This is a genomic window from Hymenobacter jeollabukensis, assembly GCF_005771675.1.
GTDB lineage: Bacteria > Bacteroidota > Bacteroidia > Cytophagales > Hymenobacteraceae > Solirubrum > Solirubrum jeollabukense.
This window is the reverse complement of record NZ_VAJM01000022.1, coordinates 1-57671: the sequence shown is the minus strand read 5'-3', so window position 1 is coordinate 57671 and position 57671 is coordinate 1. Positions and strand designations below refer to the sequence as shown.

Annotated in this window: 45 protein-coding genes (1 of these 45 running past the window's edge); 21 read left to right on the top strand and 24 right to left on the bottom strand. The window is 65.4% G+C overall.

Annotation, left to right across the window (positions count from 1 at the left end):
- The 6 genes from FDY95_RS25775 to FDY95_RS25750 all read right to left on the bottom strand — a co-directional run.
- On the bottom strand, positions 1–266 hold the 5' end (the start) of the coding sequence (locus tag FDY95_RS25775; protein ID WP_138082604.1) for a M2 family metallopeptidase. It extends 1594 nt beyond the left edge of the window; the window shows 266 of its 1860 coding nt (coding positions 1–266); the start codon lies at positions 264–266; the stop codon falls past the left edge of the window.
- A gap of 202 nt (positions 267–468) precedes the next feature.
- On the bottom strand, positions 469–798 hold the full coding sequence (locus FDY95_RS25770; protein ID WP_138082602.1) for a hypothetical protein: 330 nt from the start codon (positions 796–798) through the stop codon (positions 469–471).
- Positions 799–822: 24 nt separating this feature from the next.
- Positions 823–1761 (bottom strand): M90 family metallopeptidase, encoded by a 939-nt coding sequence (locus FDY95_RS25765; protein WP_138082600.1) that lies wholly within the window; start codon positions 1759–1761, stop codon positions 823–825.
- A 290-nt stretch (positions 1762–2051) separates the two neighbouring features.
- Entirely contained in the window at positions 2052–4184 is a 2133-nt protein-coding gene (locus FDY95_RS25760) for an RICIN domain-containing protein (protein ID WP_138082598.1), read from the bottom strand.
- A gap of 274 nt (positions 4185–4458) precedes the next feature.
- Positions 4459–7206 carry a glycoside hydrolase family 2 TIM barrel-domain containing protein gene (locus FDY95_RS25755; protein ID WP_138082596.1) on the bottom strand — a complete coding sequence of 916 codons (2748 nt, stop codon included), beginning with the start codon at positions 7204–7206 and terminating at the stop codon, positions 4459–4461.
- A 349-nt stretch (positions 7207–7555) separates the two neighbouring features.
- Positions 7556–7918, bottom strand: a complete 363-nt coding sequence (locus FDY95_RS25750) for a low molecular weight protein tyrosine phosphatase family protein (protein WP_246074128.1) — start codon at positions 7916–7918, stop codon at positions 7556–7558.
- A 184-nt stretch (positions 7919–8102) separates the two neighbouring features.
- Here FDY95_RS25750 and FDY95_RS25745 point away from each other — a divergent pair, with 184 nt between their 5' ends.
- Positions 8103–9014 carry an ABC transporter ATP-binding protein gene (locus tag FDY95_RS25745; protein ID WP_138082594.1) on the top strand — a complete coding sequence of 304 codons (912 nt, stop codon included), beginning with the start codon at positions 8103–8105 and terminating at the stop codon, positions 9012–9014.
- Positions 9014–12607, top strand: coding sequence for a M1 aminopeptidase family protein (locus tag FDY95_RS25740; RefSeq protein ID WP_138082592.1), 3594 nt, complete (start codon positions 9014–9016; stop codon positions 12605–12607). The genes FDY95_RS25745 and FDY95_RS25740 overlap by 1 nt, the downstream gene beginning before the upstream one ends.
- A 70-nt stretch (positions 12608–12677) precedes the next feature.
- Here the strand turns inward: FDY95_RS25740 and FDY95_RS25735 are convergent, their stop codons facing one another.
- The 3 genes from FDY95_RS25735 to FDY95_RS25725 form a co-directional block, all read right to left on the bottom strand.
- Positions 12678–13109 (bottom strand): hypothetical protein, encoded by a 432-nt coding sequence (locus FDY95_RS25735; protein WP_138082590.1) that lies wholly within the window; start codon positions 13107–13109, stop codon positions 12678–12680.
- A 9-nt stretch (positions 13110–13118) separates the two neighbouring features.
- Positions 13119–14540 carry a DEAD/DEAH box helicase gene (locus tag FDY95_RS25730; RefSeq protein WP_171025859.1) on the bottom strand — a complete coding sequence of 474 codons (1422 nt, stop codon included), beginning with the start codon at positions 14538–14540 and terminating at the stop codon, positions 13119–13121.
- Between the two features lie 236 nt (positions 14541–14776).
- The gene (locus FDY95_RS25725; RefSeq protein WP_138082586.1) at positions 14777–15802 is read right to left on the bottom strand and encodes a YihY/virulence factor BrkB family protein; all 1026 of its coding nucleotides are present in this window, start codon (positions 15800–15802) and stop codon (positions 14777–14779) included.
- Between the two features lie 143 nt (positions 15803–15945).
- Here FDY95_RS25725 and FDY95_RS25720 point away from each other — a divergent pair, with 143 nt between their 5' ends.
- Positions 15946–16464: a DUF2062 domain-containing protein gene (locus FDY95_RS25720; protein ID WP_138082584.1), complete on the top strand. Its 519-nt coding sequence runs from the start codon at positions 15946–15948 to the stop codon at positions 16462–16464.
- 92 nt (positions 16465–16556) lie between these two features.
- On the opposite strand, the gene FDY95_RS25715 is transcribed toward FDY95_RS25720, so the two are convergent.
- The 5 genes from FDY95_RS25715 to FDY95_RS25695 form a co-directional block, all read right to left on the bottom strand.
- The gene (locus FDY95_RS25715; protein WP_138082582.1) at positions 16557–17606 is read right to left on the bottom strand and encodes an enhanced serine sensitivity protein SseB C-terminal domain-containing protein; all 1050 of its coding nucleotides are present in this window, start codon (positions 17604–17606) and stop codon (positions 16557–16559) included.
- Between the two features lie 96 nt (positions 17607–17702).
- Entirely contained in the window at positions 17703–18128 is a 426-nt protein-coding gene (locus FDY95_RS25710; protein WP_246074127.1) for a c-type cytochrome, read from the bottom strand.
- A 12-nt stretch (positions 18129–18140) separates the two neighbouring features.
- The gene (locus tag FDY95_RS25705; protein WP_138082581.1) at positions 18141–18821 is read right to left on the bottom strand and encodes an SCO family protein; all 681 of its coding nucleotides are present in this window, start codon (positions 18819–18821) and stop codon (positions 18141–18143) included.
- A gap of 3 nt (positions 18822–18824) precedes the next feature.
- Positions 18825–19253: a hypothetical protein gene (locus FDY95_RS25700; RefSeq protein ID WP_138082579.1), complete on the bottom strand. Its 429-nt coding sequence runs from the start codon at positions 19251–19253 to the stop codon at positions 18825–18827.
- A 320-nt stretch (positions 19254–19573) separates the two neighbouring features.
- The gene (locus FDY95_RS25695; RefSeq protein WP_138082578.1) at positions 19574–20086 is read right to left on the bottom strand and encodes a DUF4112 domain-containing protein; all 513 of its coding nucleotides are present in this window, start codon (positions 20084–20086) and stop codon (positions 19574–19576) included.
- A 139-nt stretch (positions 20087–20225) separates the two neighbouring features.
- On the opposite strand from FDY95_RS25695, the gene FDY95_RS25690 reads away from it, so the two are divergent.
- Positions 20226–21224, top strand: coding sequence for an aldo/keto reductase (locus tag FDY95_RS25690; protein ID WP_138082576.1), 999 nt, complete (start codon positions 20226–20228; stop codon positions 21222–21224).
- A 236-nt stretch (positions 21225–21460) separates the two neighbouring features.
- Here the strand turns inward: FDY95_RS25690 and FDY95_RS25685 are convergent, their stop codons facing one another.
- Positions 21461–22912: a diadenylate cyclase gene (locus FDY95_RS25685; RefSeq protein ID WP_138082574.1), complete on the bottom strand. Its 1452-nt coding sequence runs from the start codon at positions 22910–22912 to the stop codon at positions 21461–21463.
- Positions 22913–23134: 222 nt separating this feature from the next.
- Here FDY95_RS25685 and FDY95_RS25680 point away from each other — a divergent pair, with 222 nt between their 5' ends.
- The gene (locus tag FDY95_RS25680) at positions 23135–23389 is read left to right on the top strand and encodes a hypothetical protein (protein WP_138082572.1); all 255 of its coding nucleotides are present in this window, start codon (positions 23135–23137) and stop codon (positions 23387–23389) included.
- Between the two features lie 13 nt (positions 23390–23402).
- Here the strand turns inward: FDY95_RS25680 and FDY95_RS25675 are convergent, their stop codons facing one another.
- Positions 23403–24641, bottom strand: a complete 1239-nt coding sequence (locus tag FDY95_RS25675; protein ID WP_138082570.1) for a BaiN/RdsA family NAD(P)/FAD-dependent oxidoreductase — start codon at positions 24639–24641, stop codon at positions 23403–23405.
- Positions 24642–24755: 114 nt separating this feature from the next.
- Between FDY95_RS25675 and FDY95_RS25670 the strand changes: the two genes are divergently transcribed.
- Positions 24756–25952, top strand: coding sequence for a cation:proton antiporter domain-containing protein (locus tag FDY95_RS25670; RefSeq protein ID WP_138082568.1), 1197 nt, complete (start codon positions 24756–24758; stop codon positions 25950–25952).
- A 100-nt stretch (positions 25953–26052) separates the two neighbouring features.
- Here FDY95_RS25670 and FDY95_RS25665 read toward each other — a convergent pair whose 3' ends face one another.
- Together FDY95_RS25665 and argH are read right to left on the bottom strand one after the other, a co-directional pair.
- Complete coding sequence (locus FDY95_RS25665; protein WP_138082567.1) at positions 26053–26589, bottom strand: TetR/AcrR family transcriptional regulator; 537 nt, start codon at positions 26587–26589, stop codon at positions 26053–26055.
- Between the two features lie 643 nt (positions 26590–27232).
- Positions 27233–28537, bottom strand: a complete 1305-nt coding sequence (gene argH / locus FDY95_RS25660) for an argininosuccinate lyase (RefSeq protein ID WP_138082565.1) — start codon at positions 28535–28537, stop codon at positions 27233–27235.
- Between the two features lie 189 nt (positions 28538–28726).
- Between argH and FDY95_RS25655 the strand changes: the two genes are divergently transcribed.
- The gene (locus FDY95_RS25655; protein ID WP_138082563.1) at positions 28727–29191 is read left to right on the top strand and encodes a VOC family protein; all 465 of its coding nucleotides are present in this window, start codon (positions 28727–28729) and stop codon (positions 29189–29191) included.
- A gap of 124 nt (positions 29192–29315) precedes the next feature.
- Here the strand turns inward: FDY95_RS25655 and FDY95_RS25650 are convergent, their stop codons facing one another.
- Entirely contained in the window at positions 29316–30389 is a 1074-nt protein-coding gene (locus FDY95_RS25650; RefSeq protein WP_138082561.1) for a M20 family metallo-hydrolase, read from the bottom strand.
- Positions 30377–31159, bottom strand: a complete 783-nt coding sequence (argB, locus tag FDY95_RS25645; protein ID WP_138082559.1) for an acetylglutamate kinase — start codon at positions 31157–31159, stop codon at positions 30377–30379. The genes FDY95_RS25650 and argB overlap by 13 nt, the downstream gene beginning before the upstream one ends.
- 917 nt (positions 31160–32076) lie before the next feature.
- Between argB and FDY95_RS25640 the strand changes: the two genes are divergently transcribed.
- The 11 genes from FDY95_RS25640 (at position 32077) to FDY95_RS25590 (ending at position 46491) form a co-directional block, all read left to right on the top strand.
- A complete protein-coding gene (locus FDY95_RS25640; protein WP_212744961.1) occupies positions 32077–32709 on the top strand; it encodes a GNAT family N-acetyltransferase in 633 nt (210 codons plus the stop codon).
- Between the two features lie 205 nt (positions 32710–32914).
- Positions 32915–34108, top strand: coding sequence for an argininosuccinate synthase (gene argG, locus FDY95_RS25635; protein WP_138082557.1), 1194 nt, complete (start codon positions 32915–32917; stop codon positions 34106–34108).
- Positions 34098–35078 (top strand): N-acetyl-gamma-glutamyl-phosphate reductase, encoded by a 981-nt coding sequence (gene argC, locus FDY95_RS25630; RefSeq protein ID WP_138082555.1) that lies wholly within the window; start codon positions 34098–34100, stop codon positions 35076–35078. Before argG ends, argC begins: the two co-directional genes overlap by 11 nt.
- Entirely contained in the window at positions 35078–36217 is a 1140-nt protein-coding gene (locus tag FDY95_RS25625; protein ID WP_138082553.1) for an aspartate aminotransferase family protein, read from the top strand. Before argC ends, FDY95_RS25625 begins: the two co-directional genes overlap by 1 nt.
- Before the next feature lie 485 nt (positions 36218–36702).
- The gene (gene carA, locus FDY95_RS25620) at positions 36703–37788 is read left to right on the top strand and encodes a glutamine-hydrolyzing carbamoyl-phosphate synthase small subunit (RefSeq protein WP_138082551.1); all 1086 of its coding nucleotides are present in this window, start codon (positions 36703–36705) and stop codon (positions 37786–37788) included.
- 221 nt (positions 37789–38009) lie between these two features.
- Complete coding sequence (locus FDY95_RS25615; RefSeq protein WP_138082549.1) at positions 38010–38276, top strand: hypothetical protein; 267 nt, start codon at positions 38010–38012, stop codon at positions 38274–38276.
- 140 nt (positions 38277–38416) lie between these two features.
- On the top strand, positions 38417–38782 hold the full coding sequence (locus FDY95_RS25610; RefSeq protein WP_138082547.1) for a hypothetical protein: 366 nt from the start codon (positions 38417–38419) through the stop codon (positions 38780–38782).
- A gap of 66 nt (positions 38783–38848) precedes the next feature.
- Complete coding sequence (gene carB / locus FDY95_RS25605; RefSeq protein WP_138082545.1) at positions 38849–42094, top strand: carbamoyl-phosphate synthase (glutamine-hydrolyzing) large subunit; 3246 nt, start codon at positions 38849–38851, stop codon at positions 42092–42094.
- A gap of 120 nt (positions 42095–42214) precedes the next feature.
- Positions 42215–42922, top strand: coding sequence for a hypothetical protein (locus FDY95_RS25600; protein WP_138082544.1), 708 nt, complete (start codon positions 42215–42217; stop codon positions 42920–42922).
- A gap of 76 nt (positions 42923–42998) precedes the next feature.
- Positions 42999–43943 (top strand): N-acetylornithine carbamoyltransferase, encoded by a 945-nt coding sequence (locus FDY95_RS25595; protein ID WP_138082543.1) that lies wholly within the window; start codon positions 42999–43001, stop codon positions 43941–43943.
- Positions 43944–44079: 136 nt separating this feature from the next.
- Entirely contained in the window at positions 44080–46491 is a 2412-nt protein-coding gene (locus FDY95_RS25590; protein ID WP_171025858.1) for a YCF48-related protein, read from the top strand.
- Positions 46492–46799: 308 nt separating this feature from the next.
- On the opposite strand, the gene FDY95_RS25585 is transcribed toward FDY95_RS25590, so the two are convergent.
- The 3 genes from FDY95_RS25585 to FDY95_RS25575 all read right to left on the bottom strand — a co-directional run bounded on the left by FDY95_RS25585 (position 46800) and on the right by FDY95_RS25575 (position 51743).
- Positions 46800–49238, bottom strand: a complete 2439-nt coding sequence (locus FDY95_RS25585) for an ABC transporter permease (protein WP_138082539.1) — start codon at positions 49236–49238, stop codon at positions 46800–46802.
- Positions 49239–49466: 228 nt separating this feature from the next.
- Entirely contained in the window at positions 49467–50144 is a 678-nt protein-coding gene (locus tag FDY95_RS25580) for an ABC transporter ATP-binding protein (protein ID WP_138082537.1), read from the bottom strand.
- A gap of 345 nt (positions 50145–50489) precedes the next feature.
- Positions 50490–51743 (bottom strand): efflux RND transporter periplasmic adaptor subunit, encoded by a 1254-nt coding sequence (locus tag FDY95_RS25575; protein WP_138082535.1) that lies wholly within the window; start codon positions 51741–51743, stop codon positions 50490–50492.
- A gap of 516 nt (positions 51744–52259) precedes the next feature.
- Between FDY95_RS25575 and FDY95_RS25570 the strand changes: the two genes are divergently transcribed.
- The 3 genes from FDY95_RS25570 to FDY95_RS25560 all read left to right on the top strand — a co-directional run bounded on the left by FDY95_RS25570 (position 52260) and on the right by FDY95_RS25560 (position 56263).
- On the top strand, positions 52260–53609 hold the full coding sequence (locus FDY95_RS25570) for a sigma-54-dependent transcriptional regulator (protein WP_138082533.1): 1350 nt from the start codon (positions 52260–52262) through the stop codon (positions 53607–53609).
- The gene (locus FDY95_RS25565; protein WP_212744960.1) at positions 53599–54939 is read left to right on the top strand and encodes a sensor histidine kinase; all 1341 of its coding nucleotides are present in this window, start codon (positions 53599–53601) and stop codon (positions 54937–54939) included. The genes FDY95_RS25570 and FDY95_RS25565 overlap by 11 nt, the downstream gene beginning before the upstream one ends.
- Before the next feature lie 196 nt (positions 54940–55135).
- Positions 55136–56263 (top strand): putative sensor domain DACNV-containing protein, encoded by a 1128-nt coding sequence (locus FDY95_RS25560; protein WP_138082531.1) that lies wholly within the window; start codon positions 55136–55138, stop codon positions 56261–56263.
- Positions 56264–56445: 182 nt separating this feature from the next.
- Here the strand turns inward: FDY95_RS25560 and FDY95_RS25555 are convergent.
- Positions 56446–57671 (bottom strand): T9SS type B sorting domain-containing protein (locus tag FDY95_RS25555; RefSeq protein ID WP_138082529.1); only part of this gene is annotated, 1226 nt, incomplete at its 5' end.

Sequence of the window (57671 nt, the reverse complement as noted above, 5' to 3'; positions counted from 1 at the left end):
GCCGAGTTGGTGGTGTCGCCGGCCACGATGTGGGTGTTGGAGCGCCACTCCGCCTCGCTCGACTGGGTATACAGCCGCTGGTATTCCTTGGAATAGCCCGCCAGAAACTCCTCGGCCTCCAGGGGCCAGTTGTGGCCGATAGGCCGGGTCGCGGGCTCCGACGAAGCCGGGGGCGGGGTGGGTGCCGAAGCGGCCGGGGCGGAGGCTTTCTGGGCGCAGCCGGCCAGCAGGGCGGCCGTGAACAGGGGCAGGAGGTGTTTGTGCATAAGACAGGAGCGGCGTGGGCTACCGCAGACACCAAATGTAGCAACCGGCCATAAACCCTGCGCCAGCCCCTTGGCCAGCCGCCGCTTTCCGCCGCTTATCTGCACGAGCCACTCCGCCTTTTTCGCCGCCGATTTCCCGGATTTCTGGAACGACAACGCCTACGTCCTGAAACGCTACGTGGAGCCCCCGCCCGCTGCGCAGCTAGCCACGCCGGCGCCCCCGACCCGAACGGCCCGGCGGAACCTGCTTCGTTCGACGCCAAGAGTTGAATGTCTGCAGCGTGTAAGACAGCGAAAAGAGCATGATGCCCCCGCCCAGTACGTAGAGCAGCCAGGGGCCACCGGTAGGGCGGGGCAGTTGGCCGTGAACAACATAGGTGACGGACTCTGCCCCGCGCAGCTGCAGCAGCACGCCCCCGCCAAGCAGAAACAAGCTGAGCAGTTGCGGCAAGAAAACGCCCAGCAGCTGCCGCCACACCGGTACGCGTGGCGTCCAGTCGCAGAACTCCCGGATGGTGCGCAGCAGGCTCATGCGGCCAAAAGTACGGCCCCGCGTCTACGACGCCGCTTCTTCCTGCTTCAGCTGGCAGCAGTTCTTGAACTTCTCCCCCGAGCCGCAGGGACACGGATCGTTGCGGCCGAGGCGCTTGGGAGCTTTCTTGAGCAGGCGGCGCGGGTCGAAGCGGGCGAAGCGCAGGCCGGGGTCCTGGCGGAAGGTGCGGGTGAGCAGCTCGTAGAGGGCCGGGTGGTGCTGCTCCAGCTGCTCGGGCTTCTCGAAGAAATACTCCAGCACCACGGCAAAAAACTCGGCGGTGCTCGTGCCGCCGTAGTCGCCGATGCTCGACTTTCCGGCCCGGATCTGCTCGATTTCCTCGTGCATCACGCGCCGCCACTCGGGCACCAGCTCCCGCGGCAGCATGAGCAGCGGCACCCCGTCGATTTGCCCGTCGGCCTCGTCGAGCAGGTGGGCAAATTCGTGGATGCCCACGTTCTGCTTGTCCTTCGCGTCGCGGAAGCCCTGCTCCAGCGCGGCCTTCGAGAGGCGCATGTAGTGGTCGGTCTGGAAGTTCTGCACCGAGCCGAGCAGAGTGCCTTCCAGCGGAGCAATTTCCCGGTTTTCGTCGCGCGGCAGCTGCCACGCGTCGGGGAAGACGAGCACCTCGCCCAGGTTGTCGTACTCCCAGCCGCCGCGGAAGCCGAAGATGGGAATGATGGCCGACGCGGCCACCAGCAGCCGGGTCGCGTCGTCGATGCTGGTTTTGATGCCGGTGATGCGCGTGCGGGCCAGAAACAGCTGCACCTGCTTCTCGAAACGCAGCTTTTCGGTGTCGGTGAGGGCGGAGTAGAAGGCTACGCGCTCGGTGAGCAGCTGCCGCCAGGGCTCCGGAAAAGGCTGGCGCAGGATGGCGGCGCGCTGCCGCCCGCCGGCCGTAGCGAAGCGGTAAATCAGGAAGGCCACCAGGGCCAGCACGGCCAGGCCGACGAGGTAATTCATAGCGCGCAAGAACGGCAGGCGCGGCGGATGGTTGCGGCCAGACCACTGTAAGGCAGGAAAAGCCCGTCATCCTGAGCAATGCGAAGGACCTTCCTCACACCCTGCACTAACTTAGAAGCGCAGCCACCAACGCCCAATTGTCTGGAGCGGGGGCTGCGCTTCTCAGGTAGTGCAGTTATTAAAAAAGCGTCGGCACTTCGTAGGAAGCGGCGGTGCGGGGTGCGAGGAAGGTCCTTCGCTCTGCTCAGGATGACGGGCGTTTTACACCGCGAAAAGCCTCTGCTCTGCCGCTACTGTTTCACCACGCGGCGGTGCGCCTGCCCGGCGGCGGTGCTGACCGTCAGCGTGTAAACGCCCGCTGGTAGGCCGCGCAGATCCAGCTGTGCGCGGCGGCCGGTGGTCTGGCGGCGGCAGACTTTGCCCGTCAGGTCGCGCAGAATCAGCTCGGCGGATTCGGCACCGGTCGTTACGGTCACGGCCGCCTGCGCCGGGTTGGGGTACAGCTGCACCTCGGTCGCGTCCACCGCTTCAGCGGCCGCGCTGCTGCTGCCGCGGGCCACCGGGGCGGGCACGAAGCCCTGGGCGTTGAGTCGCCATTTAAACGAGGACAGGCTGGGGTCGAGCACGTTCTGCACAATGGCGGCGTTGTCGGCCGTGGAGCCGCTTTGGGGGCGCAGGTACTTGCCGGAGGAGCGGTTTTTCAGCCAGTAATAGTCCGCGTCGCCGGAGGACTGCAGCTGCCACTGGCTCACATAGTCGTAGCGGTTCGAGGCGTCGAGCACGATTTGGCCGATGGGGCGGCCGTCGAGGTTGTACTCGGCGCTGGTGCCGGTGGGGCGCAGGGCGCGGGCGGTGTACTTATTCACGAGGTAGAAGTAGCCCGGCTCGGCCGGCTGCAGCAGCCACTCGAAAGAGCTGAGCGCGAGGTCGGGGCTGGTGTCCTGCACGAGGTTGCTGGTGCTGAGCCCGTCCAGGGGGCGCAGGTAGCCGCCGGTGAGCTTGTCGACGGCGTGGAATGTCTGCTGCTCCACCGGGGCCGCGTCGCCCTCGGCGTAGACGAGCTGGCTGAGCACCTTGCCCTGGGCGTCGAGATTGTAGAGGTGGGTGCTGCGCGGGGCCAGCGTGCCGTTGAGCTGCGTGGTGAGGCCCGCGTAGCCTTCCAGCTTGATGCGAACCTGCTCCGCGCCGTGGTAGAGGTTGTCGAGGGAGGCGCGGTAGGTGTAGCTGGTGGCCGCCTGCAGGTTCATCAGCAGCACGGTGTAGCCGGCCGCCGCGCCCATCTGCCCACGCATCCCGAGGAACACCACGTGGTCCGTTTCACCGCTTTGGGCGCCGTTCATCACGTTGTCGCGGCGATGCTGGCTGAGCAGGGCCAGGTGCTGCATGGTGGAGCGGCGCGAGCCGCCCGGGTTGAACAGCGAAAAGTCGGTGCTGCCCTGACTGCCCGAGCTTTCGTAGATGCTCCAGGGCGTGACGGCCAGGCCGCTGCGCTTCATCACCTGCTTGGCCATCAGGGCCACGAACTGTCCGGCGCGGAAGTCCCAGGGCTTGAGCTGCCCGCTGCCCGAACCGGCCTCGGCATTCACCTCCATCAACGCCAGCCGCAAAGCCGGGGAGCCGATGCCCAGGCCGGTGCGCGTGACGTTGGCCGCGTCGATGAGGGCCTGCAGCGCGTCGAAACGCGCCTCCAGCTCCGACTCGGTTTTGTCGCCGTAGAAGTGAAAGGCGAGGTAGTCGAGCATGGGCACCGCGCCGACCTTCTGCACGCCCACGTCCTCCAGAAACTTCTTGTAGTAGTCGCTGATAACCTGCTGGTAGAACAGCCGGAAATCCGGCCCCACCAGCTTGCTGCCCGGCGCGGTGGTCTTCAGCCGCGTGGCCAGCACCTTGAACTGCGCCACCCAGGTGGCGTAGGTGTAGCCCTTGGGGTTCTGAAACGTGCCCGCCGACCACGCCAGCGGCTCGTTGACGCTGGTGGTGGCGCCGTTGTCGGCCGGGTCGGCCTCGTTGCCGATGGACCAGTAAGTGATGTTGTAGCCCTTGGTCGTGTTGAAGTAGGTGATGAACTGGTCGAGCTGGGCGGCCGTGAGCGTGATGGGCACCTGCACGACGGGCTCACAGCCGGTGGCCTTGGCGTACTGAATGGCCGCGTCGTACTGGCTGGGCGCGGTCCAGGTGTCGTCGTAGAGCTTGCCGCCGATGCGCATCCACTTCAAATCGGCCTCTTTCAGATTGGCCTGCAACGGGGTCAGGCTGGCGCCCGGGTACCAGTAGTTCACGCCGAAAAAGCGCGCGTTGATGGCCTGGGCCCAGCTTTTGGCCGGACCCGTCAGCAGCAGCAGGACCAGCAGGAGCCCCCAGTGGCGCGGCGTGCCTGGGGCTTTCGGGGTGAGCAAACGGGAATGCGGTAAGGTGTTGGGCATGGTGGGAAGGTTGGTTGTGGTGGGAAAAGGAAGCACTCAGCCCGCCGGACGGAACGGCAGGAGCTGATTCGGTAGGAGCGAGGGCGCCGACCGGCGGCGCGGTTCAGGCAGGGCAGCAACTGACTGCTCATGGCGGCCCGTGAAGCGTCAGCCCGCAGCCGGGGCGTTAGCCGGAAAGCCGGGGGACAATAGCGCCTTGGCGCACCCGTTCGGGCACGAGGAACAGGGCCGCCCTTGGGGCTGCCGGCCGGAAAACATCTATGAGCGAAGGCCGCTAGTACAGCCGTTTGACCTGCAAGCCGTTGAGCACTGATTCCCCGCGCAGCGCCTTGAAATCGATGGTAATGCCCTGGCCGGCCGAAACCGTGACCGGAAACCTGAAGCTGGCCGCCTGCAGGGGCGTCAGGTAGTTGTCGGGGCCCAGGGCGGGCAGCACCAGCTGGCCGTTCAGGCGCACGTCGAAGCTGCGGGTGGGACGGGGGGAAGGGGCAGTGCCGGCAGCGGCTTTTTCGAGGTTGTAGGCCAGGGTTTCGGCGGGCGGAGCCTGCTCCAGCTCGGCGAAGTGCAGCGTCACCTCGTACTGGCCGGCGGGCACGTCGAGGCGGAACTGCGTGAGGCCCACGCGCTGGGTCTGATACAGAGCGTCGTAATCGGTGCCGAGGATGTTGCGCGCCGAGCCGTAGGGCAGTTGGCCGTTGCCTTCCTGCTTGTACGCACGGCCGCCCACGTAACCCCAGCCGCCGGGCTGGTAGGCCTGCTCGGGCAGCCACACCTGCTGCCGTGCTTCGTCGCTGAACTGCCGCTCGTCGCCCAAACTCACGTTCAGCTCCCGAAACGGCAGGGTCGCCGCGGCCAGCGGCGTCGGCAGCAGCTGAAACTCGATGTCGGCCTGATCGGTGAGAAGTTGGCCCGGCACGCTGGCCGTCAGTTGGTTCAGCCCCGGCCCGAAGGGCACCCGGAAGCGCGCCACGCCGTCCGCGGCCGGCTTTGTGCCCAGCACCCGGCCGTTCAGCCGCAGCTCCACGGCGGGCTGGTTGGTAAACACGTCCACCGGCTGCACGCAATACAGCGAATCGGGGCCGGCGGCTACGCCCGCCCGCAGCCGCCAGCCCCGGGCCCCAATGGCCAGAAAGGGCGAGGCGAGCAGCCGGGCCTGGTAAAACAGGTAGGCGTCCTTGGGCTGCCGCTCCCCGGTCATCAGGCCCTTGTTGTTGACGTGCGGCACGGCTTCCTGCCGCTTTTCCGAGTTGAACTCGGCCAGGTTCCACACCGCGCTGCCCGCCACGAAGGGCCGGGCCAGCATTTCCCGCAGGTAGTACTGGTGGTAAGCCGTGGCGTACTCGCTGGTTTTATCAAAGCGGCGGGGCTGCGGGCTGTGCAGGCGGATGTCGGCATCGGCGCCGTACTCAGTCACCATCAAAGGTTTATCGGGCAGCTCGCGGCGGTGACGCTCCAGAAAGGCCGGAAAGTCCTCCAGCTTGGGCGAGTACCAGCCCTGGTAGAGGTTCCAGCCCAGCACCGTCGGAATCCGCAGCAGGCCCGCGTCGCGGTACAGCTCATAGGCGCCGTGGCAGACCAGCATGGTGGCCCGCGCCGGGTCTTCGCGGCGCGTGAGGTCGTCGAGGCGCTGGGCCAAGCGGGCCACGTTCTGCAGGTAGGCCCGGCCGGAGTCGTTGTCCTTTTTCAGGCCCGGCGGCAGCTGCAGCAGCACTTCGTTCATGTAGGCCCAGAGGACGACCGACGGGTGGTTGTGGCCCTGCCGGATCATCTCCGTCTGCATCGAGTCACAGCGCTGGTAAAAGGCTTCCGACTCGGTAATGGCGTTGACGACGGGAATTTCCACCGAGGCCAGGATGCCCAGCCGGTCGCAGGCCTGGAGCACCGTGGGGTCCTGCGGGTAGTGCGACACGCGCAGGAAATTGCCGCCCAGCTGCTTGACCAGGCGCACGTCGCGCTCGTGCAGGGCGTCGGGCAGGGCATTGCCCAGGCCGGGCTGGTCCTGGTGGCGGTTGGTGCCGATGAGCTTGAGCGGCTGCCCGTTCAGAAAGAAGCCCTGGGCGGCGTCAAACCGAAACCAGCGCAGCCCCACGGGGTTGGTCACTTCGTCCAGCGCCTGCCCCCGCTCGTCCAGCACTTCCGATACCGCCCGGTACAGGTAGGGCGTGGCCGGCGACCAAAGCCGCGGCTGCCGCAGGGGCTTGAACGTCTGCTCAAAGGCTGTTTTCTGTCCGGCTGGCAGCTTCAGTCTGGTGACGTGCTCGGCCACCAACTGCCCGGCCGCATCGAGCAGGCGGCTGCGTACCTGCACGGTGCGGGCCGTGGCCGCGTCGTTCTGCACCGCGCCGCGCAGCTGCACCGTAGCCGCCGCGGCCGAAACCTGCGGCGTGGTCACGAACACGCCCGCCGAGGCGTAGTTGTCGAGGTCGAAATGCACGGGCTGGGCCGCCAGCAAGTACACGTCGCGGTATAGGCCGCCGTAGAAGGTGAAGTCGGCCGACAGCGGCGGAATGCTCGGGTTGTGGCGGTTGTCGACTTTCACCAGCAGCTCGGCGGTGCCGGCCGGGGCGCCACTGGCCGCCAGGGCCGCGTTCAGCGGCACCCGGAAAGCGGTGTAGCCGCCCGCGTGCCGGCCCACCAGCCGGCCGTTCACGTACACCGCGGTTTCCTGGTTTGCACCCTCGAAGTGCAAGTACAGGCGGCGTTGCGCCCAGTCGGCGGGCAGGGGCAGGGTTTTGCGGTACCAGCCCGTGCCGCGGTAGTAGCCCGGCTCGTCGTCGAGCACGTCCTGCGCGTTCCAGGTGTGGGGCAGGCTGAGGGCTTCCCAGCCGTCGGCCGGCGGCGCGGCGGGGTTGAGGCTGCGCGCCGCGTCCTTGCGAAACAGCCAGCCGTCGTTCAGGCGCTGCGTGATGCGGCCCTGCGCCCGGCCGGCCGTGGCCACGAGCCCCAGCAGCAGCAACAGGACAAGCCGCCCCGCGGCCCGTAACGGCCGGAGCGCGGCCCCGACGGGCCAGGAGAAAACCATGATAGAGCGCGAGATGGTGGGAAGTGCCTTCAAGCTTCCGAAACCCGGCCGTGGCAAGCAAGCAAAGCGCCGGAATTACTCACGGAAACGTTTGCGGGGCGGGGGAGAGGGCGGAGGATTTTAGCCAACAGCTTCGCTCAGAACGGCTGAGGAAACGAAGTGTTAGCCCGTCATACTGAGCTTGTCGAAGCATCTCTACCGCTTCTCGCGCATGAAATCGTTCGGTAGATATGCTTCGCTCAGGCTCAGCAGGACGGCCTAGTATGGTCGTTCAACGAAGCCCGCGAGATGTCTCGACAAGCTCGACATGACGTCCGGTTTGGTCTTGCGCATCCTTTCGCACCTCCGCTCAAAAGCCGCCCAGCGGCAGGTGCTCCGCTAGCTTTTCGCGCAACAGGGCCACCAGCTGCGGGTCCTGAAACTGGTATTGATCCGGAATGCGCAGGCAGACGATGCGCTTGCCGCGCAGCTCCTCGGCAAACTTGGCCCGCAGCCGCTCGGCGTGGCGCTTCTCCATCACAAATACCACTTCCGCCCAGCCCAGGTGCCCGGCCGTGACGCGCACGCGGGCCCCGGGCTCGGTGCCGGCCGAGCGGGCTTGGTAGTGCGGGTGCTCATCGAACAGCCGCTCGGCCGTGAGGCTGCGCCAGCGGTTCATGCTGCAGATGAACAGGAGTTGGCGCGGGGTGGTAGGCGTTGGCGAATCGGGCAAAAGCAAGTGTTGAGGTGGGAGCGTGGCGGCGTCTGGCAAATATGACAGGTTGAGCCAGAAACATCGGCCGGAGGCCGAAGGTAGCATCTGGTTGGTTATTTTCAAAGGTACCTTGCGAAACAAAGTACCTTTTCATACAATTGCAGTGCCCGGCGACGTGACTTCCGCCGTCAGGCTCCTGCCCATGAGCCTCGTCCTGCACAACCTCACCAAAACCTACCCGAACGGGGTGCCCGCCCTGCGCGGCGTCACGCTCACCATTCCGCGCGGCCTCTACGGCCTGCTGGGGCCCAACGGCGCCGGCAAATCCACCCTGATGCGCACCATTGCCACCCTGCAAGCGCCCGACGCGGGCCGCATCACCTTCGACGGCCACGACATCTTCGCCGACGCGGAAGCCCACCGCGCCCGCCTCGGCTACCTGCCCCAGGATTTTGGGGTGTACCCCGGCGTATCGGCCTTCGATTTGCTGGAATACGTGGCGGTGCTCAAGGGCCTGCACGACCAAGCTGCCCGCCGCGCCCAGATCGAGGCCCTGCTGGTGCAGACGAATCTGTGGGAGCACCGCAAGCGGGCCGTCAGCGGCTTTTCGGGCGGCATGCGCCAGCGCTTCGGCATTGCGCAGGCCCTGCTGGGCCAGCCCCGCCTGATGGTCGTCGACGAGCCCACCGCCGGCCTCGACCCGGAGGAACGCAACCGCTTCCACAACCTGCTCAGCGAGATAGGGGAGCAGGTGGTGGTGATTCTGAGCACGCACATCGTGGAGGACGTGCGCCAGCTCTGCCCGCGCATGGCCATCCTGGCCGGCGGGCGGGTGCTGCGCGAAGGCGCCCCCGACGCGCTGGTGGACGAGCTGCGCGGCCGGGTATGGAGCAAGGCCGTGCCCAGGGCCAGCGGCGCCGCGCTGCGGGCCGACGGGCTGTGGGTGCTGTCGGCGCAGCTGCACGCGGGCCAGACGCGCCTGCGGGTGCTGGCCGACGCGCCGCCCGCGCCCGGCTTCGCGCCGGTGGAGCCCGAGCTGGAAGACGTGTATTTCTACGCCCTGGCCCAGGGCGAGGGCCGCGTACCGACGCCCGCTTTAGCCCTGGCCGACTGATGCTGACCGGACTGCTACGTTTCGAGTGGCGCTACCACACCCGGCGCGCCACTTTCGCGGTGGCCGCGCTGCTGCTGGCCCTGATTAGCGCGTTTTTGGTGGGCACCGGCTACGGCCCGGCCAACGTGCACGTCAACTCGCCCTACGCGGTGGCCCAGAGCCTGGGCGTGCTCAGTTTGCTCGGCGTGTTTGTGCTGACGGTGTTCTGCGCCCCGGCCGCCCTGCGCGACGCGGAGCAGGGCATGACGGGCATCGTGTGGGCCACGCCGGTGGGCCGGCCGCGCTACCTGCTCAGTCGCCTGGGCGGGGCCCTGCTGGCCGGCACCGCCGTGCTCACGCTGGCCGCCCTGGTGCTGCTGCTGGCCCCGCTGGTGCTGCCCATGGAGCCCGGGCGCCTGGGTGAGGTGCGGCCCGTAGCCTACCTCTGGGCCCTGCTGGTGCTGGCCCTGCCCAACCTGCTGCTGGTGGGCGCGGTGCTCTTTGCCGTGGCCTCGCTCACGCGCAGCACCCTGGCCACCTACGTCGGGGCCGTGGCCATTTATGCTCTCTACCTGGTCACAGCCCTGCTCATCGACTCGCCCCTGATGGCTGGCACGGCCCCGCCCACGCCCGAGGGCCTGGCCCGCGCCGCCCTGCTCGACCCTTTCGGCCTCTCCGCCTTTTTCGAACAAACCCGCTACTGGACGCCCGCCGAGCGCGACTCGCGCCTGCTCGCGCTGTCGGGCCACCTGCTGCTCAACCGCCTGCTTTGGCTGAGCGTGGCCGCCGCAGTGCTGGGGCTGGTGTATGCCCGGTTTTCACCGGAAGAGACGCCCCGCCGCCGCGCCCGGCCGCTCCAGCCGGCGGCCGAAACAGTGCCGCCGACCGTGGTTTATCAGCCCGTGGCGCCGGCGCCCCGCTCGGCAGCCGCGTTCCGCCGTACTCTGGGCTGGGCCCTGCGCCGGGAACTGGGCCACATCCTGCGCGGCTGGCCGTTCCTGACTTTGCTGGCGCTGTGGGTGTTCGTGGTGGCCATGGAGTGCAGCGCCCAGTCGGGGGGCGGGGAGTACGGCACCCACCTGTTGCCCACCACCGGACTGATGCTCGACGCCATCCGCCTGCCCCTGTTGCTGCTGGGCACGGTGGTGGTGGTGTACTACGCCGCCGAAGTTGTCTGGCGGGAGCGGGTGTTGGGCATAGCCGCCCTGCTCGACGCCACGCCCGCCCCAAATGCCGCCTTCTTCCTCGCCAAAGCCGCCGCCCTCAGCACGCTGCCCCTGCTGCTGGCACTGGCGGGCATGGCCGTGGGCGCCGTCACGCAGCTGGTGCAGGGCTACGCGCACGTCGACGTGGGCCTGTACCTCACGCTGTTCTGGTTTGCGGGCCTGCCGCTGATATTGTTTGCCCTCGGCGCGCTGGCTCTGCAGGTAATCAGCCCCAACCGCTGGCTGGGCATGATGGCCGGGCTGCTGCTGGCCTTCGTGGCCTACCGCGGCAGCGTGCTGGGCCTGGAGCACCCGATGTGGCACTTCGGTAACGGCCCCACGGGCGACTACTCCGAAATGGACGGCTTCGGCCCCGTACTGCCCTCTTTTGCCGCGTTCATGCTCTACTGGGCGTTGCTGGCGGCCTTGCTGGCAGCCGTGAGTGGGGGTCTGTGGCAGCGCGGCACCGACGCCAGCCTCAGCGCCCGCCTGCGCATCCTGGGCGCGCAGTGGGCCCCGCGCACCCGCCGCTGGCTGCTGGCCGGTGCCGGCCTGCTGACCTCCGCGGCCGGTTGGCTGTACTGGCAGACTTCGGTGCAGCACCCCTGGCAAAGCCGGAGCCAGCAGGAAGCCTGGCAGGCCGACTACGAGCGGCAGTACCGCCCGCTGGCCGCCCGGCCGCAGCCCGGCATCGTGGCCGTGCGTACCCACGTCGAGCTGTACCCGCGGGCCCGCCGGGCCGTCATCCGCGGCCGCTACGTGCTCGAAAACCAGACTGACAAGCCCCTCGATACGGTGTTCGTGCAACTACCCGAAGACCTCACCTCGGCCCGCCTGACCCTACCTGGTGCCCAACGTTTGCGCTACGACCCGCGCTTCGGCGTGGAGCTGTGGCGGCTGCCGCAGCCCCTGGCGCCGGGCGCCCGCACGCGCCTGCACTTCCGCCTGGCCCTCGACCGCAGCGGCATCCGTGCCGGTGGCTTCAGCTACGACGTGACGGCCAACGGCTCCATGCTGATGAGCGCCGAGGTATTTCCCAGCCTGGGCTACCGCCCCGGCCGGGAACTGAGCGACCCCGCCGCCCGCCGCCGACAAAGCCTGCGCGCGGCCCCCACGGCCCCGGCGCCGCTGCCCCGCACCGCCGCCGAGCTGGCCGCCGTGCACGCCGCCGGCCCCGGCCGCGCCTGGCACACCCTCGACGCCACTATCGGCACCGACCTCGACCAGACGGCGCTCGGCCCCGGGCAGCTCGTGCGCCGCTGGACGCAGGCGGGCCGCCGCTACTTCCGCTACCGGCAGCGGCGCCTTACCACGCCCAACTTCGGCTTGCTCTCGGCCCACTACGCCGTGCGCCGCGCCCGGCAGGGCCCCGTGACGGTGGAGGTGTGGTTTCACCCGGCCCACGGCGCCAACGCGGCGCGCGTTCTGGCGGCCGCCACCCGTTCCCTGCGGGTGCTCAGCGCCCGGTACGGCGCCTATCCGCACCCCACGCTGCGCATTGCGGAAGTGCCGGCCTGGGCCCCGTTCGGGGCCTACGCGCTGCCCGGCCTGGTACTTTTCACCGAAGATCGGGGCTTCACCGCTGCCCCGCAATCCGCTGATGTCGACCTGCTGCTGCGCCGCGTGGCCCACGAGGTGTCGCACCAGTGGTGGGGCCACACCCTCGACCCGGCCGACGTGCTCGGCGGCAGCACCCTGATTGAAACCCTGGCCAAGCACTCCGAGCAGCTGGTGCTGGCCGATGCCCACGGCCCCGAGGCCCTGCCCGCCGTGCTGGCTTTCGACGAGGACCGCTACCTGGCCGGCCGCACCGACGAAGCCGCCACCGAGCCCGCCATGCTGGCCGTCGACGACCAGGCCTACCTGTACTACGGCAAGGGCGCGGTGATGATGAGCAGCCTGCGCGCCCGCCTCGGCCCGGCCGCCGTCGACCGGGCGCTGGCGCGGCTGCTGGTCACCTACGGCGGCCCCCACGGCGCGGCCACCACCCGCGACCTGTGGACGGCCCTGCTCACCGAAGCCCCCACCGCCACCGACCGCGCCGCCGTGGACGAATGGCTGACCCGGCAGGTAGTGCGCGAGCTGCGCGTGGATACGGCCTTGGTTCAGCCCGCTGCCGATGGCCGGTTTCAAGCTGAAATACGCATCAGCGCCCGCAAAACGGCCGGCCAGGGCAGGCGGGAAATAGCCCAGAGCACCGATGGCGAAACCGTCGAAGTAACGGTGCTGGATGGCCCGCCCGGCAGCGGACGGCTGCTGTACCACGGCGAGGAGCGCGTGGTCGGCAGCCAGATTCAACTGAAGCTGCGGTTGCCCAAGCGCCCCGCGTACGTAGTAGTCGACCCCGCCGTGCGCTACCTCGACCGGGACCGGACGAATAACCAGCGGCGGTTCGTAGCCGGGCCGTAGCGCGGGCTTTAGCCCGCGTCCGCTTGGCGTAATCCGCGTCTGTCGGGCCAAGAGCGGAGCTGGATCAATTTTACTCAGCGTCGGGCTCGTCTGGCTCCGTAGGGTGATGCCAATCGTCGGCACTCAGGATGCGCCGGGCTTTTTCGGGTTCTTCAGGCAGGAAGGTGGTGTAATGATTGGTCTGGCCGATCTGCACCAACAGGCGGCCACACGCGTCACACTGAATGATTTCCCGCGAGAAGTTATCAGTCGGCTCCCCGAATAGGTGCCAGGTGAGCAAGGCTTGCTGCACTTCCACACTTGGCGCATCCGGCCAGCTCATATGCTGCGCAATCGACTCACCCCGGCGGACGGCGGCAAGCAGGGCCAGCAGTCGTTGCTCTGCCAGCGCGCCAGCGGCCTCCATTTGAGTCGCTGGCACAAAATCTGCCGTGCGCGGCGCTGATTCCTCGAATGAGGTGTTCGACAGTTTTTGCCCGCAGCGGCAATAAATAAAGCCCATTACGCCGCGCTACCGAACCTCCGTCACGCGCACTTTCTGGCCCTTGATGCGGGCGCCGGCCATGCTGTCCTGCACGGCGCGGCCGGCCTCGCGGGGCACGGTGATGTAGCTGTAATGGTCGAACACCTCGATGCGGCCGATGGCCTCACGCTCCAGGCCGGCCACGTTCACCAGCGCCCCCACCAGGTCGTGGGCGCTGACTTTCTCCTTGCGCCCGGCCGAGACGTGCAGCGTCACGGTAGTGGGCTTGGGCGTTTTGGCGGCCGGCGGCAGGGCGGGGGCGTGCAGCGGCTCCCACTTGATTTCCTTGGCCACCGCCCAGCGCAGCACCAGCGCCTGCTCGGCGGGCGTGGCCAGGATGTGGGCCGTGCCGGTGGCGCCGGCGCGGGCCGTGCGGCCGGCGCGGTGCTGGAAGGTGTCGGCCTTCTCGGGCACCTCGAACTGAATAACGGTGTCGAGGTCCGTCACGTCGATGCCGCGGGCGGCTACGTCGGTGGCTACCAGGGCCAGGGCCGAGCCGTTGCGCAGCTTCAGCAGGGCTTTGTCGCGCTCGGGCTGGGGCAGCTTGCCGTGCAAGGCCACGGCGGCCAGGCCGCGGCTGGTGAGGAAGCGCGCCAGCTCTTCGCAGCGCTGGCGGGTGTTGCAGAACACCAGCGTGCGGCCGGTTTCGGGCTTTTGCAGGATGTGAAACAGCGCGGCCGGCTTCTTCTCGGTGGTGCCCACGTGGCCCAGCAGGGTCAGCGACTCGGGCAGGGCGTCGGCCTGGGCATCGGCCTGCACGTGGCGGGGGCGGGTGAGGTTTTTGCGCACCAGCTCCAGCACTTTGTCGGGCATGGTGGCCGAGAACAGCAGGGTCTGGCGGCGGCGCGGCAGGCGCTGCACGATGTTGGCCAGCGCCTCCTGAAACTTCAGCTCCAGCAGCTTATCCGTCTCGTCGATGACGAGCATCTGCAGCTTGTTGGGGATAATCGTGCGGCGGTCGAGGTGGTCGAACAGGCGGCCGGGCGTGGCCACCACCACGTGCGGGGCCTGCTTGAGGCTCTTGGTTTCTTCCTGAAAGCTGTGCCCGCCGTAGAAGGCCGCCACGCGCAGGTTGGGCAGAAACTTGCCGAGGCGCTTCAGCTCGTCGCGCACCTGCAGGGCCAGCTCGCGGGCCGGCACCAGCACCAGGGCCTGCACCGCTTCCTGCGTCACGTCGATTTGCTGGAGCAGGGGCAGGCCGTAGGCGGCCGTCTTGCCCGAGCCGGTGGGGGCCTGCCCGGCAATGTCCTGCCCGGCCAGCACCAGCGGAATCACCTGCTCCTGAATGGCGGTGGGCTGAGTGTAGCGCAGCTCCGCCAGGGCCTGCAGCAGCGGCTCGCTGAGCCCGAGGGCAGTGAAATCGGGGGCGGGGGCAGCGGCGGGAGCGGGCGTGGCGGAGGTATCGGACATCATCAAAAAACGAAAAGCAGACCACGAAGGTACGAAAGGCCGCCCGGGCGCAGCGGTAGTACGGCTCCAAGCCGTACTACCGCTGTCGTTGAACGACTGGCCGCGGATGATTTTCACTCGGGCAGTGCGGGCAGGCGCAAACCAGAACCCCGGCCAACAGTTCCCAACCGCGCTTCAGACCAGCGGCCAGCAAGCAGGGGCGAACTGGTCAGATTCCGGCTTGGTGGTCAACCGGCTTAGTGCGGGGACTGCAGCCGGCGCACGGCCCGCTGCAGCCGGCTGGCGGCGGAGCGCCGGTGCCGCGCCCGCGCCGTCGCGGGTTCGACGGCCAGCTCCGGGATGTTCACCAGGCGGTAGCGCACGCCCGAGGGCTTGGGGCGCAGCGGCTGGCCGGTGTACTGGGCGTACACCTTGGTGAAGCTGGCGCCGAAATAGAACATCATGGCCGAGTAGAACACGAACAGCAGCAGCAGCACGATGCTGGAGGCCGGGCCGTAGATCGGGCCGAGGTTGCGCGGCACCAGCAGCAGGTGCAGCACCCGTTCGCCCAGCTCGAAGAGCAGGCCCGTGAGCAGGGCCCCGCGCCAGAGCGCCGCCCAGGGTACGTAGGCGTGGCTAAGGTTGCGGAAGGCCAGGGCAAACCACGCCGTCAGAATAATCAGGGAGACGACATTGTTGATTACCTGCACGATGACGAGCATGAACGTCACGTCGAAGTCCGTCACCAGCTCCCCGAATACGTGCAGGATGGAATCGGCCAGGATGGCGGCTACCGCCAGCACCGCCGTACCCAGCAGGGCCGCGCCCGAGCGGGCCCGCTCGCTCAGCACCCGCCCGAAGCGGCCCGCCTGCCGGCGCGGGCGCACCTGCCACAGTTCGTTCAGCGAGTTCTGAATGACCACGAACAGCGTGGTGGCCACGAACAGCAGAAAGGCGAAGCCCGCCGCCGTCACCCAGTGGCTGCGCTGCACGTTGGTCACGTTGGTCACAATCTGGGCCAGCAAATCGGCGCCGGTGCTGCTGATCAGGTCGGCCACTTTTTCCAGCAGCAGCGCCCGCACCTGCGAGGCCGGGTAAAGGGCCCCGAGCACGCTGATAAACAGAATCAGGATGGGCGGCAGGGCAAACGTGGTGAAAAACGCCGTGGCCGCGCCCAGCCGCAGCGGGTCGTGGGCCGACAGCTCGCGGGCGGCGCGGCGCAGCAGCGTAAAGAAATCAAGCCAGCGGTGGTGCAGCCGGCCGGTGGGGCGTACTTTTGTCATGCCGAACCCCGACGAACGGGACGTGGCCGGCCCAACGCGGCCGGTCGTAGAAGTGTTGAGTGAAACGCGGCGCGGCCCCGCTCAGTTACCCGGGCAACTCTTTGATCCAACCGCCGGGCCCGCGCGCGTCTCCTGCTGAATCCATGTCGACCGACCCCGTTGCCCCGCCCCAACCCGGATTTTTCCGCCGCCGCCTCGTCGAGCCCCTGCTCGGGCAGCTGCGCAAGGGCCTCTCGCCCCGGCAGCTGGCCCTCACCGTGGCCCTGGGCACCGCGTTTGGGCTGGTGCCGCTGCTGGGCGTTACCACCGTGCTGGGCACGGCCGTGGCCGTGTGGCTGCGCCTGAACGTGGGCGCCCTGCTGCTGGTGAGCCATCTGATGAGCCCGGTGCAGATTCTGCTGCTGCTGCCCTTGCTGCGCTACGGGGCCCAGCTGCTGGGCGGGGCCACCCGCAACCTGACCCTGGAGCGTCTGCAGTACCTGCTCCGCCACGACTGGCAGGCCGCGCTGCAGCTGTTCTGGCGCGCCGAGGTCGGGGCGCTGCTGCTCTGGCTCCTGGGCTCGGTGCCGGTGGTGCTGGTGCTGTATTTTCTGCTGCTGCCCCTGTTCCGGCGCGTGGCCCGGCGCCAGGCGGCGCAAGCCGCTGGCCCCGCCGAGGTCTGAGGCCCGGTTGCCGAATAAGCTACGAAAAACCCCGCGTCAACTCAATGGCGCGGGGTTTTTGCTGTCGGTAGGGGGGCAATCAGAGCCGAAGCCTAGGCCAGCGTATCCTCGTCTTCGTCCTCGGCCGTGGCGGCCAGGTCGGCGCGCAGATACACGGGCTCCTGCTGGGTGAAGAAGGCCGTCAGCGGCTCGTTCGGGTCGGGGCTGAGGCGGGCCACGTCGATGGCCGTCTGGTCCAGGTGCTCCTGGATGGCCGGTCCCATTTCCTGCAGAAAGTCCATGTTCTCGCCTTCCACGCCGAAGGCCAGCAGCATGCGCGACGGGGCTTCTTCGCCCTCAACCTGCACCTGGGCCAGGTAGGCCACCATGATATGCGGATGCCGGGCACAGAACGTGCGCAGGGCCGTGGCCAAGCCTTCGGGCGGCTCGGGCAGGGGCAGCAGCTGGGCCTGCGGGCCGGCTTCCTGGCCTTCCTCGGGCTGGTTGAAGATGCGGCCGGTCACCATGTCCTCAATTTCCGGGGCCACCAGCAGCTTGCCGAAGGGCGAGAAGGGGTTCAGCACGCACTCGGCGCCCTGGGTCATCTGGAAGAAGCCTGGAGCCGGCACGCGCAGGTACGATACCTCGCCGCGCTGGGCGCCGCCTTCGAAAATGCGGTCCTCGGAGGAGAAAATGGGCAGGCGGCCGTCGTGCAGCACGTGCAGCTGCACTTCGGTGCCCTCGGCCACGGTTACTTCGCCGGGCTCGGCGCCTTCGGGCGCGTTGGTCAGCACCAGCAGCTCGGCCTGCATCAGCTCGTGGTAGAAGGCCAGGCGGTACTGCGGATCCTGCGCGGCCAGCAGCAGCACCTGCTCCAGGTTGTTGCTGGGCTCGAAGGGCGGCAGCATGGGCTGGGGCTCGGGCATGGGCGGCATGGCCGGCGCCCCTTGCGACGAGAAGGACGGCTGAATATCGGCGGCGCTTTTCGCGGCGAAGGCCGGGCGCTGGTAGCGCGGGCCGCCTTCGGGCTTCTCAGGCTTAGGAGCGGCGGGCTGGGCGGCGGCGGGGCTGCCTTCGGTGGGAGCGGGGGCAGCGGGTTGGGGGGCGACGGGCGGCGTAGCAGCCGGCTCGTCCTTTTTCTTTAGAAAGTCAAACAGACCCATGAGGCAATAAGCGGATGAAGATGCAAACTACGGATGTTTGGCCGAACCACCAGCCGAAAAACCCGGAAAGCCCGGCCGCAAGGCCCGGCGGCGGGTTTAGCGCCCGTCGGAGCCCTGGCAGGCTTCCAGCAGCTGGCTGACTTCGCGGATGGTGTGCTTGGGGCCCTGGTTGCCCCAGGCGTTGTGCACGTAGTTCAGCAGGTTGGTTATCTGCGAGTCGGTCAGGTCCTCGTGGGCGGGCATCACCTGGTCGTAAGTCACGCCGCTCACCACAATCGGCCCCTTCTGCCCGCGCCGGATCAGGCAGGGCAGCTCGGCGCGGTGCTTGCCGAGGTAGTCGGAGCCGGCCAGCGGGGGCATCAGGCGGCGCAGGCCCTCGCCCTGCTCGCCGTGGCAGCTGGCGCAGTGCGAGGCGTAGAGGCGCTGGCCTTCGTTCTGCCGGTCGGTGAAGCAGGCCGACAGCACGGCCGCGCCGGCCAGCAGCGCGGCCGCCGTGCGCAGCATCAGTTGCAGGGAAACCACGGCCGCCATCGGTTACTTGCGGGCCGTGGCCGGGGCGGGCCCCACTTCCTTCAGCAGGCGCGGCAGCTCTGCCAGCAGCCGGTCCACTTCCTTCTCGTTCACGCCGTCGTACTGGCCGCGCACGTGGCGCTGCGGATCCACCAGCACGAAGGCGCCGCTGTGTACGGCCCCGCCGGGGGCGGTGCTGTCGCGCTGGGCGGCCACCATGTACTGCCCCGCAAGGCGGAAAATGGTGTCGCGCGGAGCGGTGGCGAAGTGCCACTGCTTGGCCGTGGGCACGCCCAAGCGCTGGGCATAGTCGCGCAGCACCGGCAGCGTGTCGTGTTCCGGGTCGATGGTGTGGGAGAGGAAGCCCACGCGCGGGTCGTCCTTGTACTTCTCGTACACGCGCAGCATCTGGCTCTGCATCTTGGGGCAGATGCTGGGGCAGGTGGCGAAGAAGAAATCGGCGATGTAGACCTTGCCGGCGAAGGTGGCCGGCGTCACCACCGCGCTGTCCTGATCGAGGAGGCTGAACGCGGGAATGCGCGGAAACAGCGTGTCGCCGGGGGCCACGACGGTCGGAAAGCCCAGCATGGGCAGGGGCTTGTCGGCGGCCGATTCGGGGCTGGTGCCGGGGCGGCAGGCGGGCAGCAGCAGGGCGGCGCCGGCCAGGAGGCCCAGCAGCGGGCGGAAAAAAGCTTGTCGGGACATGGGTTAGGGGGCGACCGGGGCGGCGGCAGTCAGCTCCGCGCGGGCCGAGTCAATGTTACGCTCCATCAGCACGCCCACCGAGTCGATGCGCTTGAACTGGCGGTTCAGGTAGGCCATGGCCACCTCGTGTCGGGTGGTGTCGGCGGGCTTGCGGTACTGGTGCATCCAAGCCATCATGCCCGCGTCGGCGGCGAGCAGGGCGCGGCGGCGCGGGGCGGTGGCGGCCGAGTCGGGCAGCTTTGCGAGCTGCTGGCGCAGCTGGTACAGCTCGTCCATCTTGGCCATCAGCTCGTCGTGGCGCTTCAGGACCTTTTCTTCCACGAAGCCTTGCTGCTCCTTGTCGCTCTGCAGCTGCAGGCAGCCGGGCGCGAGCAGCAAGGCCAGTAAGGGCAGCGCCTGCCACCCGCTCAGGGTACTACGGTGGGTATTCACGCCCGCAAAGGTAACCCCGAAACGCCGGACGGCCACATTGGATTGGGCATTGCTCTCTGATGGAGCTGGCAATTCATTCCGTCATCCTGAGCCTGTCGCGCATCAAGCGAGGACGAAGGACCTTCTTCGTACCCCGCACCGCCGCTGCCGACGAAGTGCAGACGTTTTTTTCGATAGCTTCGGTGACGCCAAAGCGCAGCCACCGCGGCCCGGAAAATTGGGCGTTGGTAGCTGCGCTCTTCGGTTTGTGCAGGGTTAGAGGAAAATCCTGCGTCCTCGCTTGATGCGCAACAGGCTCAGAATGACAGCTGCTTCAGGGTTTACTGGAAATACTCCCAGGCCCAGCGGAACAGCTCGTAGCTGGCCCAGGCCACCAGCGCAAAAAAGCCCAGCAGCACGAGCACCACCAGCAGAATAAGGCCGTTGCCGCTGCCCTGGTAGCGGGCCTCGCCGTAGTGGCGGCGCAGCAGGCGCACGTTCCGCTCGTTGCTCTTGTAGGCGAAGTCGAAGAGGTTGCCGATGACCGGGACGCTGCCCACGATGGTGTCGAGCAGGATGTTGAGCACCATCATCACCACCACTTTGCGCGAGGCGCCGTGGCGCATCATTGTCACAATCAGGGCCGCCGAAATGGCGAAGGTGCCCAGCTCGCCCACCACCGGGATAAGGCCCAGAATCGGGTCGAGGCCGAAGCGAAAATTGGTACCGGGCAGCCGGAACTGGCTGTCCATCAGCCGCGCGACGTGGTCGACCCACTGCAGGCGGGCGTCGGTTTCGGCCGGGCTGAGGGTGGAGCGCAGCCGGTTGTACTTGTTAGGCAGAGCGGTTTCCATAGGGGAGCAGGGAAGGAGGTTGGGAATTCTACGCAAACGGCCGGGTTGGGGTGATTTTTCGGGCCGGCCCAATCATTTTGCCCCGCGGCGCGGTTGTCTGCCGTTGTTCCATTCATCCTTCCCCAAACACCATTTTCGCATGAGCACCTTACCAACGCGCACCCTTGGCCGGCAGGGCCTGCAGGTTTCGGCCCTGGGCCTGGGCTGCATGGGCATGTCCGATTTCTACGCCGGCCGCGACGACCAGGAAAGCATCCGCACCATTCACCGCGCCACCGAGCTGGGCATCACCTTCTTCGATACGGCCGACATGTACGGCCCCTACAAAAACGAGGAGCTGGTGGGCCGGGCCCTGCAGGACCGCCGCCAGCAGGTCGTCATTGCCACCAAGTTCGGCATCGTGCGCGACCCGAACGACCCCACGAAGCGCGGCATCAACGGCCGGCCCGAGTACGTGCGCCAGTCGGTGGAAGGCTCCCTCAAGCGCCTCGGTACCGACCACATCGACCTCTACTACCAGCACCGCGTCGACCCCAGCACGCCCATCGAGGAAACCGTGGGGGCCATGGCCGAGCTGGTGAAAGAGGGTAAAGTGCGCTTCCTGGGCCTCTCCGAAGCCGGCGCCGACACCATCCGCCGGGCCCACGCCGTGCACCCCATCACGGCCCTGCAGTCGGAGTACTCGCTCTGGAGCCGCGACCCGGAAGACGGCATTCTGCAGGCGGTGCGCGAACTGGGCATCGGCTTCGTGCCCTACTCGCCGCTGGGCCGGGGCTTCCTCACCGGGCAGATCAAGCAGTTCGAGGACCTCGCGCCCGACGACTACCGCCGCTTTACCCCGCGCTTCCAGGGCGAGAATTTCCAGAAAAACCTCGACCTGGTGGCCCGCATCAACGAGCTGGCCCAGCAGAAAAACTGCACGCCCGGGCAGCTGGCCCTGGCCTGGGTGCTGGCCCAGGGCGACGACATCGTGCCCATTCCCGGCACCAAGCGCGTGGCCTACCTCGAAGAAAACGTGGGCGCCCTCCAGGTGCAGCTCACCGCCGCCGACCTGCGCCACATCGACGAAATAGCCCCGAAAGGCGCCGCCGCCGGCCCCCGTTACCCCGCCGAGATGATGCAGTCGGTAAACCGCTAGCCGCCGCGCCCAAGCCGGCGGCAGCCCCAGCCGTCATTGCGAGGACGAAGGACGAAGCAATCCTTCCTCCCGAGGCACAGCGACCCGACAAGCACCAACCGAAAACAGCCGCGCCCGAAACCTGGTGACTCTGGTTTCGGGCGCAGCTGTTTTCGGTTGGTGGGTATTGCGTCGGCGGGGCTGCTGGAGGAACGATTGCTTCGCTCTGCTCGCAATGACGGCTGGTTGAACCGCACCTACTTCTTCGAAGGCAGCAAGTCAATCCAGCCGTCTTCACTCACCACCACCGCCAGCGTAGCGTAGCGGGCCGACTCGACGTAGCGCAGGGCCGAGTTGTAGCGCGAGCCGCGGGAGGAGTCGCCCTTTTCGGTGGCCAGCCCGTCGAGGATGGCGCCGATGGCGAAGCAGGTGCCCTGCGGGTCGATGAGCACCGCCCCATCGATGTTGGTGACCAGGCGCAGCACCGAGGGCGTCATGTAGCGCGGGGCCACCCGGAAGCTCTGCCGCGTCAGGCGCTGGGCCTCCAGCCCCGCGTTGTCCGACACCACCAGGATGGTGCCGTGGGTCTGGTTGGTGGCCTGCATGGTCAGCTCCCAGAGGTTGGCCACGGCCGCGTCGTGCAGGTCGGGCCAGAGGCGACGCACGGTGTCGGCAAAGGCCTGCTCATTAATGCGCCCCTTGGGCAGCCGCGGCGTGCCCGACACCACGCGCATCATCACGTGCTCGGCGTAGCTCAGCTCCCAGTTGTGGTGGGTGGTGAAGCGCACCGTAAACAGCGGCTCGTACAGCGGATCGGTCGGCTCGGCCAGGTAGCCCAGCCCGAATACGTGGGCCGCGTCGGTAACCAGCGAAGTACGGTCTTCGCTCATCTCCAAGAGCTTGCGGATGCTGCGATGGTCGCGCAGCGGCACCGGGGCCTCCAGCGTGAGCACCGGCACCACGGCCGGGTGGTTGCGCCGGGCAATGAGCATGGTGCCGTGCACTTCGGAGCCCTCGTGGCGCAGGCCGGCCACGCCGTTGCAGGCGTCGTAGAGGCCGTGGTTGCCGCCGGCCGGGCCCTGCATAAAGCGCCGGGCGGCCGAGCGCAGCAGCTCGTTGTAGTCGCGGTCGAGGATGGGCCGGTCTTCTTCCTGGTCGAGGTCGGAGCCGCGCAGGGCCTTGCTGCATTCCAGCAGGAACTCGCGTACCACCGCGTGCAGCAGCGACTGCGCCCTCGACTCGTGGGTGACTTCGCCGGGCAGGCGGTAGTAGGTCTTCAGCGCCTCCGTGGAGAGCTGCAGCACCGTCATGATGTGGTAGCCGTTGATGAGCACCGGCAGCGCGCAGAACGCCTTTTTGCCTTCCTCGGCGGCCAGCGGCGTCAGCTCCAGCTCCACGGCCTGCCGCAGCATGCTGTACCAGCGCAGCTTCTCGAAGCGGTCCTCGTCGTCGTGCTGCAGGTGGTACACCAGCTCCCGGGCGCCATCCAGCTCCAGGGCGGCGGCGCGGTCCTTCACGTGGGCAAAGGTTTCGGGCTTGTAGCGGTGCGTGGCCGGCTCCACGCGCACGGCGCCGGGCGCGTCGGTTTCGCGGGCGGCGGCGAGGCCCACCAGCAGCACTTCCGGCCGCAGGTTACGGTCGAGCAGATTGAAAACGCCCTCGGCGAAGAGCTGGGCCGAAACCCGAAACAGACTTTGATAATCCCACATGCGGCGCAAAAGAGGCCCGCCGGCCTAGGGAGGGCCGCCGGTTGTCGGCCTTTCCATACGGCAAAGCCGCGCCGGAAGGTACACGCCGGCTCGCCGACCCGGTTTTAGCACCAAATTTTTCCCGCTTCCGAGGCTGCGCGCCGCCTACGGCCACGGCCGGGCTTGCGTGGCGGCGGTGGCCGTCGTATCTTGGGTTAAGGGACTGAAGCTCTACCGGGTTCTATGCTGTTTGATTTGATGGTTGGGGCGCTTTGCGCGTTGCTGTGGCTGCCGCTGGTCACCGGCTACTGCGCGTACAGCTACGAACGGTCGTTTTGGCTGTGGTTTGCCCTCGGCCTGACGCTGCCCGGCCTCTCTTTCCTGGTGCTGCTGGGGCTGCTCTGGCGCGAGCAGCGCAGCCCCGGCTACCGCCTGCTGCAGGACGCCCGCCGCATCCTGGCCGAAGCCGAAGCGCACGAAGTCGAGCCGCACGAGTAAGCGGGCTGAAGGCTTACTGCGCCATCAAAGCGCCCAGCCACTCCCGAATGCCCCGCGCCGCCCAGGCCCCGGTGCTGAAGCAGCCCTGCAGCAAGTAGCCGCCCGTAGGCGCCTCCCAGTCCAGCATTTCGCCCGCCACGAAAGTGCCCGGCCGCCGCCGCAGCATCAGCTGCCCGTCAACTTCGGCAAATGGCAGCCCGCCCGCCGTGCTGATGGCCTCGTCGAGCGGCCGCAAGCCGCTGACGGGCAGGGGCAGGGCCTGCAGCAGCGTGGCCAGCTGCACCGGTTCCGTCAGCGCCGTGGCCGGGGCCAGCTCGCGCAGCAGGGTGGGCACCGGCGGCCCCAGGCGCAGCGTCTGCCGCAGGTGCTCGGGCAGGGAACGGCCGCGGCGGGGCTGCTGCAGGCGCCGCAGCACCTCGGCGGGCGAGAGGTCGGGCTTGAGGTTGAGCAGGAGCGGGGCGGGGGCACCGACGCACAGGGCCTCGCGGATGGCGGGCGTGAGGGCGTACACCGGCGTGCCTTCCAGGCCGTAGTCGGTGAGCATGATTTCGCCGCGCACTTCCGCGTCGCCGCAGCGCAGGGCCACGTTTTTGAGCGGCACGCGCCCCACTTTCTCCCGAAAAAACGCCGACCAGCTGACTTCCACCCCGCAGTTGCTGGGCTCGAAGGCCGCCACCGGCACGCCCGCCTCCCGCGTGAGCACCGCCGCCCAGCGGCCGTCGGAGCCGGTTTTGGCCCAACTGGCGCCGCCCAGAGCCAGCAGCGTGGCCCGGGGCTGCAGCTCGTATTCCTCACCGCTCCGCTCGTCGCGCAGGCGCAGACCGCCGGGGCCGCTGAAGCCCAGCCAGCGCTGCCGCGTGTGCACCGTCACGCCCAGCGCGGCCAGCCGCTGCAGCCAGGCGCGCAGCAGCTGGGCCGGCTTGTGCTCCTCGGTCGGAAACACGCGCCCGCTGCTGCCCACGTAGGTCTGAATGCCCAGCTCGGCGGCCCAGCGCCGTAGCTCCTCGGGGCCGAAACCGGCCAGGAATTGCTCAAATTCCCGCTGCCGGGCGCCGTAGCGCGGGCCGAAGTCGGCCACCGGCTCCCCGTTGGTGAGGTTGAAGCCGCCGTGCCCGGCCACCAGAAACTTGCGCCCCGGCGTGGCCTGGGCCTCGTACACGGCCACGCCCGACACGCCGGCCTCGGCCAAATGCTGGGCCGCCAGCAGGCCCGCGGGCCCGCCGCCGATGATGGCTACGGTAGGGTGGTGCATAGCGAGTAAACTGGTCCGGGCGCCGCCACAAAATGGGCCGCCGGGCCGCAAAAGTACGCAGGGCGCCGTTGGACGCGGACAGCGTCTTCCGGTTGGGTTCCGTATGTTGGCGGCATGGGACCCTACTCCATCCTGATCTACCTCAGCATCGCCGTCATCCTGTCGTACCTCTTCGACATCGTGGCGCGGGCCACCAAAGTGCCCTCGGTGCTCATGCTCCTGCTCACCGGCATTGCCATCAAGCAGGCCGTCGACTACCTCGGCGTCGCCGTGATGCTGCCCCGCGTCACGCTGGAGCTGCTCGGCATCGTCGGGCTGATCATGATTGTGCTGGAGGAGTCGTTGAACCTGAAAATCAGCCGCGACAAGGGCCCGCTGGTGCGCCGCGCCTTCGCCGCCGCCGCCCTGATGCTGCTGGGCCAGGCCTACGCCATCGGCGGGCTGCTGCAGTGGTACCTGGGGCCCACGGTGCCGTTTCAGAGCTGCCTGCTCAACGCCGTGCCGCTGGCCGTCATCAGCTCGGCGGTGGCCATTCCGAGCGTGGCCGGCCTGGGCGGCGACAAGCAGGAGTTCATCGTCTACGAAAGCACGTTTTCCGACATTCTGGGCATCATGTTTTTCAACTTCGTGGCCCAGGACAACTTCGCCCGCGGCATTTCGGCCCTCACCTTCACCCGCGACCTGCTGGCCATTCTCGTCGTTTCGGTGCTGGCCACCGCCGTGCTGGCCTTCCTGCTGGACCGCCTGCGCCTGCACGTCAAGTTCTTCCTGATTCTGGCCTTCCTCATCCTGATTTACTCCCTGGCCAAGAAGCTGCACCTTTCCTCACTGCTGGTGGTGCTGGTGTTCGGGCTGGTGGTGAAGAACGCCGACCAGTTTTTGCGCGGCCCGCTGCGGCGCTGGTTTCAGCTGGAGCGCCTGCAGGACGAGCTGCACCAGCTCCAGAGCATCACCGCCGAATCGGCCTTTCTCATCCGCACGTTCTTCTTCCTGCTCTTCGGCTACTCCATCTCGCTCAGCGGCATCCTCGACGCGCGCCTGCTCCTGCAGGGCCTGCTCATCGTGGCGGTGCTCACCGGCATCCGCTACTTCTACCTGCGCTACGTGGCCCGTACTAGCCTCATTCCGGAGGTGTTCATCGCGCCGAAAGGCTTGATTACCATTTTGTTGTTCTACAGCATTCCGTCCAAGCACCTTCTCGGCGAAGTCAGCGAAAACATCCTCTTCGTAGTCATCCTGCTCACCGGCGTACTCATGCTCATCGGTCTGCAACTGCCCAGCAAGGAGCAGCCGCAAATCGGGGAGTACTAAGCGAAATGGGAAACCCGGGCAAATGAGGAAACGCCCCGCGCGGCCGGTTTAAGCGGCTGCGCGGGGCGTTTTTCGTTGAAGGGAGCAGGAGCGAGGAGGGCTACTGCGGCTGGTACTTGCGCTTGATGAAGTCCAGCATGTCGCGCACGTGCTCGTCGGTTTTGTTGGCCTCGATTTTCCAGAGGGCCTCCACGAGCAGCAGCAGCAGGCTGGCTTCCTTTTCCGGCTCGTCGTAGCCCAGGGCTTTGAAGGCCTTTTCCAGCAAAGCCGGCACCGGCTGCATAAACCGCTCGTGCTGCTGCCGCGCCGATTCCACGTTGGCCAGGCGGTACTGCAGCTTCCAGAAGTGGGGCTCGGTCTGTACCAGCTTCACCGGCAAATCGATGACGGCGTGGATGAACGTGAGCGGGTCCTGCTCGGAAAGCCAGCCACGGTTTTCCTCGATAATGCGCTTGTACCCGCTGCGGATGACGAAGTCGAGCAGTTGATCTTTGGAGCCGAAGTGCTTGAAAATAAGGGCTTCCGAAACGCCGGCTGCTTTGGCAATCTGCTGCGTGGAGGCGTTTTCGAAGCCTTTCTCCCCAAAGAGCTGCAAGGCTACCTGAGCGATGTGCTGTTTGCGGTTGACTGTAGACATGGAAGCTGGTGGTACGGCCGAAAAAACCGACGCGCTGGGTGATTGGCGGCCAAATATGGCCAAAACGCCGCAAGTTCACCCATTATGCGCTTAGTTGCGCGTTTTTTTTAGTCCGGCTTCCAGAAGCAGATTGGGCAGCGGCCCGGCCGCTGACGCCGCCGAAACGATGGCGCCGGCGCAAAAAACGACCGGCCGACTCGGAGTTTCCGAATCGGCCGGTCTTGGGGTTCGATAAGTCAGCTTGGGAGCTGATTCTCGAAAGGGTTCCGGCTGGGGTGGGACAACAGCCGGTAGAACAGAACGTGTTGGTAAGCTAACCAGCAACTAGTGGGAGTCATTGCCCGTTAGCGAGAGCAATATTACGCAAAGGATTGCATAAACAAGTAAGTGTTAGCTTACTTTTTTTCGTGAGTGCGCACTCACCTTTCTGAAAACGGAATATAATGAACTGGCTATAAGTTGATTTTGGATTGAATATTTTTTTAAAGTTGTGGAGTTTTTTACGCGAATTTTTAATCAGAAAGTGCCCTGATTGGCTGGGTTGGAGTTATAGGCCAACAAAAAGCCCCGGCCAATATGACCGGGGCTTCTGGCTAGTCGGCTTTTCTCCAAAGGATTGCGGAAGCCAGGCGCAACGGCCGTATCAACCAGGCAGCAGCCGGCTGCGCTGTTTGAATTGCTGCACTTTCGAACGGATGTCGGCCAGGCCCAGGTTGTGCACGCTGCCCAGGTGCGTGGTCTGAAATTCGCGGTGTGGCTGGTAGCTGCCGTCCTCCACGGCGCGGCCCACCTGCTTGTAGGCCTCGCGGAAGGGCACCCCGGCCTGAATCAGCTGGTTGATGTTTTCGACGGTGAAAATGGCGTCGTACTTGGCCTGCTCCACTAGGTTGGGCTTGATTTTCAGCTCGGGCAGGGCGAAGAGCACGATGTCGAGGATGTCCAGAAACTGCGTGAGCGGCTCGAACAGCAGCTCCTTCAGAATCTGGAAGTCGCGGTGGTAGCCCGAGGGCAGGTTGTTGGTGGCCAGGATGATGGTATTAGGCACGCCCTGCAGGGCGTTGCAGCGGGCCCGGATCAGCTCGAACACGTCCGGGTTTTTCTTGTGCGGCATGATGCTGCTGCCCGTGGTGAAAGCCGCCGGCAGCTCCACGAAGGCCAGGTCCTGGGAGTTGTAGAGCACCAGGTCGTAGGCCATCTTCGAGAGCGTGGCGGCGGCGCCGGCCAGGGCAAAGGCCACCGTCTTCTCGGTTTTGCCGCGCAGCATCTGCGCCCCCACGCTGCTCACCGCGAGGCTGCCGAAGCCGATTTCGCGGGTGGTCTGGGCCCGGTCGATGGGGAAGGAGCTGCCGAAGCCCGCGCCCGAGCCCAAGGGGTTCTGGTCGGCCATGGTATGGGCGGCTTCGAACAGGGCCAGGTCGAGCAGCAGGTGCTCGGCGTAGGCCGAAAACCAGAGGCCGAAGGAGCTGGGCATGGCCGCCTGAAAGTGGGTGTAGCCGGGCATCAGGTCCAGCTGGTGCTGCTCGGCCTTGCGCAGCAGCACGTCCACCAGGGCCAGCATTTTGGCGGCGGCGCGCTCGGCGTAGTCTTTCAGAAAGAGCTGGATGGCCGTCAGCACCTGGTCGTTGCGCGAGCGGGCGGTGTGAATCTTCTTGCCCGCGTCGCCGAACTTTTCGGTGAGGTAGTACTCGATTTTGGAGTGCACGTCCTCGAAGCTCTCCTCAATGGTAAAGGTGCCCTGCTCGATCTGCGCGGCCAGCTCCGCCAGGCCCTGCTGCAGCTGCTCGTTTTCGGCGGCCGAAATCAGCCCGACCTGCGCCAGCATGCTGGCCTGTGCCTTGGAAGCCTGCACGTCGAACTGCGCCAGGTACATATCCAGCTCCCGGTCGCGCCCGACGGTGAACTGCTCGATTTTCTTATCGACGGCAATGCCTTTGTCCCAGATTTTCATGCGGGCAAAGGTAGCACCGCCGCCGCAGCGGCGCGGCGGCCGAACCCAGCCGGCTGGCGCCGCCTAGCAAAAGCTTGACCTAACCCCGCCCACCGGCCGCCGCAATGCCCCCCGCAAGTTGACGCAATTGACCTCGCTGCCGGGCGCGACAACGCGGTACTTTTGACCAACACCAAATCCCACCTCGTCATGCAGAAAATCACCACCTTCCTGACTTACAACGACCAGGCCGAGCAGGCCGCACAGCTCTACGTCAGCCTGTTTCCGGACTCGGCCATTACCCGCGTCACCCGCTACCCCGCTGCGGGCCCCATGCCCGCGGGGCAGGTGATGACCGTGGAATTCAGCCTGGCGGGCCAGCAGTACGTGGCCCTGAACGGTGGCCCGCATTTCACTTTCACCGAAGGCATTTCGCTATCGGTGGCCTGCCAGGACCAGGCCGAAATCGACCGGCTGTGGGACGCGCTGACGGCCGACGGCGGCGCGCCAAGCCAGTGCGGCTGGCTGAAGGACCGGTTCGGTGTGTCGTGGCAAATCACGCCGGCCAACATGAGCGAGCTGATGCGCGGCGACACCCCCGCGCAGTCCCAGCGCCGCATGCAGGCCATGCTGAAGATGCACAAAATCGACATTGCCGCGCTGCGGCAGGCCTGATGCTGGTGGTAGTACGACTCTAAGGTCGTACCACCACTAGCGTTGAACGACAAATACGCCGCCGACGCCAGGCATCAGCAACGATAGTGGTCCTACGACGCCAAAGTCGTAGGACCACTGCGCGTTACAGCACTAGCCCTTCCAGCAGCTCGATGTAGCCCTGAATGCCGGCGCGGATTTCGCTGAGCAGGATGTACTCGTCGGGCGTGTGGGAGCGGGCCGAGTCGCCGGGGCCGACTTTCACGGTGTCGAACGGCATCATCGACTGGTCCGACAAGGTGGCCGAGCCGAAGGTGCGGCGGCCCAGCGCCAGGCCGCGGCGCACCAGCGGATGATCGAGGGCAATGCGCGAGGAATTCAGGTGGGTGGAGCGCGGCTGCACTTCGGCCTGCGCGTGCTGCCGTACCAGCTCGACCACCTGCTGGTTGGAATAGCACTCGTTGGTGCGCACGTCCACCACGAAGGTGCAGCGGTCGGGCACCACATTGTGCTGCGAGCCGGCCTGCATCTGGGTCACGGTCATTTTCACCGGGCCGAGCAGGGGCGAGACGTCCGCGAACTGGTAGCCGCGAATCCAGCTGATGTCGTCCAGGGCTTTGTAGAGGGCGTTTTCGCCCTCGTTGCGGGCCGCGTGCCCGGTGCGGCCGTGGGCGGTGCAGTCGAGCACCACCAGGCCCTTTTCGGCCACGGCCAGGTCCATCTGCGTCGGCTCGCCCACGATGCCCAGGGCCAGCGGCGGCAGCAGGGGCAGCACGCTGCGGATGCCGCCCGCGCCCGATATTTCCTCCTCGGCCGTGATGGCACAGACCAGGTTGTAGGCCAGGTCGCGGCGCTCGTAGAAGTGCAGAAAAGTTGCCAGCAAACTCACGGCCGAGGCGCCCGCGTCGTTGCTGCCCAGGCCGGTCAGCCGGTCGTCCTCCACCACGGCGCCGAACGGGTCGTAAGTCCAGGAGGCGCCGGCCTTCACCGTGTCGTGGTGGGAGTTGAGCAGAATAGTCGGCTTGGCCGGGTCGAAGTGCCGGTTTTGGGCCCATACGTTGTGGCCCGCGCGCTGGGGCTCCACGCCGTGCCGGTGCAGGAAGTCCACGAGCAAATCGGCCGTGTTGCCCTCCTCCCGGGAGTAAGAAGGCGTGCGAATCAGCTGAATCAGCAGGCCGATGGCCGCGTCGGCCAGTTCCGGCGGAGTTAGCTGCGGCATAGCACGGTCTTGACGAGCTGGTTGATCTTCAGCGCGTGCTCAATAACGACCTTTTCCACGCCCGCTTCCAAAGCCGCGAAGGCGTTGTCCAGCTTCGGAATCATGCCCGCCGCAATAACGCCCTCGGCCTTGAGCTGCGCGTACTGGGCCGGCTGAATCTCAGGAATCACCGAAGCTTCGTCGTTGATGTCGGCCAGCACGCCGTCCTTCTCGAAGCAGAAATGCAGCTCCACTTCGTACCGCGCCGCCAAAGCGCGGGCCACTGTGCTGGCAATGGTATCGGCGTTGGTGTTCAGCAGCTGGCCCTGGCCGTCATGGGTGATGGCGCAGAGCACGGGCGTGAGGCCCGCTTCCAGCAGCGTGCCCAGCAGGCCGGCGTCAACGCTATCAGCGGGCAGGTCGCCCACGAAGCCGTAGTCGATGTCCTTGACCGGGCGCTTGATGGCCCGGATGACGTTGCCATCGGCCCCGCTGAGGCCCAGAGCGTTGGTGCCGGCGGACTGCAGCGCGGCCACCAGCTGCTTGTTGGTTTTGCCGGCGTAGAACATGGTCACCACGTCCAGGGTGGCCGCGTCGGTGATGCGGCGGCCCTGCACCATCTGCGGCTGAATGCCCAGGTCCTGCAGCATCTGGCTGGCGCCCTTGCCGCCGCCGTGCACCAGGATTTTGCGGCCCGCCACCTGGCCGAACTCGCGCACGAATGCGTGGAGCTGCGCCTCGTCGTCGAGTACGCCGCCACCTATCTTAAATACGTTGAGAACCTGTTTCATGAGGGGTTAGAAACTGCCACAGACGAAAATCAGAACGTCATGCAGAGTGCAGCGAAGCATCTCGCTGGATCGTATTCTTCGCGTTGAACGATGAAATTACTACCCGCCATCAGCACGCGAGATGTCTAGACAAGCTCGACATGACGGCCCAGGACAGCAGCCTGATACTGCGAAATCAGCCCGCAATTCTACGAGGTTTTTGAAACGATTTTTGGCCGATACGCATTATGGCAGCAAAATGACCAATTGCCATTCGGCACCTGCCATGCTCCGACGACCCCCGTATAATACGCTGCTTTCGCACCCCAGGCGGGTGCGTTTGTTGGGGGCGGAGCCGTCGCGGTCCTCAGCGCGCATTTGATACGAAATCAGCCGGCCGGTTGCGTTAATTTTTTGCTGCCCGCGGCTTTTTTCACCGTCGCTTTTCAGTCACGAAGTCCCGGGAATCGTAGAAGTTAGCCAGCTTTCCGGCTAAGCGCGCCCGGCCAGTCAGCGTACCCCCGCCCCGCGCGGCGCACAAGTACGTTTGCATTGTAACGACTGAGGAGTATGTTTGCGAAAAATTTCAGGAGTGGTACCCGGCGCCGATGTCGGCGCGGCCCACGAGCGGAGAGGACTCTAACGACAAAAACTGGCTGCACGAGTGTAGGACGCGGTACATGTACTGATGGTGGGTTGACCTGGTCCCCGCCTGCGCGACGCCCCAAGGGTGCGTTGCCCGCCCCAGCCAATCCTTCCCAACTGGCACTTTTCCCGGATACCAGCCGCTCATGCGGAGCAGGCTGGTCGTTGCGACAACCCCGTGCGGGGGCTGCTTCGCGCCGCGTACCTGAGCGTACATCTGCTGCTGTTTCCTGACCCTTCCGACTTTCTTGTCGCGCCCACCGCGAGTGGCCGGCACCCTTGTCTCCTTCCCGATGATCCTACGAGTTGCTAATGCTGCCGACGTGCAGTATGTGGACACGCTTTGCCAATGGTACGAGGAATCGGCCAAGCAGCGCGGCGTGGGCATTGCCAAGCGCGACCCTAAATACCTGGTAAAGAAGATGGAGAGTGGCAATGCCATCATTGCCTTCATCGACGACCAGCTGGCCGGCTTCTGCTACATCGAGACGTTCGAGGACGAAAAATTCGTCGTCAACTCGGGCCTGATCGTGAATACCCAGATGCGCAAGGAGGGCCTGGGCCGCGCCATCAAGCACGCGGTGTTCAAACTCTCGCGCAGCAAGTTTCCGCAGGCCAAGCTGTTCGGCATCACCACCTCCGGGCCGGTGATGAAAATGAACACGGAACTGGGCTACCGTCCCGTGGCCTTTCCCGAGCTGACGCAGTCGGATGACTTCTGGAAGGGCTGCTCCTCCTGCAAGTACTACCCGATTCTGGAGGAAAACCAGCGCCGCATGTGCCTCTGCACCGGCATGGTGTACGACAACCTGAACGACGAATACGGGCAGAAAGCCCAGGCCACTATCGACTTTCTCGACAAGCCCAAAGACGCGCCCGGCTCGGAAGAAGCTGCTGTTTCGCAGAACTCGAACTTCACGATTTAGGGCGTTCATAAAAGAACGTCATGCTGAGCCTGTCGAAGCATCTCTACCGCTTCGTCAGATAGTAAAATCACTCCGCATGACGTCCTTAACCGGACCAACGAAGCGGTAGAGATGCTTCGACAGGCTCAGCATGACGGCCTGGGGTACCGTTCAGGCCGCTCAACCCAACAACGCAAACTTCTCTCAAGAACCTTCTTATAGTATCATGTCCCAAAAAAAGGTAGTTCTCGCCTATAGCGGCGGCTTGGATACGTCCTACTGCGTCGTGTATCTGACGAAAGAACTGGGCCTGGAAGTCCACACGGTCATCGTCAACTCCGGCGGCTTCTCCCAGGAGGAGCTGGCCGGCATCGAAAAGCGCGCCTACGAAATGGGCTCCAAGCGCCACGAAGTCATTGATGTAACCGAGCGGTTCTACCAGCAGTGCCTGCGCTACCTGCTGGCGGGGAATGTGCTGAAGAACGATACATACCCGTTGAGCGTCAGCGCGGAGCGTATGTTTCAGTCGCTGGCGCTGGCCGAGTACGCCCGCGAGAACAAGGCCGACTACATTGCCCACGGCAGCACCGGCGCCGGCAACGACCAGGTGCGCTTTGACGTGGCCTTTTCGGTGATTTCGCCGAATACGGAAATCATCACGCCCATCCGCGACCTGGGCCTTTCGCGCCAGCAGGAAATCGACTACCTGCAGGCCAACGGGGTGGAGATGAGCTGGGAAAAAGCCAAATACTCCATCAACAAGGGCATCTGGGGCACCAGCGTGGGCGGCGTCGAAACGCTGACTTCGCGGCAGGGCCTGCCCGAATCGGCCTGGCCGACCCAGCTGAGCAAGACCGAGCCGCAGGAAATCAGCATCACCTTCGAGAAAGGCGAGCCGGTGGCGTTGAACGGCGAGGCTATGAAGCCGGTGGACCTGATCATCGCGCTGAACGAGCTGGCCGGGCAGTACGCCATCGGCCGCGACACCCACGTGGGCGACACCATTCTCGGCATCAAAGGCCGCGTGGGCTTCGAAGCGCCGGCGCCGCTGATTCTCATCAAGGGGCACCACTTGCTGGAAAAGCATACTTCCTCGCGCTGGCAGCTGCTGCACAAGGACTACATAGCCAACTGGTACGGCACCCTGCTGCACGAGGCCCAGTACCTCGACCCGGTGATGCGCGACATGGAGGCCTTCCTGGATTCGTCGCAGGAGCGGGTGTCGGGCACGGTGTACGTGACCTTGAAACCCTACCAGTTTGAGCTGCTAGGCATCGAGTCGAAGTTCGACATGATGCAATCGAAGGTGGCCACCTACGGCGAGGAAAACAACGCCTGGGACTCGCGCGACGCGAAGGGCTTCATCAAGATTTTCAGCAACCAGCTGCGCATTCACTCTTCCTTCAACGATGAAAATTAAGGTGGGCATCGTCGGCGGGGCCGGCTACACGGCGGGTGAGCTGATTCGCATCCTGCTGCACCACGAGTTCGTGGAGCTGGGCGCCATCGTCTCTTCCTCCAGCGCGGGCAGCCCGGTGTACCAGGTGCACGATGATTTGGTGGGCGAAACGGAGCTGCGGTTTGCGGCCGAACTGGCGGGCGACGAAGATGTGGTGTTCCTGTGCCTGGGCCACGGCAACTCGCGGGCGTTTCTGGAGAAAAATCCTCTGCCGGAAACCACCCACGTCATCGACCTCAGCAACGACTTCCGCCTGCAGGCCGACCGGGAGTTTCAGGACCGCGAGTTCGTGTACGGGCTGCCGGAGCTGAATCGGACGCGCATTCAGCAGGCGCAGAGCATTGCCAACCCCGGCTGCTTTGCCACGGCCATCCAGCTGGCGCTGCTGCCGCTGGCCCAGGCCGGCAAGCTGACGGATGATGTGCACGTATCGGCCATTACCGGCTCGACGGGCGCGGGGCAGAGCTTGTCGGAGACGGTTCATTTCTCCTGGCGCGCTAATAACGTTTCCATCTACAAGCCCTTCACGCACCAGCATTTGGGCGAGATAGGGGAGAGCCTGACGCAGCTGCAGCCCGAACTGGAAAGCGAAATGCACTTCATTCCGTACCGCGGCAACTTCACCCGCGGCATCTTCGCCAGCGTCTACATGCCCTCGGATTTGACGCAGGACGAGGCCCGGGCGCTGTACAAGCAGTTCTACGCTGATGCGCCGTTTACCACGGTGTCGGACGCGGAAGTGCACCTGAAGCAGGTGGTCAACACCAACAAGTGCCTGCTGCACGTGCAGAAATTCGGTAAGCAGCTGCTCATCACCTCGGTTATCGACAACCTGGTGAAGGGCGCTTCGGGCCAGGCCATCCAGAACATGAACCTGCTGTTCGGCTTGCCCGAAACGACGGGTTTGAACCTCAAATCGGTGCTTTTCTAATGGAGCTTTTCAACGTCTATCCGCTCAACGACATCACGCCGGTGCGCGCCCTCGGGGCGCAGCTCTGGGACGACAAGGGCGAGCAGTACCTCGACTTCTACGGCGGCCACGCGGTCATTAGCATCGGCCACTCGCACCCGCATTACGTGCGGCGCATCACCGAGCAGGTGCAGAAAATTGGCTTCTACTCCAACTCGGTGCACATTCCGATTCAGCGGGAGCTGGCACAGAAACTCGGGGAGGTATCGGGTTACCAGGACTACACGCTGTTCCTGTGCAACTCGGGTGCCGAGGCCAACGAAAACGCGCTGAAGCTGGCCTCCTTCCACACCGGCAAAAGCCACGTCATTGCGTTCCGAGGGGCTTTTCACGGCCGGACTTCGGGCGCGGTAGCGGCTACCGACAACCAGAAAATCGTGGCGCCCTTCAACGCCGGGCACCAGATCAGCTTCCTGCCCTACGATTTGGCGGACGTGGAGCGGGTGCTGCAGGCCGGCCTGACCTGCGCCGTCATCATCGAGCCGATTCAGGGCGTGGGCGGCATCATCATGCCCTCCGACGAGTTCCTGCGGGGGCTGGAGCAGCTGTGCCGGCAGTACGGCGCGGTGCTCATTGCCGACGAGGTGCAGAGCGGCTACGGGCGCAGCGGTAAGTTCTTCGCCCACCAGCACGCCGGCGTGCGGCCGGGCATCATTTCGGTGGCCAAGGGCATGGGCAACGGCTTCCCCATCGGCGGCATCCTGATTTCGCCGGAATTCCAGGCTTCGTACGGGCTGTTGGGTACCACCTTCGGCGGCAACCACCTGGCCTGCGCCGCCGCGCTGGCCGTGCTGGAAGTCATCGAGCAGGAAAACCTGCTGACCCACGCCGCCGACATGGGCGAGTACCTGCGCCAGGAGCTGCTGGCCAATGCCGGCGCCCAGGAAGTGCGCGGCCGCGGGCTGATGGTGGGCATCAAGTACGATTTTCCCATCAAGGATATGCGCGATAAGCTGCTGACCGAGCACCACATCTTCGTGGGCAACGCCTCCGACCCCGGGGTGCTGCGCCTGCTACCGCCGCTCAACATCAAACGCGAGGAAATCGACCAGTTTCTGACGGCGCTGTACGCAATTATTCCGGCGGAGGTAAGGAGTTAAGCCGTTTGTGGCCTAACTTGCGGCCTTAATGAGTGGCACCACGAGGTTCACGAGCAAAGCTCACCTTCTGATCAGCTGCACGCTGCCGTTTCCTGGAATTGCGCAGCCCCTGGCCGGTTTTTCCCCTGAAAGAACGGCCACCCCATCCTTTTTCGTCCAGCAGGCCTGCCCGCCCGATTTCCCGATGCCTGACATCTGGGAGCGGCCGGGTGCGGGACCGATTGATCTACCTTCTTTCGCTCCCGTTTGGCTTCAATCCTCGTTCGGCTGGAATAGACCCCTGATGTTTGGTTCTGTTCCAGCCGAAATTGTATCCGGGCAGTTCGAACAGCGGGCCAAAGTCGCGCCGCACCGCCGCCTGACTACCGTTCAGCCAAGAGAAATGGCTGATACGATTTCCCGACTGGCTCCCCCTCTCCCCAAGGAGAGGGGGCCGGGGGGTGAGGTTAAAAATCAACAGAGTAAACCCTTTTTCGCAAAACAGAGTGGAAAACGCTAAATCGGTGAAGCTGGTGCTGGAAGACGGCACCGAAATTCAGGGCCAATCTTTCGGCGCATTCACCTCGGCCGCGGGCGAAGTGGTGTTCAGCACGGCCATGACTGGCTACCCCGAAAACCTCACCGATCCGTCCTTTGCCGGGCAGATCCTGGTGCTGACCTACCCCATCGTGGGCAACTACGGCGTGCCGGGCGAGGAACTGTACGAGTCGATTTCCAAGATTTTCGAGTCGGACAAGATTCACGTGGCGGGCCTGGTGGTCAACTACTACTCCGAGGAGCACAGCCACTGGAACGCCGCCAAGAGCCTGGGCGACTGGCTGGCCGAGTACAACATTCCCGGCATCTGCGGGGTGGACACGCGCATGCTCACCAAGAAGCTGCGCGAGAAGGGCGCCATGCTCGGCAAAATCGTGGCGGAGCAGGACATTCCGCTGCACGACCCCAACCAGGACAACCTGGTGGCCCAGGTGAGCCCCGAGGGCGTGCAGCACTACGGCACGGGCAAGAATAAAATCGTGCTGGTGGACTGCGGCACCAAGACCAACATCATCCGCTGCTTCCTGGAGCGCGACGTGGAGCTAATCCGCGTGCCCTGGGACTACGACTTCACCCAGCTCGACTACGACGGCCTGTTCCTGAGCAACGGCCCCGGCGACCCGAAAATGTGCGTGCCCACCATCGAGCACCTGCAGAAAGCCCTGCAGCAGGACAAGCCCATCTTCGGCATCTGCCTAGGCTCCCAGCTCATGGGCCTGGCGGCGGGCGGCGACACGTTCAAGCTCAAGTACGGCCACCGCAGCCACAACCAGCCGGTGAAGCTCACCGGCACCCAGCGCAGCTACATCACCAGCCAGAACCACGGCTTCGCGGTGGACACCGCCACGCTGCCCGCCGAGTGGGACATGCTGTTCGAGAACCTCAACGACGGCACCTGCGAAGGCATCAAGCACAAAACCAAGCCCTTCTTCTCCACCCAGTTTCACCCCGAAGCCGCCGGCGGCCCCCAGGACACGGAGTTTCTTTTCGACCAGTTTCTGGACGAGGTCGAGAAGTATAAGGCTGGCAAGTAGCCGAACGACAAGCTCAGCACGACGGAAAAGAGCGTCATGCTGAGCTTGTCGAAGCATCTTTACCGCTTCGTTGAATCATTCAGTAACGAGAAGTTTGCGGCAGATAAATGTCTTAAAGACAAAGTACTGTGCGGAAAAATCGACTTCCTTGGGTAATAGGATTTTTACTGGTTGCACTCGTAGTAGCATTCTACTTCTCACTCGATGCACTTGGTGACTTCATGTACAAGCAGCAATTAGGCGACCATCCAGAAGTCATTTTAGCCGCTGTTCATGGAGCTAAGAATTCCCCAAGGATTCTTGATCGTATCGGAGAAGTATCTTCCGAAGAGTACAATCTGCACAAGTCCACGCCTGAATCTGACTCGTTAGTGCTCCGCATCAAGCTGGGCGGCGATAAAGCCAATGCGAGCATTGAGGCGCACGCCGTGAAACAAGCTTCTGGGGTATGGAAAATCTATCAGAGCGACACCACGTTCACCGACTAATTGAGCGTCCAACGAAGCGGTAGAGATGCTTCGACAAGCTCAGCATGACATTCTGCATCCCACACAAACCGACCCTCTAACTTCGCCTCCTCAAACGCACTGTCCACATGCCAGAAAAACGTAGAGGTCTGCCGAATTGGGTGTTTATCGTAGCTGGCGCATTGGTGCTGGCCGTGTACTTGTTCGGCAAGTTCGTGGGCCAGAAGACCATTCTGAAAGCGGTGCTCGGGGAGCCGGGCGACCTGGTGGCCCGGGCCATGAAGTCGGCTAAATACTCCCCGCGCATCACTAGCCGCATCGGCGAAGTAAACGGTACCAACTTCAAGCTCAAGCAGCTCGGGGCCAAGAAAGACACGAACGTTTTTCAGTTCCTGCTGCAAGGCGAGCGGGGCGAGGCCACCATCAAGCTCTGGATGGTCAAGCGGCGAGCCGGGAAATGGGACCTGATCAAAACCGACACGCTGTTTAGCGCGAAGAAAACTGCCGCCGCGCAGGCAAGCGAATAAGCTGTAGCCAGCTTTAACAAGACTTTTAACACGACCCCCGCATAGGGCTGTTGCTTCACTCCTAGAATGGAAAAACCACAGAAAGTTCTCATCCTCGGTTCCGGCGCCCTCAAAATCGGGGAGGCCGGTGAGTTCGATTACTCCGGTTCGCAGGCCCTCAAGGCGCTGAAAGAGGAAGGCATCCGCACCATCCTCATCAACCCCAACATTGCCACCGTGCAGACGTCGGACGACATTGCCGACGACGTGTACTTCCTGCCCGTGACGCCCTACTTCGTGGAGGAAGTCATCAAGAAGGAGCAGCCCGACGGCATTCTGGTGGCTTTCGGCGGCCAAACGGCCCTGAACTGCGCCGTGGCCCTGTACCGCGCCGGCGTGTTCGAGAAGTACAACGTGCGCGTGCTCGGCACGCCCGTGCAGAGCATCATCGACACCGAGGACCGCGACATCTTCAAGGAAAAGCTCGACCAGATCGGCGTGCTCACGGCCCGCAGCGAAGCCGTGACGACGATGGAAGACGCCCTGGCCGCAGCGGAGCGGATTGGCTTCCCCATCATCGTGCGCGCCGCTTTCGCGCTGGGCGGCCTGGGCAGCGGCTTCGCCAACAACATGGAGGAGCTGCGCACCCTGGCCCAGAAATCCTTCTCGACGTCGGACCAGATTCTGGTGGAAGAGTCGCTGAAAGGCTGGAAGGAGGTGGAGTACGAGGTGGTGCGCGACCAGTTCGACAACTGCATCACCGTCTGCAACATGGAGAACTTCGACCCCATCGGTATCCACACCGGGGAGAGCATCGTGGTGGCCCCGTCGCAGACGCTGAGCAACCGCGAGTACCACAAGCTGCGCAGCATCGGCATCAAGACCATCCGCCACCTGGGCATCGTGGGCGAGTGCAACATTCAGTACGCCCTCGACCCGCACTCGGAGGAATACCGCGTGATTGAGGTGAATGCCCGTTTGTCGCGCTCCTCGGCCCTGGCTTCCAAGGCTACCGGCTACCCGCTGGCTTTCGTGGCCGCCAAGCTCAGCCTGGGCTACTCGCTGGCCGAGCTGAAAAACAGCGTGACGCAGACCACCTCGGCCTTCTTCGAGCCTTCGCTCGACTACCTGGTGGTGAAGCTGCCGCGCTGGGATTTGAGCAAGTTTGCGGGCGTGCAGCGCCAGATCGGCTCGGCCATGAAGAGCGTGGGCGAGGTCATGGCCATCGGCAAAACCTTCGAGGAGGCCGTGCAGAAGGGCCTGCGGATGCTCGACACCGGCCGGCGCGGCTTCGTGGCCAACAAGCCCGAGCCCATCGACCTCGCGGACCTCGACACGCTGCTGAGCGAGCCGAACGAGGAGCGCATCTTCGCCATCAACGAGGCTTTCCAGGCCGGCTACGACGTGGAGCGCGTGTACGAGCTGACGCGCATCGACCGGTGGTTTTTGCAGCGCCTCTACGGCATCTACCAGCTGGGCCTGCAGCTCGGCGAAAAGCGCCAGCAGGGCGGCCTCGATGCCCTCGACACCGACCTGCTGCGCCAGGCCAAGAAAGCGGGCTTCTCCGACCAGCAGCTGGCCGTGCAATTGCTCGGCCCGGCCGAGGTGAAGGCCAACGAAATGCTGGTGCGCGCCCGCCGCAAGGCCCTGGGCGTACTGCCCGTGGTCAAGCAAATCGACACGCTGGCGGCCGAATTTCCGGCCCAGACCAACTACCTCTACCTGACCTACCACGGCACCGAAAACGACCTGGCGCCGGAAACCGACAAGTCGGTGGTGGTGCTGGGCTCGGGTGTGTACCGCATTGGCTCCTCGGTGGAGTTTGACTGGTGCGGCGTCAATGCGGCCCAGACGGTGAACGAGGAGGGCTACAAGTCCATCATCATCAACTACAACCCCGAAACCGTAAGCACCGACTACGACGTGTCGGACCGCCTGTACTTCGAGGAATTGAGCTACGAGCGGGTGATGGACATCCTGGACTTCGAGGCGCCGCAGGGCGTGATTCTGAGCACCGGCGGGCAGATTCCGAACAACATTGCCACCCGCCTGGAGCAGGCCGGCGCGCCCATCCTGGGCACCGCCGCCGCCCGCATCGACGAGGCCGAAAACCGCCACAAGTTCAGCAGCATCATGGACGAGCTGGGCATTGCCCAACCGCGCTGGAGCGAGCTTACCACGATGGAGGCCATCTATGGCTTCGTGAAAGAAGTCGGCTTCCCGGTGCTGATCCGGCCGAGCTACGTGCTGTCGGGGGCGGCTATGAACGTGGTGTCGAACCCGCAGGAGCTGGAGGAATACCTGAAGCTGGCCGTGGAGGTCAGCGCCGAGTACCCGGTGGTGGTGTCGGAGTTTATCCAGGAAGCCAAGGAAATCGAGCTGGACGCGGTGGCCGACAAGGGCGAAATCGTGTCGTACGCCATATCGGAGCACGTGGAGTTTGCCGGCGTCCACTCCGGCGACGCCACCATGTACTACCCGCCGCAGCGCGTGTACGTGGGCACGGTGCGCAAGCTCAAGGTCATTGCCGAGAAGATTGCCAAGCGCTTCGAAATCAGCGGGCCGTTCAACATCCAGTTCCTGGAGAAAAACGGCGCCATCCGCGTTATCGAGTGCAACCTGCGCGCCTCCCGCAGCTTCCCGTTCGTGAGCAAGGTATCGGGCCACAACCTGATCAAGAAGGCCACGAAGGTGCTGCTGGGCCAGCACGTGGAGCGCGACGCGAGCGAGCTAGTATATGACCTGCCCTTCGTGGGCGTGAAGGCCTCGCAGTTCTCCTTTACCCGCCTGCAGGGCGCCGACCCGGTGCTGCGCGTGGACATGACGAGCACCGGCGAGGTGGGCTGCCTGGGCGACACGGCCGAGGAGGCGCTGCTGAAGTCGCTGCTGTCGGTGGGCTACCGCATTCCGGAAAAGACGGTGCTGATGTCCAGCGGCCCGCTGCTCTCCAAGGTGGCCCTGCTCAGCGCCGCCAAGCTGCTGGTGCAGAAGGACTATACCATCTACGCCACCCACGGTACGCACCTGTTCCTGACCGAAAACGGCGTGGCCAGCACCCTGGTCTACTGGCCCGACGAGCTGCAGGAGCCCAACGCCCTGACCTACCTGCGCGAGCGGAAAATCGACCTGGTCATCAACATCCCGAAGAACCTGACCAAGGGCGAGCTGGACAACGACTACAAAATCCGCCGCACGGCCGTGGACTTCAACATCCCGCTCATCACCAACGCCCGCCTGGCCAAAGCCTTCATCAAGGCCTTCACCACGCTGAAGCTGCAGGATCTGAGCATCAAGAGCTGGAAGGAGTTCAAGGCGCAGGCGGTGGAAGCGTAGCCGGCTGCGAGGACGCGCTAAAAAAGAACGTCATGTCGAGCTTATCGAGACATCTCGCGTGCTCAGCATGGCGTTCTTGCGTTTCTTGCTTGTTCAATGTTCTGTTGACCGAAGATCCTAATGCTAGCTAAACCGCTGCTATTCTTGTTGCTGAACACACTGGCATTATTCGCCTGCCAAGCCCAAACGGCAACTCCGACTGATTCCAGCAAGCAGCGCTTTGCCCGGGTGTTGGCAAAGCGGAACAAGCTGATCGATACCAAATTTGAGCAAGCAGCCGCGAAACGCCAGTTGCGGCGGGTATTCCGGCGGTTTTACCGGGATGACAGCGGGCAATTCTACCGCGGTCAGTTCGAGTTATCGGATAGTGACCCGGAGTCGGATAAAGCCGGGTTTGTGGTGTTTATAAAATGCCCGACGCTAGACCCATCCACTTACCACGATGTAGATAGCAGCAACTACTCCGCCGACAAGAACGGCGTGTATTACTTCTGCTTTTCAGGCCACAACACTCTTTTTGTGATAGTGCCCGGAGCCGACCCGCTCACATTTCGCGCTCTGCCTGGCTTAGAAGTGGGCTACGACACGCAGCACGTATTCCTGGGCGCCAATCAAGTGCCAACACTGCGGCCCACGGCCCTGCGGGTATATGCCGGACCCGAAAATTCCGCAGTACCGTGCGGCTCCAACGATATGTACCTTACGGACGGCTTGGTAGTACTGAAGAACGAAAAACTGACGCAGGTGCCAGTACGCGCTTTTCGTGCTCCAAAAGGCTATAAGCTGGCATACCCATTACGCTCAAGTAACCAGCCAACGAAGCGGTAGAGATGCTTCGACAAGCTCAGCATGACGACCTGACGACCTTTGCCGTCTGCCGTTCTGAAATACCGTAGAACACCCCATGAACAAATTCACCTCGTTCGCCGACGTACCCGACTACCGCGCCCTGCTGCAACAGGCGCTGGAGATTAAGCAGAACCCTTTCGGCTACCAGCACCTGGGCCGGAACAAGACCATCGGGCTGATTTTCTTCAACCCCAGCCTGCGCACCCGCCTGAGTTCCATCAAGGCCGCCTACAACCTCGGGGCCCAAGCCTGGGTGCTCAACGCCGGCGCCGACTCCTGGACCCTGGAAATGGCCGACGGCGCGGTGATGAACGGCAGCACGCAGGAGCACATCAAGGAAGCCATTGCCGTGATGAGCCAGTACTGCGATGTGCTGGGCGTGCGCACCTTCCCCGGCCTCAAGGACCGCGACGAGGACTACCACGAGGTGGTCTTCAACAAGATTCTGCAGCACGCCACCGTGCCCATCATCAGCCTGGAAAGCGCCACCCTGCACCCGCTGCAGAGCTTCGCCGACCTCATCACCGTGGCCGAAACCAAGCAAACCGAGCGCGTGAAAGTGGTGCTGACCTGGGCCCCGCACGTGCGCGCCCTGCCACAGTGCGTGCCCAACTCCTTCGCCGACTGGTTTTCGGAAGTCGACTGGGTGGACTTCGTCATCACCCACCCCGCCGGGTACGAACTGGCCGAACAGTTCACCAAGGGCGCCCGCATCGAATACGACCAGGCCAAGGCCCTGGAAGGCGCCGACTACGTGTACGCCAAGAACTGGAGCAGCTACCAGGACTACGGCAAGGTGCTGACCCAGGACCCGAGCTGGATGGTGGACGCCCGCCACATGGCCCTGACCAACGACGCGAAATTCATCCACTGCCTGCCGGTGCGCCGCAACGTGGAAGTGGCCGACGCGGTGCTGGACTCGCCCAACTCCCTGGTGGTGCAGGAAGCCGGCAACCGCGTCTTCTCCATGCAGACGGTGCTGCACGAGATGCTGAAGTAAGCGGTGCCGCTGGTCAACAAAAAAACCGCTCCACAAGAGCGGTTTTTTTGTTGGTCGGTGGGCTATTTTTGGCGGCCTGCTACGGCCCGCAGCTAGCCGCCGGGCAGGTCGAACGGCTAACGCTTACCCTATGTATATGAAACAGTTCTTCGCTTGGATAATCTGCTTACTACTGGTGGCCGTACCGGCCCGGGCGCAGTGGCAATGGCTTAACCCGAAGCCCAATGCGTACGCGGGCCGGGAAGTCCGCTTCGTTGATGCCAACCGGGGCTTTGTGCTGCAGACACCGGGCATGCTGCTGCGCACCGACGATGCCGGCCTGAGCTGGCAGGAGGTGCAGCGCTACCCCGGCGCCGTCGATCTGGAGTTTTCGCCCGAGGGCACCGGCTACCTGCTGACCCGTGCGGGCGTGCTCTGGCGCAGCACCGACCGCGGCACCAACTGGCAACGAGTGTCGCGGGCGCCCCAGCCCGTGAACAACATCTACTACGGCAGCGACCTGCAGTATCCTTACGCCAGCCTGCACGCGCTCCGGGCCGATACGGTGGTGGAAGTAACCGAAAACGGCCTGGTGCGGCGCTCCACCGATGGCGGCCGCAGCTGGCAGCAGGCCAGCGTCACGGGGGTGCAGCGGGTGTTGAGCAGCGCGTTCGTATCGGGGCGGGTGGGCTACGTGGGGGCTTCCTACGGGCGCATCTACAAAACCATCGACGGCGGGGCCAGCTGGGTGAAGCTGACGGAGGTGTCGTACGTTCCCTCGGAAATTACCATGCTGCACTTCATCAGCCCGCGGATCGGATTTGCGCACCGGGAACACAGCGACCTGCTGCGCACCACCGACGGCGGCCAAACCTGGGCGGTGCTGCCCAACCGTCTGGAGGACACCTACGCTATGCATTTCGTGTCAGCCACCACGGGCTTTGCCGTGGGCGACGTGGGCGTGGTGTACACCACCACCGACGCGGGCGCCAGCTGGACCAGCCTGGGCCCGGCCGGGGGCGGCTTCTACGGCGGCTACGGCTGGACCAGCGTGTGCTTCACCTCGCCGAGCACAGGCTACGTCACCGGCACCGGCTACCGGGGCCCCATCATGCGCACCACCGACGGGGGCCGCACCTGGCTGCCGCTGGGGCCACTGATGGGGGATATGCAGGCGGTGGAATTTCCGGGGCACGGCCTGACCGGCTACGCGCTCAGCGGCTCGGGGCTGCTGAAAACTACCGACGGCGGCGACACCTGGACGGTGCAGGCGCCGGTGGGCGGCAACCGCATGGCCTGCCCCGACGCCAATACCGTGGTTATTGCCGGGGGCAACAGCACCGTGACCCGCTCCGGCGACGGGGGCCAAACGTGGACCAGCAGCACGGTGCCGGCGCAGTTTCCGTACGGCACCAACCTGATAGCCCTCGAAATGGTCGATAGCCAGGTGGGCTACGTGGCCGGCGACAACAACGGCCTGGGCCCGCTGCTGGCCCGCACCACCGACGGCGGCCGCAGCTGGCAAAGCATCAGCAGCGGGGCCCCGGTCAATCCGCTGCGCTACTTCAGCTTCCCCAGCGCCACCACCGGCTTCGCCCTCACCTACAACACCGTGTACCGCACCACCAACGGGGGGCAGTCGTGGCAGGCGTTGAACCTGAGCAGCATGTACGTCTCGTCGCTGGCCGGGCTGGATTTCGTCGACGCGCAAACCGGCTACGTCGTCGACGACAGCGGGCAGCTGTTCAAAACCACCGACGGGGGCGCTACCTGGACCGCCAGCATGCTCAATCGCACCCGCAACTACGCCAGCGGGCACCCCCGGAACATCCGGTTCTTCGACCGCGGCAACGGCTGCGTGCAGGACGACGCCGGCAACGTGTTCCGCACCACCGACGGCGGCGCCAACTGGCTCTGGGAGCGTAACCTCAGCTCCCAGTCCGCCGCGTACACCCGCAATGGGCAGGCCTTGGTACTCGGGGGCCGCCACGGCATGCTCGTGCGGCATTCCCTGGCCCAGCCGACCCGGCCCTTCCGGGCCCGGGCGCTGCCCCCGGTGGCCCTTACCGACAGCAGCGCCACGCTGGCGGCGGCCCTGACCACGGTCAACTGCTCGGTCGACAGCCTCTACTTCGAGTACGGCCCGACCAGCGGTGTGGGCTACCCGCAGTCGACGTTTGCCTATAATGCGCCCTGGTACCTGCCCGATTCGCTGCGGGGGCCGGTGTTCAACGGCCTGCAGCCAGCCACCAGCTACCGCGTGCGGCTACGCTTCGTGCACAACGGGGTGCGCTTCTACAGCACCGATACCACGTTTACCACTGCGGAACGGCCCGCGCAGCCCATGCCGGAGCTGGTGGCCTACCCCAACCCCACGACGGGCTACCTGCGGGTGCTGGCCGCCGGGCAGCGGGGCCGGGCGCACATCGAGCTGTTTAGCCTGCAGGGCCACCGCGTGTACCAGACCGATGGCGCCGGGCTAGACCTGACCAATCTGCCCAACGGCATGTACCTGCTGCGCGTGCAGCTGGGCGACCAGGTGTACCGCCGCCGCATCGTCAAGCAGTAAGTGCCCGCGCGGCCGCCCTGTGTCGGCAACCGGCGCAGGTTAGCATCTGTCCCGTGCTCATAATGCAACGCGCCGCTACTGCCGGAGAACGGGTGGTAGCGGCGCGTTGCGGTTCAGGGGATATTGGCCAGCGCAAGGCAAGTTGTCCGATAGGGACGAGTTGAGGTGCGGCCCGGCTTGTAGGCCCTTTCTGGCCCTGGATACACCAATCAAGCCCGCACAAACCCGGACCGTCGTTGAGTGGCCTGAACGGTGTGTCCTATTGGGAGGAATGCAGAAAATAGTTTACAGCCTCCTGGTCAACCGCCTTACTCCGTGCGCAGGCTCTTCACCGGGTTGGCGCGGGCCACGCTCACCGTCTGCGACACGATGGTGACCAGGGCTACGGCGGCGGCGGCCAGGCCGGCCAGCGGGAAAATCCACCAAGGCATGTTGATGCGGTAGGCGAAATCCTGCAGCCAGCGGTGCATCACGTACCAGGAGAGCGGAAAGGCCAGCAGGGCCGCCACCACCACCAGCCGCATAAAGTCGCTGGAAAGCAGCAGCACGATGGCGGAGGTGCTGGCCCCGAGTACCTTGCGGATGCCAATTTCCTTCACGCGCTGGGTGATGGCAAAGGACGACAGCCCGAACAAGCCCAGGCAGGCAATGAGAATGGCAATGCCGGCGAAGATGCCGAAGAGCAGGCTCTGGCGCTGCTCGGCCTGGTAGAGCTGGGCGTAGCTCTCGTCAAGGAAAGTGTAGGTGAAGGGCTGCTCGGGCAGAAACTGCTTCCAGGTGCGCTCCAAATGCTGCAGCGTGCCCGGCACGTCGGCCCCGGCCAGCTTCACCGACAGCTGGTTGTAGGGGGCCCGCGAGGTGACGGTGCCCAGAAACAGCACCATCGGCACGATGGGCTGGTGCAAAGATTCGAAGTGAAAGTCCTCCGTCACGCCGATGACGCGGCCCAGCACCCCGCCGTAGCGGAACACCTGCCCCACGGCCTCGGCCGGCGACTTCCAGCCGACCAGGCGCACGGTGCTGGCGTTGAGGATAAAGCCGGTGGTGTCGGTGGGGTAGGCCTTGGGGTCGAAGTTGCGCCCAGCGGCCAGGCGGATGCCGTAGGTGGGCAGGAAATGCTCGTCGGTGCTCACGTACTTCACGTTGGCCGAGGTGGGCCGCAGCGAGTCGCCGACGGTGGCGGCCGCGTCGCTGGCGTCGAGCAGGCGGCCGGTGGGGATGCGCGAGGAGCGGCCCAGCTCTTGCACGCCGCTTTGCTGCTGCAGGGCGTGGCGGAAGGCTTCGTACTGCGGCGTCAGGCTCTGCGGGTAGGCCAGGGTCACGATTTGCTCGCGGTTGTAGCCCAGCGGGGCCTGCTGCAGGTAGCGCAGCTGCAGGGCCACCACGGCGGTGCTCACCAGCAGCCCGATGGACACCACGAACTGCACCACCACCAGCACCCGCCGGAACGCGAGGCCCCCGCTGACTTTCAGGAAGCCCTTCAGAATCTGCTGGGGCTGGAACGAAGACATGAACAGCGCCGGGTACAGCCCCGACACCCCGCCGACCACCAGCGGCAGCAGCAGCAGGGCCAGCAGCACCGCCGGCTGCCACAGCAGCTGCGGCGGCAGGGCCGTGCCCGCCAGCCGGCTCAGCCAGGGCAGAGCCAGCACCGTGCAGCCCACCGCCAGCACCGTGGCCACGGCCGTAATCAGCACCGACTCGCCCAGAAACTGCAGAATGATTTCGGAGCGCTGCGCCCCGACCACTTTGCGCACGCCCACTTCCTTGGCGCGCAGCGCGGCCCGGGCGGTGCTCAGGTTCATGTAGTTGATGCAGGCAATGAGCAGCACGAACAGGGCAATGATGCCGAAGATGTACACCCGGTTCACGTCGCCGTTGGCCTCGATTTCGTCGGCGCGGTTGGAGTGCAGGTGAATGTCGGTGAGGCGCTGCAGGGCCAGGCTGGTCATCTTGGAGGGCCGCACGTAATCAGTGGCGCGCTTGGGCTGGGGCATGTGCCGGTCGAGGAAGGCCGGAAACTGCGCCTCCAGCTGCCGGGCGTCGTAGCCGGCGGGCAACTGCAGGTAGGTGCGGAAGGCGTTGTTGCTCCAGCTGGTGCGCAGCTGCCGTTCCCCGTAGATGGTGGAGTCGTTCAGGGTGCTGAACGAGACGAGCACGGCCGGGTGCAGGTGGGCGTTTTCGGGCAGGCCCTGGAACACGCCCACCACCTTGCAGAGGATGCCCGCGTCGATTTTCAGCTCCTGGTTCACCGGGTTTTCAGAGCCGAAGTACTTGCGGGCGGTGCGCTGCTCCAGCAGCACCGCCCGCGGCTCCTGCAGGGCCGTGCGGGCGTCGCCGCTCAGCAGCCGGATACCGAACATGGGCAGGAAGCCCGGCTCGGCAAAGGTCAGGCTGTCCTCGGTCAGAATCTTCTCCCCGTGGCGCACCACGATGGGGCCGCTGAAGAGCAGCCGCGTCATCTGCTTGATCTGCGGGAAGTCGTTTTGGAGCAGCGGCCCGATGGGCGGCGCCACCGAGCTGAGCTGCAGCGTCGTGGCCCCGTCGGGGTTGTAGAAGTCGCGGGTGACGCGGTATATGCGCTCGGCCTCAGGCACGCGGCGGTCGTAGCTGGTTTCGTGCAGGATGTAGGCCAGAATCAGCAGGCAGCAGGTCAGTCCCGTGGTCAGGCCGAAGAGGTTGATGGCGGATATCAGCTTGTGCTTAAGCAGATTCCGCACGGTGACGGTGAGGTAATGACGGAGCATAGCGAGCAGGAGAGAAGGAGCGGAAGAGTTTGTTTTCGGGTAGGCTCAGAAGGGCGGAGCCGCGGACGAGGCAGGGGCGGGGTTGCTTATCAGGCCGTCATGTCGAGCGAAGCCGAGACATCTCGCTGGATAGTAATCTGAGTGTTGAGCGATGAGGCTACTGTCTGCCAGCGGCACGCGAGATGTCTCGACAAGCTCGACATGACGTTCTTTTAGACTGTTTGGCTTCTACGTCAGGATGTTCTCCGTCACGGTCTGCCCGTCGAGCATGCGCACGATGCGGTGGCTGTAGCGCGCGTCGTGCTCGGAGTGGGTGACCATGATGATGGTGGTGCCCTGCTCGTTGAGCTCCGAGAGCAGGTCCATCACCTCGTTGCCGTTCGAGGAATCGAGGTTGCCGGTGGGTTCGTCGGCCAGGATGAGGCGGGGGCGGTTGACCACGGCCCGGGCCACGGCCACGCGCTGCTGCTGCCCGCCCGAGAGCTGCTGGGGGTAGTGGTTGCGGCGGTGCATGATGCGCATCTTGTCGAGCACTTCTTCCACGCGCTGCTTCCGCTCGGCGGCCGGTACGCCGGTATACACCAGCGGCAGCTCCACGTTTTCGTACACCGTCAGCTCGTCGATAAGGTTGAAACTCTGGAACACGAAGCCGATGGCGTGCTTGCGCAGCTCGGCCCGGCGCCGCTCGGAGTAGCCCACGGTTTCCTTGCCGTCGAAGACAAAGCTGCCCGCGTCGGGGTCGTCGAGTAAGCCCAGGATGTTGAGTAGGGTCGACTTGCCGCAGCCCGAGGGGCCCATTACGGCCACGAACTCGCCCTCCTGCACCTGCAGGTTCAGCTCGTGCAGCACCGTGGTTTCCACGTCCTCGGTGCGGTAGGTTTTTTCCAGGTTGGTAATCTTGATCATCGGACTAGGGAGCAAGGGCTGGTTGAGAGGAGAAAAGAGGAAGGCGTCGAAGCAGCACCGCCGGGTAAGATCGGAACCACTCATTCACCACAACTCGGGGCTGCGTCACTGCGAGGCAGCACCGCTTCGGCGCGTTCCTGGGATTTTGGGTTGGATTTCAGGCCGTCATCCTGAGCAAAGCGAAGGACCTTTCTCAGGCCCTGCACCGTCGCTGATGCCAATGTTCTGGCGCTTTTCAGCGGCGATGAAAACAGGGGTAATGCGTCGGCGCATTGATTATTGGTTTGTGCGAGGTGGGAGGAAGGTCCTTCGGCTGCGCCTCAGGATGACGTTCTTACTTTACCATTACTGCCCGAGCACCAGCTCCTGCATGGTGCCGTAGGTGTCGTAGCCGGAGGTGATGACCCGGTCGCCGGGCTGCAGGCCGCCGAGCACTTCGTAGTAATCGGGGTTTTGGCGGCCCAGGCGCACGTCGGCGCGGTAAGCGCGGCGGCCGTCGGGAGTGAGCTTATACACCCAGGCCCCGCCGGTTTGCTGGTAGAAGCCGCCCTTGGCCAGCAGCAGGGCGCGGGTTTCGTCGCCCAGGGTGAGGCGAATCTGCAGCGTCTGCCCGCGGCGAATGGCCTTGGGCACGGCTTCGGGAAAGACCATATCGACCTGAAAGCGGCCCTGCGCCACCTGGGTGTACACTTTGCGAATCTGCAGCGCATACGGCCGGCCGGCCACGGTGCAGGTGCCGCGCAGGCCGGGGAAGATGCGCGTGATGTAGTGCTCGTCGATGTCGGCGCGCACCTTGTGGCCCGTCACCGCGTCGAGCTGGCCCAGGCGGGCGCCCTTGTTGACGTTCTGGCCGATTTCGGCGTCGAGCGAGGTCAGCTGCCCGTCGATGGGGGCGCGCACGATCAGGTCACCCACTTTGCGGCGCATCAGGGTCAGCGCGTTCTGCATACGGACGTAGGAGCGGGCGGCCTGGGTGGTTTCCTGGCGGGTGGCCGAGGAATCCTGGTGGAGCATGGTGCGGCTCAGGCGGCGGCGGCGCGTCTGGTAGTGGTAGGCGTTTTCGGCCTGCCGGAAGTCCTGCAGGGCAATGACTTTCTGCTCGTACAGGGTCTTTTGCAGCTTAAACACCCGCTCGGCTTCCTGGTAGGCGTTGTCGGCGTCGGCCAGCTGGTTGAGGCGGGCGTTGGTGTTCTGCTGGGCCGCGTTGCGCGACATCTGCATCTGGGTGAACAAATTCAGCACGGCCGTTTCCTGGTTGACCAGGCTCAGCTCCAAATCGGCGTTGGAGAGGCGCAGCAGGGGCTGGCCCTTCTTCATCAGGGCGCCGTCCTCCACGTATTTTTCCTCCACCCGGCCGCCTTCCAGCGCGTCGAGGTAGATGGTGGTTTCGGGCAGCACCACCCCACTGACGGGAATAAACTCCTGGAAGCTACCCTGCCGTACCTCGCTCACCGTCAGCCGCGCCGGGTCCACGTTCAGCTGGCTGGGGCCGGCGCCGTAGTAATAGCCGCCCACGGCCAGCAGCCCCACGAGGGGCAGGCCGCCCATCAGCAGCACTTTGCGGGTTGTCCATTTTTTGGGGGTAATAGCGCGGTCCACGGCGACAGAGTTTTTTTGCGTCGGGCCGAAAAATTTTCAGCCGGTTTCCCTTCATCCGCAGCCAGGGTCGTGCCGAAAATGCAAAACGCTTGTTTTCAAAGCGTTGCTAAATAGTCGTTTCTGAACAGTGTTCGGTTTTGATACAATCAGTGTGCGGTGCTGATACAGTAGGCCGGACGGCGCACGAAGTCGGTGGCCGGAGCTGGCCAAGCGTCGCACTGGCCGGGCTTGATTTTGCCTTGGAAAATTGCCGTGCTTTGTTGGGCCTCACGGGACCCCCACGGGGCACGGCCCCCGTTCCAAAAGAGAGGGGGCGCCTGACGACAGCAACGAAGCGGCGCCGGACTGGTCTGCATGCCGTCTTTAGGCAGCCTGATGTGGCTGGTCCAAGCTTACCTGACTGTAAGTGCGTGACTGGCAAGGGCTGAGCGGTGTCGTAATTACTTGCACCTCAATACATCCGCGCCGCCCGGTTCCCCTCTCTTTCGGAGCGGGACCGGGGGTGAGGCCCCAGCTATGAACCTGCGCTCCGCCTCCGTACTCGTTCTCGACGACGACCCCGACATCCTGACGGCGGTGCGCCTGCTGCTCAAAACCCAGGTGCGCGAGGTGACGGTGGAGCGCCGCCCCGAAGCCTTACCAAGTCTGCTCGCGGCCCGCTCGTTCGACGTGATTCTGCTGGACATGAACTACCACAGCGCCGTCAATACCGGCAACGAGGGGTTTTTCTGGCTGAAGCGCATCAAGGAGCTGGGCTCGGCGGCGGCCGTCATCATGATAACGGCCTACGCCGACATCGAGCTGGCCGTGCGCGCCCTCAAGGAAGGCGCCGCTGACTTCGTGGTGAAGCCCTGGCACAACGACAAGCTGCTCACGACTATCCAGGACGCGCTGCGCCCCGCCGGGGCCGCGCCCGCGGCGCCCGCCCACGCCGCGGCGGGCGTACCCGACTTGCTGGGCTCGGCCCCGGCCCTGCAGCAGATTTTTCGCACCATCGAAAAGGTAGCGCCCACCGATGCCAACGTGCTCATCCTGGGTGAAAACGGCACCGGCAAGGACCTGGTGGCCCAGGCCGTGCACCGGGCCTCGCAGCGCGCCGGCGGGCCCTTCGTGAAAGTGGACGCTGGGGCGCTGACGCCCTCGTTGTTTGAGTCGGAGCTGTTTGGGCACAAGAAAGGCGCCTTCACCGATGCCCGCGAAGACCGCGCCGGCCGCTTCGAAGCCGCCAACGGCGGCACCCTGTTCCTGGACGAAATCGGCAACCTGGGCCTGGCCCAGCAGGCCAAGCTGCTCACCGTGCTGCAAAACCGGCAGGTCACGCGCCTGGGCTCCAATCAGCCCATTCCGGTGGACATCCGCCTGATCTGCGCCACCAACGTGCCCCTGAGCGAGCTGGCCGATGAGCGGCGCTTCCGCAAAGACCTGCTCTACCGCATCAACACCGTGGAGCTGCTGGTGCCCCCGCTGCGGCAGCGCCCGGCCGACATTGCCGCGCTGGCCCGGCACTTCGCGGCCCAGTACGCGGCCAAATACCACCGCCCCGCGCCCAGCCTCAGCCCGGCGGCCCTGCGCAAGCTGGAGCAGTATGCCTGGCCCGGCAACGTGCGCGAGCTGCAGTACACCATCGAGCGGGCTGTCATCATGGCCGACGCGCCCGAGCTGCAGCCCGACGACCTGCATTTTTCGCAGCTGGAACCAGCTCCGGCCGCCCAGGAAACCGCTGACAACCTCACACTCAGCGCCGTGGAGCGCAACGCCATTCTGCGCGTTATCGAAAAGCACGGCGGCAATATCACCCGGGCGGCCCAGGAGCTGGGCCTGACGCGCACGGCCCTCTACCGCCGCCTCAACAAACATGCGCTCTAATTACCGCCTGCGCCTGGCCGCCGCCGTGCTGCTGCTGGCCGCGGCCCTGGGCGCGGCCGCCTGGCTGCAGCTGCAGGGGCGCGGCACCTGGGCGCTGCTGGCCCTGCTGCCGGCGCTGCTGGCCGCTGTCGACCTGTACCGCGGCCACGCCCGGCTGCAGCAGGAGCTGACCGACTTCACCGAAGCCGTGCGCTACCGCGACTTTTCGCGCCAGTACGGGCGGCGCGGCGGGCGGCCTGAGCTGCGGGCGCTGCACGCCAGCTTCCAGGAAATCAACGCCGCTTTCCGCAGCATCAGTCGGGAAAAAGAAATGCAGCAGCAGCACTTGCAGAGCATTCTGGAGCTGATTCAGACCGGCATCCTGTCCTTCGAGCCAGCCACCGGCGCGGTGTGGTGGCTGAACGACGCCCTGAAGGAAATGCTGCGCCTGCCTCACCTCAAGAACCTCAGTGGCCTGGCCCGGCGCTACCCGGCGCTGACGGCGCAGCTAACGGAGCTGCGCCCCGGTCCGCCCCAGCTGGTAACGGTGGCCGTGGGCAACGCTACCGTGCGCCTGCTGCTGGCCGCCAGCGTGTTCCAGACCGAGGGCCGGCAGTACAAGCTGGTGGCCGTGCAGAACGTGGGCGAAACCCTCGACGAAACCGAGGCCGACGCCTGGCAAAAGCTGCTGCGCGTGCTCACCCACGAAATCATGAACTCGGTGGCGCCCATTGCCTCGCTGGCCGCCACCCTGCAGCAGCGCCTGCACGCCGCCGACCCCGCCGACCCGGAGTTGCGCGAGGACCTGGAGCTGGGCATCGAAACCATCAAGCGCCGCAGCGACGGGCTGCTGCAGTTCTCGACCACCTACCGCAGCCTGAGCAAAATCAGCGTGCCCAACCGCCAGCTGCTGCCGGTGTACGAGTTGTTCGAGGCCGTGCACCACCTGCTGCAGCCCCGGCTGCAGGAGCGCGGCATCGTGCTGGACGTGGTGCTGCCCGACCCGCAGCTGCGCCTGCCGGCCGACCGCGTACTGCTGGAACAGGTGCTGATCAATCTGGTTATCAACGCCATCGACGCGCTGGTGGGCCGGCCGGGGCCGCGCATCACGCTCACCGGCGCCGCCGCCGAAGCGGGCCGCATCGTGCTCAGCGTGGCCGATAATGGCGCGGGTATGGACGCCGAAACCCAGGAGCAGGTGTTCGTGCCGTTTTTCACCACCAAGAAGAACGGCAGCGGCATTGGCCTGAGTTTGTGCAAGCAGATTATGCTGCTGCACAAGGGCACGATTCAGCTGCGCTCCGCCCCGGGCGTGGGCTCGGTCTTTACGCTCACGCTGGGTCCCGGGTAAGCGGGCCGGGCAGCGGGTGGTTTCACCGATGGAACCGGGCAGGGCGCGGTGCCCAGCGCGTCGGCGCCAGCCTGCCCGGACGCGGGCCAAACAGTCGGGGCTAACGCCGGTTGATGTGGCATTCCACCCATCCGTCACTATTTCGCCTGCTCGTCGTAGGTTGCGCCCCGTGCTCCAAGTCGCCCCCGTCCCCGCCATGCTTTCCGAACCTACCTACCTAGCCGCCCGCATGGCGGCGCCCACCATCGCGCAGCATTTCGCCGACCACCGCTTGCTGGCCACCGCCTCGCAGCGGGTGCAGCTGGCCGCCCCGCCCGAAGCCTCGGTGATTGAGGCGCTGATCGACGTCACGTTCTGGGCCAGCCTGCGGCGCGAAGAGGGGCATCCGCCCAAAATCACCCTGGCCCTGCTACCGCCCGAAAGGGCGCCGCAGCCGCTGGTGTTTGGGCAGCACAAGCGCCTCACCCCGCAAAACCTCATCAAGCTGGCCCCGGCCGTGGAGCAGCCCGGCATTCACCTAGGCGTGTGGGCCGACGAGGGCGGGCTGCACGTGTGGGGCACCGTGACGGAGCTGCCGCCGCTGTGCTTCGTGCTCGAAGTCATCGAGCCGGGCCTGCTGGTGGTGAAGCACCCGCGCGTCGACGGCTTCGGCAAATTCGTGAACGTGGCCATCCTGCGCGGTGACCAGTTGCAGGTGGTCGACGCCGAAAACCACGGCGTGGCCGACTGCCAGGCCCTGCGCCGCTTTCTGCCCGGCAGCGGCCTGCCCGGCCACGAGGCCGACGAGGTGCTGGTGGAGCTGGCCGCCACCATGCGCGCCCACGGCCGGGGCGGGCTGGTGCTGGTGGTGCCCGCGGCCGCCGAGCAGTGGCAGGCGTCCATCGTGCAGCCCATGTCGTACCCCGTCACGCCCGCCTACGAGGGCATTGCCCAGGTGCTGGCCCAGCGCCACGACGACCCCGACTGGCCCCGCGACCTGCGCCGCGCCATTGGCATCGTGGGCGGCTTCACCTCCGTCGACGGGGCCACCGTCATCACCCAGGATTACCACCTGCTGGCCTTCGGGGCGAAGGTGGCGCGGGCCAAGGGCAGCACGGCCGTGGAGGAAATGATGATAACCGAGCCGGTGGTGGGCAGCACCGCCCGCCGCCTGCACCCGGCCCAGAACGGCGGCACCCGTCACCTGGCCGCCGCCCAGTTCGTGCACGACCAGCGCGACGCCCTGGCCCTGGTGGCCTCGCAGGACGGCTTCTTCACAGTCTTCGCCTGGTCGCCGAAGCACAATATGGTCCACGCCCACCGCATCGACGTGCTGCTGCTGTGAGCCCGCCCGCGCCCGGGAAGCAGCGGCCGTCAGGTTGACCGCAGAACCCGACGGCTGTGCTGCACCGCCAAAAGAAAAGCCCGGCCGCTGGATGCGGCCGGGCTTTTTCATTGGATTTATTCTCTGGCGTCAGCACGCGAGATGTCTCGACAAGCTCGACATGACGGCCCTTACTTAAAAGCTTAGCGGCTGATGACTTCCACCCAGCCCTTGAACGTCTGGCGGGTGCGGGCCTGGTCGGCAAACTCTACTTCCACCAGGTAGTAGTAGGTACCGGCCGTGGCTTTGGCGCCGGAGTCGCGGCCACCGTTGTCGGGGGCGCTGGTGCCGCCGCCGTCCCACAGCAGCAGGTCCTGGCTGGCGGTACCTTCGTACACGCGGGCGCCCCAGCGGTTAAAGATTTTCACCTTGACCTGGTTCACCGGGCTGGCGAAAATCGGGCGAAAGGCGTCGTTCTGCTGGTCGTTGTTGGGCGAGAAGATGTTGGGCAGCACGAAGATGCGGCAGTTGTCGCTGGTCACGATATTGCTCGCCGCCGCAGTGCCCTGGCCGTCTACGGCCAGGATGCGGTAGCAGCCCGCCGCCGAAGTCAGGTTGGGGTGGGCGAAGGTGAACGTGGTCGTGGTGGAGGAGCCGGGCACGCGGCCGATTTGCTGAAAGGCCGTGCTGTCGCAGCTGGGGCTATAGAGCACGCGGTACTCCACGATGTCGGGCGAGCAGCCGGCGGGCTGGTTGCTCAGCGTCCAGCTCAGGTTATTGGTGAAGGTGAGCGGGCGGGGCAGGGGTGAGGGAAACTGCCGGGCCAGCTCGGCCAGCCGGTCGCAGTCGGGGCCCTGCAGCGTGAGCACCGGGCGGCAGGGGCGCGGGGCCAGCAGCACGCACAGCTCCTGGCTGCGGTTGACGAGGTTCTGCGGCTGGCGCGGCGAGTCGTAGCGGCCCACCGTTTCCACGTAGTAGCAGTAGGTTTGGTTCAGGCGCAGGACCGGGTCGTTGTCGAGGTACGAGCCCGTGGTGCGGGTGCCGGCAGCGGTGCTGCTGATGAGCGTGAAGGTAGGGCTGCCCGGGTTTTTGCGGTAGACGCGCGTCACGCTGCCGCTGTTGTTCCAGGGCACGTTGTACGTCCAGGCCACATTGATGGTCGGCACCACGCCCGGGTTGGGCGTGGCCGTGAGGCGCACGGAGCTGGCGGGCCCGGCGGGCTCGATGACTTCAGGCGTGGCGCGGAAGAACTCGAGGCGGTAGGTGTAGGCCTTGTCGCGCGTGTTCAGGTTGGTGTCGGTGTGGGTGGTGTCGCTCAGGCTGGTGGCCGTGCGCACGAGCGTGTAGGCCGCGGCGGCCGGGTTCTGGCCCTCGGCCCGGTAGAGGCGGTAGCCCAGCGGGGCGGCGAAGCTGGCGGCCGGCGCCGGGG

Bases quoted from the DNA above. Each gene is read 5' to 3' on its own strand.
- FDY95_RS25690 (WP_138082576.1), top strand. From the start codon at position 20,226: ATGAGCACCTTACCAACGCGCACCCTTGGCCGGCAGGGCCTGCAGGTT.
- FDY95_RS25715 (WP_138082582.1), bottom strand. From the start codon at position 17,606: ATGGGTCTGTTTGACTTTCTAAAGAAAAAGGACGAGCCGGCTGCTACG.
- FDY95_RS25560 (WP_138082531.1), top strand. From the start codon at position 55,136: ATGCTTTCCGAACCTACCTACCTAGCCGCCCGCATGGCGGCGCCCACC.
- argB (WP_138082559.1), bottom strand. From the start codon at position 31,159: ATGAAACAGGTTCTCAACGTATTTAAGATAGGTGGCGGCGTACTCGAC.
- argC (WP_138082555.1), top strand. From the start codon at position 34,098: ATGAAAATTAAGGTGGGCATCGTCGGCGGGGCCGGCTACACGGCGGGT.
- FDY95_RS25615 (WP_138082549.1), top strand. From the start codon at position 38,010: ATGTACAAGCAGCAATTAGGCGACCATCCAGAAGTCATTTTAGCCGCT.
- FDY95_RS25625 (WP_138082553.1), top strand. From the start codon at position 35,078: ATGGAGCTTTTCAACGTCTATCCGCTCAACGACATCACGCCGGTGCGC.
- FDY95_RS25705 (WP_138082581.1), bottom strand. From the start codon at position 18,821: ATGTCCCGACAAGCTTTTTTCCGCCCGCTGCTGGGCCTCCTGGCCGGC.
- FDY95_RS25725 (WP_138082586.1), bottom strand. From the start codon at position 15,802: ATGACAAAAGTACGCCCCACCGGCCGGCTGCACCACCGCTGGCTTGAT.
- FDY95_RS25685 (WP_138082574.1), bottom strand. From the start codon at position 22,912: ATGTGGGATTATCAAAGTCTGTTTCGGGTTTCGGCCCAGCTCTTCGCC.
- FDY95_RS25585 (WP_138082539.1), bottom strand. From the start codon at position 49,238: ATGCTCCGTCATTACCTCACCGTCACCGTGCGGAATCTGCTTAAGCAC.
- FDY95_RS25755 (WP_138082596.1), bottom strand. From the start codon at position 7,206: ATGGTTTTCTCCTGGCCCGTCGGGGCCGCGCTCCGGCCGTTACGGGCC.
- FDY95_RS25590 (WP_171025858.1), top strand. From the start codon at position 44,080: ATGAAACAGTTCTTCGCTTGGATAATCTGCTTACTACTGGTGGCCGTA.
- FDY95_RS25580 (WP_138082537.1), bottom strand. From the start codon at position 50,144: ATGATCAAGATTACCAACCTGGAAAAAACCTACCGCACCGAGGACGTG.
- FDY95_RS25600 (WP_138082544.1), top strand. From the start codon at position 42,215: ATGCTAGCTAAACCGCTGCTATTCTTGTTGCTGAACACACTGGCATTA.
- FDY95_RS25670 (WP_138082568.1), top strand. From the start codon at position 24,756: ATGGGACCCTACTCCATCCTGATCTACCTCAGCATCGCCGTCATCCTG.
- FDY95_RS25655 (WP_138082563.1), top strand. From the start codon at position 28,727: ATGCAGAAAATCACCACCTTCCTGACTTACAACGACCAGGCCGAGCAG.
- FDY95_RS25735 (WP_138082590.1), bottom strand. From the start codon at position 13,109: ATGGGCTTTATTTATTGCCGCTGCGGGCAAAAACTGTCGAACACCTCA.
- FDY95_RS25740 (WP_138082592.1), top strand. From the start codon at position 9,014: ATGCTGACCGGACTGCTACGTTTCGAGTGGCGCTACCACACCCGGCGC.
- FDY95_RS25730 (WP_171025859.1), bottom strand. From the start codon at position 14,540: ATGTCCGATACCTCCGCCACGCCCGCTCCCGCCGCTGCCCCCGCCCCC.
- FDY95_RS25765 (WP_138082600.1), bottom strand. From the start codon at position 1,761: ATGAATTACCTCGTCGGCCTGGCCGTGCTGGCCCTGGTGGCCTTCCTG.
- argG (WP_138082557.1), top strand. From the start codon at position 32,915: ATGTCCCAAAAAAAGGTAGTTCTCGCCTATAGCGGCGGCTTGGATACG.
- FDY95_RS25570 (WP_138082533.1), top strand. From the start codon at position 52,260: ATGAACCTGCGCTCCGCCTCCGTACTCGTTCTCGACGACGACCCCGAC.
- FDY95_RS25695 (WP_138082578.1), bottom strand. From the start codon at position 20,086: ATGGAAACCGCTCTGCCTAACAAGTACAACCGGCTGCGCTCCACCCTC.
- FDY95_RS25595 (WP_138082543.1), top strand. From the start codon at position 42,999: ATGAACAAATTCACCTCGTTCGCCGACGTACCCGACTACCGCGCCCTG.
- FDY95_RS25760 (WP_138082598.1), bottom strand. From the start codon at position 4,184: ATGCCCAACACCTTACCGCATTCCCGTTTGCTCACCCCGAAAGCCCCA.
- carB (WP_138082545.1), top strand. From the start codon at position 38,849: ATGGAAAAACCACAGAAAGTTCTCATCCTCGGTTCCGGCGCCCTCAAA.
- FDY95_RS25745 (WP_138082594.1), top strand. From the start codon at position 8,103: ATGAGCCTCGTCCTGCACAACCTCACCAAAACCTACCCGAACGGGGTG.
- FDY95_RS25770 (WP_138082602.1), bottom strand. From the start codon at position 798: ATGAGCCTGCTGCGCACCATCCGGGAGTTCTGCGACTGGACGCCACGC.
- FDY95_RS25665 (WP_138082567.1), bottom strand. From the start codon at position 26,589: ATGTCTACAGTCAACCGCAAACAGCACATCGCTCAGGTAGCCTTGCAG.
- FDY95_RS25565 (WP_212744960.1), top strand. From the start codon at position 53,599: ATGCGCTCTAATTACCGCCTGCGCCTGGCCGCCGCCGTGCTGCTGCTG.
- FDY95_RS25640 (WP_212744961.1), top strand. From the start codon at position 32,077: ATGATCCTACGAGTTGCTAATGCTGCCGACGTGCAGTATGTGGACACG.
- argH (WP_138082565.1), bottom strand. From the start codon at position 28,537: ATGAAAATCTGGGACAAAGGCATTGCCGTCGATAAGAAAATCGAGCAG.
- FDY95_RS25680 (WP_138082572.1), top strand. From the start codon at position 23,135: ATGCTGTTTGATTTGATGGTTGGGGCGCTTTGCGCGTTGCTGTGGCTG.
- FDY95_RS25650 (WP_138082561.1), bottom strand. From the start codon at position 30,389: ATGCCGCAGCTAACTCCGCCGGAACTGGCCGACGCGGCCATCGGCCTG.
- FDY95_RS25720 (WP_138082584.1), top strand. From the start codon at position 15,946: ATGTCGACCGACCCCGTTGCCCCGCCCCAACCCGGATTTTTCCGCCGC.
- FDY95_RS25675 (WP_138082570.1), bottom strand. From the start codon at position 24,641: ATGCACCACCCTACCGTAGCCATCATCGGCGGCGGGCCCGCGGGCCTG.